Genomic DNA, 42,134 nt, shown 5'->3' with positions numbered 1-42,134 from the left:
TCGCTATCTATTGCATGTTCAGCTAGTTTTTCTGATTCATAACATTGCATATTTATTTTAGTTTTGCAACACCCTCAACATTAACAATAGCGTCGATTTGATCGTTTGTAATAAAGTGTATGCCGAAAGAGGTAAATAATAATTTTAATGATAATAGAAAACCCGCTAGTAAACGCATAGCATCTGATAGATTCTCTTTTTGTAGCATATAGATTACTCCTTTCTATAAAAGTTATATATTATATATATGAAATAGAGTAGGAAAGGTATACAAGCTTAAGCAGAAATGTACATTGCATATGTACATTTTTTATTTTATAGAAAAACATTATTGATATAGAAACATATATTGGTATAAAAGGGGGAGAAGTATGAAACATAAAGGGAAAATTAGTGGATTATTACTTGGAAATACAGTGGCAGTTACAGAATGGATTGCACTTCAGGATATAATTGCAAAACTGGATTCACGATCATTTTATACCGTCTTTATTATTTATATATTGCAAATGATACTAAGTTATTATTTTGGACATTGGTACGATAAAAGAGCGAACAAGCGTATGAATGTGGAAGGAGGAGGAATGGCAAGCAACGATTTTGTTGTTGATTTTTTTGGGAAAGTAGCCGCTTTATCTGAAAGAGATTCCCGTAATATTACGGTTTACATTCTTTCTGTAAAAGAATGGGAAGGATTAAAAGACACGTTGCAAGAAAAAAAATTGGGAGTGTTAGTACAAAAATTAGAGAGTACCATTGTAAAGACAATTCGGAAGGGAGATGTTGTTACAAAGTGGGATGAAAATAAGTATGTTATTGTAGCAATTGATAATGGTCATGAAACATCAACAATAACAAACAGATTAATGAAAAATATTGAAAGTGAAATAGAAGGTGATTTACTCAGTGTCACTCTTTTATTTGGAGCAGCTAGCTATCCAGTAGAAGGAAAAACGTTTGAAGAACTGTTGAGAAAGTCGCAAAATCAATTGTATCAGTATAGAAATTTGCAAGAAAATGAGTGAAGCTTTGATTTGAAGATATATGATAGGAAGAAGTTTTATTTGTAACATTTTTTTGACTTTTATTACAAAAAACGTTGCGTTTGTAATAAAAGTCTTTAAAAATATATTAAATAAGCATATAATTATGATGGTAGTGCCAATACAATTTGCACAATGTGTTTTATTTTAAAAGTGTAGAGGAAAGCAAGCTCTACACTTTTCCTTTTTAGGAAATGAAAAGAATATTTGTAAGTTGTTGCGAGATATCGATTGTACTGTGTAAAATGAACAAAGAGATTATTTGATAGAAAGCTGGAAAGGGAATGATAGACGTGAGAGCGGAACGATCACCTTTTATCAGGTGAACTATTATAGTCTTATTAAGACTGAGGTGAAATTCTGTGGCCATTAAGGTAATACATAGTGTGAACAGGTTAAAAAAACACGAAGAACTATACTTAAAGATGGATATGGAACTGCTAAATACTTCAAAAAGAATAATGTAATATTAAGTAATAATTCGTACAAACAATATTAATGATCTTCGTAAAAAAGATGCGAGTGTATAGAACAATTACATATTTTATAACTTTTTTATATTACACGATGGTCGTTTATAAATAGGAGGAAGAGATGTTGAAATATAGTAAATTAGCAATTATAACTGCATTATCAATGACTTTATTAGCCGGTTGTTTTGGACCGAAACCAGAAGAAGAATTATATGTAGCGTTTGAAAACGCTGCTAAACAAGAAAAAACAATGTTTGAAGATGCAAAAAAACTTGAGGCTTTAGAGAAAGAAGGACAAGAATTATATAACCAGATTGTGCAAGAAGGAAAAGATAATAATCAAACTGTTAAAGAAAAATTGAATCAAGCAGCAAAGAATACAACTGAACGAGAAAAAGTACTTACAAAAGAAAAAGAGGCTTTAAATAAAGCGCAAGAAGAAGTGAAGTCAGCTGATAAGTATGTGAAGAAAATTGAAGATAATAAGTTGAAAGATCAAGCTGATAAAGTGAAAAGCACCTATGAGAAACGACACGATTCATTTAATAAAATGTATGACAGCTATAATAAATCTTTAAAACAAGAAAAAGAGTTATACACAATGTTACAAGATAAAGGTACTAAATTAAAAGATATTAGTGAAAAAGTAAAAGTAGTAAATCAATCTTATAAGGATATTGAGTCAGAAAAAGATAAATTTAATGAATTCACAAAGTCTTATAATACAGAAAAAGTAGCTTTTTATAAACAAGCAAATATTAAAATTAAAGAAGAGAAAAAATAAAACAGTTTGGCCTACACTTGGTCAAACTGTTTTATTTTTTTGTATAAGTACGACTATACCATGGAACAGGTTCACTTAATTTTTTTTCTTGTTTCAATGCTTCAGGACCAATATAATCTTGAAGTGTTTTTTTTGCTACTGTTAAAGATAAGGTTGTTTTCGGATTTCGATAGGAGGATTCAAGATGACCAAGATGCGGTAGAATTCGAAAATCTTCTTTCGTAGGAGGGATGTGGAAAAAATAATCGCCTAAACGTATAAGGACATCAGATTGTTGTTGGCTAAAACGTGGGTTTCTAGAAAAATGTAATCCTTCTTTAATTGCTTTTTTTTCAGCAATCAAACGTTCTAAAGCTGTCTTTTTTAACCAGTATAAATATTTAGGATTAGTAGCTGCTTTAGCATGACGATTCACAACGAAAATAGATTGAGCTAGTCGATTAATAGAATGTTGGTTTTGTAATTGAGATTGTGGTTGTGAAGGTTTCATATTGAATCTCCTTTCAATTTTTCATTATTATACCATAAATAAAAGAGGTTTTTATTATATGCAAAAAGTGATTGTATATATTTTCAATATTAAAGCAATATTGTTACAAAAAACAACTATTTTGTATAATAGTAATAGAATATGTTTTTGAAATTTGATAATGAAAGAGTGAGAAGTTTGAAAGAAATATTAAAACAACAGTATGCCATTATAGATATTGGATCTAATACAATGCGTTTAGTTATTTATGAAAAGAAAAATGGAGGTTTTTATAAAGAGATTGAAAATACAAAAGTGGTTGCTAGGTTAAGGAATTACTTAATTGATGGTGTGTTGAATGAAGAGGGAATAGAAGTATTATTACAGACATTATTTCAATTTCAAGAAAGTACAAGGTTCCATCAGTTGCATCATGTACTTTGTGTTGCAACAGCAACAATTAGACAGTCTGAGAATCAAGAGGAAATTAAAAAGCTTGTTGAAGGACAAACGGATTTTACTCTTAGAGTATTATCAGAATATGAGGAAGCGCGTTACGGATACTTGGCGGTTATGAATTCTACATCGTTTCCAGAAGGAATAACGGTAGATATTGGTGGGGGAAGTACGGAAGTTACATACTTTAGAAATAGAGAGATTTTAGAGTACCATAGTTTTCCTTTTGGGGCACTTTCTTTAAAGCAACAATTTATTAAAGGTGATATTCCTACTAAAGATGAGTTAGAGGGAATGCGAAAGTATTTAGAGTTTCAATTTCGAACGTTACCATGGTTAAGCAATAAGAAATTGCCTCTTATTGCAATTGGTGGTAGTGCTAGGAACTTAGTAAAAATCCATCAAAATTTAATATGTTATCCTATAGCAGGATTACATTTATACAAGATGAAAGAAGAAGATATTGAAACTGTAAAAGATGAATTGGAAAAATTGTCGTTCATAGAACTTCAGAAATTGGAAGGATTAGCAAAAGATCGAGCAGATACGATTATTCCAGCGGTTGAAGTATTTCATACACTTGTTCATGTTATAGAGGCACCGGCATTTGTATTAAGTAGAAAAGGGTTAAGAGAAGGTGTTTTCTATGAAGAGTTGACAAAAGATTTGGGGATTTCATATTATCCGAACGTAGTTGAAGAAAGTTTGCATTTACTATCACATGAATACGAAATGGACATGGAATTTGTTATTCAACTTATTAAACATGGAAGATTAATTTGCAAACAACTTGAGGAAATAGGGCTTATTTCTATGTCAGTAAAAGACTGGGAAGTGTTCCATCAAGCTACGAAAGTATTTAATATAGGTAAATATATAGACGAAGAAGCGAGCCGTTTACATACGTTTTATTTATTAGCGAATAAGACAATTGATGGCATGATGCATAAAGATCGAGTAAGGCTAGCGCTTATTGCATCGTATAAATCAAAAATGTTATTTAAACAACATTTATCTCCATTTGAAGGTTGGTTTGATAAAAGCGAACAAAAAAAAATCCGCCTGTTAGGAGCTGTTTTACAATTTTCAGCTACTTTAAATGTAAGGCAACGATCGCTTATTGATACCATATCTATAACAGAAAACGAAGAAGGATTAACGTTTAAAGCTTTATGTGAACAATCGGCATTAGCGGAAAAAGTGCAAGCTGAAAAACAAAAAAAACAGTTAGAAAGAGTATTAAAAACGAATATTAACTTGTTATTTGAACTAAAACATTAGGTTGTACGGATGTCTTTACAAAAAATTTACACTTTATAATATTGTAATTTGCTAAAATAAAAGTAACTAAATTATAGTAAAAAAGTTTCAAGGGGAAGTGTGAAGAGAATGGAATTATTGAAGGGGAATGCAGTAAATTTAAATGATACAGCTTATTACAATAATCGAGAGTTAAGTTGGTTAGCATTTAATGAACGTGTCTTACAAGAAGCGCAAGATGCAAATAATCCACTTTTGGAAAGATTGAAATTTATTAGTATTTTTAGTTCGAATTTAGATGAATTTTTTATGGTACGTGTAGCGGGATTAAAGGATCAAGTGAGTGCTGGATTTAATCAACCAGAAAATAAAGCTGGCTTAACACCAAAAAAGCAATTAAATAAAATTGCGATAAAAGCCCATGCACTAATGACAGTACAATATGATACATTTAAAAATTATGTATTACCAGCGCTTGAGTTAGAGGGAATTGAACGTTTAACATTCAATGATTTGACGAAAGAGCAGCGAGAATTTATAGAAGAGTATTTTGATGAGCAAATTTTTCCGGTGTTAACTCCTGTAGCTATTGATGCATATCGCCCATTTCCAATGTTATTAAACAAAAGTTTGAATTTAGCTACTCTTTTATATGATGAGAAGCAAGCGGAAGAAGAAAACAGGACGAAGTTAGGAATTGTACAAGTTCCTTCATTACTTGAGCGCTTTATAATTTTACCGAGCGAAGGGCAAAAGCATAAATTTATTTTATTAGAAGACGTAATTAGTAGCTTTACTCATAAATTATTTACGGGATATACAGTATCATCTGTTACTCGTTTCCGTATTACACGCAATGCAGATTTAACGATTCATGAAGAAGGTGCGAGAGATTTATTAAAGGTAATTGAAAAAGAATTAAAAAAGCGTAAGTGGGGGGCTGCTGTACGTTTAGAAGTTGGGAAAGAACACATTGATGAAAGAGTATTAGCGTTATTATATGAGGTTCTGGAAGTAAAAGATGAAGATGTATATATAATGGATGGTCCATTAGATTTAACATGTTTGTTTTCTTTATATAAAAAATTAGCTCCTTTATATGAACATCTTGTATATCCGGCTCTTATTCCGCAACCGCCTCAAGATTTAGGTGATGAAGAAGATGTATTTGAAAAAGCAATTGAGCATGATATTTTATTACATCATCCTTTTGAATCATTTCAGCCGGTAGTTGATTTTGTCCGTGATGCGGCAGACGATCCGAATGTACTTGCGATTAAACAAACGTTATATCGTGTAAGTGGTGATTCACCGATTATTCAGGCGTTAAAGATAGCGGCTGAAAAGGGAAAACAAGTGACGGTATTAGTTGAATTAAAGGCAAGGTTTGATGAAGAAAACAATGTTCATTGGGCTAAAGAATTGGAACAGGCAGGCTGTCATGTTATTTACGGTGTAAGTCACTTGAAAACACATAGTAAAATTACGTTAGTTGTAAGAAGAAAAAACGGAAAAATTGAAAGGTTCGTACATCTCGGAACTGGAAACTATAATGATGCAACAGCGAAGTTATATACTGATTTTGGGTATATTACATCAAGAAAAGACTTTGGTGTTGATGCAACCAATTTCTTTAATTATTTAAGTGGTTATACAACAAAGCCACATTTTCATCATTTATCGGTTGCTCCATTTGATATAAGAGAGCAATTTATGGATTTAATAGATGAAGAAATCCGTTATCATAGGCAATATGGAAATGGATATATTATCGCTAAGATGAATTCATTAACAGATAAACCGTTAATAAAAAAAATGTACGAAGCATCACAAGCTGGAGTAAAGGTAGAGCTCATTGTTCGAGGAACATGTTGCCTACGACCTGGTATTCCAAATGTAAGTGAAAATATTCGTGTAGTTAGTGTTGTTGGAAGATATTTAGAACATAGCCGTATTTATTATTTCCATCATAATGGGGAGGAGAAAATATATTTATCTTCAGCTGATTTGATGACGCGAAATATGGAGAAGCGAGTGGAAATATCTTTCCCGATATTAGATATTGAAATGAAGGCACGAATTAAGGCGATTTTACAGCTTACATTAGCTGATAATGTGAAAACACGTGAACAAAATAAAGATGGTGATTACTATTATGTTATTAATGGTAGTACAGAAGAAATTGATAGCCAAGTGAAGTTGTTTAAGATGGCGTATCAAAATACAGACGCTGAATAATGAAAAAAAGTAAAAACCTCTTATGTCCATAAGAGGTTTTTACTTTTTTCTACTCATATGCTCCAAAAATGGAAGGATGAGTAGAAACAATAGTTTTATTATAAGCGTGTAATGAGATAGCTCGTTGAGAGAATAATATTTGAAAGAATCGTTATTTTAACCTAGTAATAGTATGGTTGCTGACATGGTCCACCGTAACAAGGATAAGGTGCTGGCGGCGGGAAAGGTGGTGGATAAGGTGGATAAAATGGTCGAGGGCCGAAAGCTAATGCTCCGCCGAGCAATCCACCAGCAATTCCAGCTAGAAAGGGAACGCCAAAAAACGGGAAGAAGCGTGAGTCGCCTACTGGACCAATAGGTGCTGAACGGACTGGAATTGGTTGATAATATGGAAACATGAACATACCTCCTTTATTGGACTCACTTTTATCATATGGTAAACGAAACATGGATGAGCGCGTACAAGAAAGGATATGTAAGAAAATAGGCGAATTATTACGAATATTGGAGTGTGAAAATTGTGATTTCAGGTTTTGACATAAAACGAAATGGGACACGTGTTCTTCCGAGGCCTCGATTGACATAGAGAGTTAAATCCTGCATCGTATAGAAGCCTTCAATATAGTCTTTGGCGAGTGTTGGTGTAATAATAGCTCCTAAAAAAGGAATTTGTACTTGTCCGCCGTGACTATGACCAGAAAGTTGCAAGTTGATTGGATATTTGGAAATTTGCGGCGCGATATCTGGCTCGTGAACAAGAACGATGTTATAAGTATTTTGCCGTGCATGTTGTAATGTTTTCTCTATTTTTGGTTTGCCTAGTAGTATATCATCGAGACCGAAAATAGAAATTTCACTATTATCCATTAGACGAATTCTTTTTTCACTATTTAGCAATAGTTCAAATCCTGATTCACGCATGATGTGCTCATAGTATTCAGTTCCATATCCACCGTGATCATGGTTACCATAAATAGCGAATTTACCGAAGGGGGCTTGTATATTTTTTAAAATGGATGCGACGAAAGGAGTGTCAGTATACGTTTGATAATTATCAATGAGATCTCCGGTAAAAAGGACAATATCTGGATTTACAGCATTAATTTTAGAAACAACTTGAGATAAATGTTGAAGCGAGAAATAGTATCCGAGATGTAAATCGCTGAATTGAAGAATTTTCATACCATGAAAACTTTTTGGGATGAGTTGTGATTTTAATGTGTGCTGTGTAAAAGAAATGAAATGGGGTTCTATATATTTAGCATAGTAGTATCCGATGCCACTGGTTATAAATGAATAGAGACAAGTACGCATACCAATTTTTAAAAAATTTCTTCTTGTAATGTGCTTCATAAAAATATGAGTATACCTCAATGTTTTTATTCCATTTACAGGCTACTCAAATCTCCTTTCAGTTTATTTAAAAATATACTTTACATAATAAAAAATTAGTATAGATTACGAAAAAAAATGAATGAAAAGAAAGTTCTTTACGTTAAAATATCAGAAAAGTTTAAAAATATAAAGATTTCTATTAAATAAAGTGATAAAATGAATGTGTATTCATTTTTTGGAGGGGATGTATGTGAAAGAAAAGGTAGTTATTATAACAGGTGGATCGAGTGGAATGGGAAAAGGAATGGCGACTCGTTTTGCAAAAGAAGGGGCACGAGTTGTTATTACAGGACGTACAAAGGAAAAACTAGAGGAAACAAAGTTGGAAATTGAACAATTTCCAGGGCAAGTATTACCTGTACAAATGGATGTAAGAAATACGGATGACATTCAGAAAATGATTGAACAGATTGATGAGAAGTTTGGTAGAATTGATGTTTTAATAAATAATGCAGCTGGAAACTTTATTTGTCCAGCAGAAGATTTATCTGTGAATGGCTGGAATTCAGTCATTAATATTGTGTTAAACGGTACGTTTTACTGTAGTCATGCTGTCGGAAAATATTGGATTGAAAAAGGTATAAAAGGGAATATCATTAACATGGTAGCAACGTATGCATGGGATGCAGGTCCAGGAGTGATTCATTCGGCTGCAGCGAAGGCAGGGGTATTAGCGATGACGAAGACGCTCGCTGTTGAGTGGGGGCGTAAATATGGAATACGAGTTAACGCTATCGCGCCAGGACCAATTGAACGTACGGGCGGTGCTGATAAATTATGGATTTCAGAAGAAATGGCTAAGCGTACGATACAAAGTGTTCCGCTTGGAAGGCTGGGTACGCCAGAAGAAATCGCTGGTCTAGCTTATTATTTATGTTCAGATGAAGCTGCGTACATAAATGGAACTTGCATGACAATGGATGGAGGACAACATTTACATCAATATCCATTTTAAAAGGGATAAAAAAATGAATGATTGATTCATTTTTTATGGTTAAATGTGACGGAATTGTGACATATGAAAGAAAAGTGTTTACAAGAGGTCATATATACGTTATATTTAAGACCTCTTTTTTCTTCATAGTAGAATTGCTAATTCCCCTTAGCATTTTACCCCTCTAATCCCTTCAGGAAAACTGAAGGGATTTTTTATTATTTTTCCGTAAATATCATGTTATAATTTTTGAAAAGTAAAGGGAGGGAAGCACGTTGATAGATGCATTAGATGTAATGAGTAACTTGGATAAAGTCCTTCCTTATTATCAAGCTATTTTTAGTGCTGATGAGCATACTGTAATTGGATACGAAGTAGTAGGACGTATTCAAACAGAAGAGGGCATACAAAGTTTAGCTTCTTTCTTTCACGATGATTCGATTCCAAGTGAATTTCAACTGGAAGCGGATAATATTATAGTAGAAAAAGCTTTAAATCGTTATTTAGAAAGCGATCAAAAATTATTATTATTTATACATCGGAATGCTAATGTATTAATGACTGATGATGATGAAAGCTTGCTTCAACTTTTATTGAGGTATGAAGAACAAGGTTTAAATTTAAAACAAATTGTTTTAGAGATTACAGAGCATGAATGTAAAGAAGATATAGAGCAATTTAATCATTTGCTTATGTATTATCGTACATATGGTATTCAAATTTCGATTAATAAGGTCGGAACGGGCACAAGTAATTTAGAGCGTATTAGCGTGTTAGCACCTGATATTTTAAAAGTAGATTTAACGAACTTAAGGCAAACAGCACTTTTACAATCTTATCAAGATATTTTATATTCTTTATCATTACTTGCTAGAAGAATTGGTGCAACTTTGTTATATGAAGAAATAGATGCTTTTTATCAACTGCAATATGCTTGGAAGAACGGCGGAAGATATTATCAAGGTAATTATTTGAAAGAATGTTTACCTGATTTTATTGAAACGAATGTTTTGAAAGAGCGACTTGGTAATGAATGTCATCAGTTTATTCAACATGAAAAGAAGAAGTTACAAAAAATTTATAATTTAACAGAGATGTTACGCGATCGCATTGGCGATGTTTTATCAAAACAAAAAAAGAATGAAGATATCAATGATTGGTTATTACAATTTAGTCAAAGTGTATCACAGTATAGTTTTCGCATATTTATTTGTAATGAAGATGGTTTCCAACAATCAGGAAATGTTATGAAAAAAGATGGAGAATGGATTGTGATGCCGGATTATTATATGAAGAACTGGAGTTGGCGCCCGTATTTTCTCGAGAATATCATGAAAATGCGTTTTGAGAATAAGGCGAGGCTTTCAGATTTATATGCAGATATCGAAACGGGCGAAATGGTACGAACATTTTCTTTCCCAATAGATGATGACAACTTTTTATTTATAGATTTATCATATGAATATTTATATGAAGAAGATGTTTTATTTTAATGCACGAAGAGATTCGTGCATTTTTTGTTTGTTTTTATCATAAATTGGTAATAGTGAAAATGGTGATGAAAATGCTGTCTATCGTTGTAAAGATTTTACGAACGAAATCTGTCCTTTCTTTGCATAATCATTGTTACAATGAATACTACAAAGACAAGTTCTTTTAAAAGGAAGGTGAAAAAATGAGGAAATATGGAATATGGCTTGTTCTATTTGTATGTGTTGCCTTTCTAGTTGGTTATAGTGTTACGACTGTTTTAGGGAAAGAGGAAGTGGAAGTTGATCGGAAAGAAGTATTTACAACGATACAAAAAGGCTATGAAACCCAGTTTTCAATTCGTGGGAAGCATTTGCCGATGAATAAGATGATAGAGACGTTATCACCGTATTTTACAGATAATTTCCTTCAAGTATTTACAGATGAAAATAGCAGAAGTGATAAACAAAGTGGTGAATATTTACTTCCGGCAAAAGAAGCACCGTTTTCTTTTAATTCAGAAACGAAAATGTCGTATGATCAAGAGCATAAAAATTTATATGTATATGAGCGGACAAAAAGTGGACAATATCAAATTGTAACATTGAAAAGGGATCAAGATAAATGGAAGTTAGCAGGATATCATGAAAGTCAGGAACTTTTAACTGAAATAAAAAGGTTGCAACAATTATAAAGTGAAACTTTTAATTAGTGGGAGTTTTACTACCTACAAACAGCGGGATAAGAATAGGAATAGGTATTTACCTATTCCTATTCTATATTGAGTAGTTGTTGTAACTTTTCAATTTGAAAACCTGCAACTACTTCGCCATCAATTACGACTGTTGGAGTTGAATAGGAATCATAGTCGTTTAAAAGACGGTTGCGAGCAGCAGCGTCTTTTTTTACGTCAAATTCTTCATATGCAACGTTATTATGCTTCAAAAATTCTTTCACAATAACACATGGCGGACAATCAGGTTGTGTATAAACCTCAATTTTTTTCATTGTAATTCCTCCCTTTTTCTGTTTTTTATTATATTCTTCCAGTATAAAAACCGCAATAAAGAAGGGGAAATATGTTCTTTCTGTTTTTTCCTTCGCATTTCGACAAATTTTAGTTGAGTTTCTGGCTAATAACCTTTATCCTAGAGTGTGGAACATTTTTTCTGTTATGACGGATAGAATGAGTATAGCTGTAAAACCTATTGGTAGGAAGATCAGAGAAAGGAGAGATTTCATGTCTCTACTCCAAGGAATTTTAACTCGACTTGTTAGTCTACAAGAACAAGCTGAAAGCGGTGAAGTAGCACAACGCTATTTTGAAGTGAACGGTGAGCGCAAATGTAGCGTGAAATTTTTCGATAAAAGTGAAATGTATGAGTTAGAAGTGTATCAACAAGGTGAAAAACCTCAAGTGTACCAATTCGATAATATCGACATGGTTGCAATTGAGATTTACGATATCATTTCTTGATACATATAAAAAAGGTACTGCCATATGGCAGTACCTTTTTTAGTTCTATTACTTTCCAGCGTAATGTATAGAAGTTTTTTATTTTTCCTACAATGGTATTAAAATGAAAATTTAATCCGTGCAAGTTTGCTTATCCATGTGGATAAGTAGTCCCGTCAACCGGGTGAATATGTGAAGCTAAACTTCTCACAATTGCTGGGTTCTGCAAATAGCGGGAGAAATATAACTAGGAGGTTATCGTATGGAACGTTTACCAGTTGTGATTTGTCCTAATTGTCAAAGTTCTGCTGAGATTATTCATGTATTAACGGCTCAATCTAATCAAAATGTAATTTATACGTGTCAAGTTTGTCACTTTGTAATTCGAAATATTGAAACGAATAAAGGATAGGAAGTTATAATTTTAGTTTTTGTCCCATACAATGAGAATACGAAAAGTCTGTCTAATTGAAAGGACGTGACTCTGTGGACGGTGCACATAAATTTTACAATGTTTCAGAGAGACATTTAAATTTTGATATGGTCTTTAACCGTATTTGTAGTTTCATTGAAAAGGATCCGCGAAATTTGTATCGATTATCCATTGGGACAGACTCGCAAGCGCATCAAAAGGATACGAGGTTTATTACAGCAATCCATATTCATCGTGTTGGAAAAGGTGCCTGGGGTTGTTTACACCATAGATCAGTAAAAGATAAGCCAGCGACCTTACGTGAGAAAATATATTTAGAAACGCAGTTTAGTCAAGAAATCGCATGTCTATTTACGCCTACTCATATACAAACAATATGGGAGTTATTGCATCCTTATGCTCAAGATGGGGCTGGATTCATAATGGAAATTCATTTAGACATTGGGAATGATGGTTTAACAAGAGAATTTATTTTAGATATGACAGAAAAAATTCGAGCGATGGGATTAACTGCAAAAATTAAGCCGGATGCTTATGCGGCGTTTAGTTATGCAAATCGATATACGAAATGATTTTTTGTATGTTTACAATTGCTACATATCTTTTAATAAAAACTGAATATTACATCTATTAAATAGGTTGAATTTTTTATATAATAAGAGTAACGATGCGAGTGTAAGGAGAGGGGTATATGCAAAGGGAAGTTGTTTTAACGAAGGAAGAAGAAAGTTTACTACTAGATATTTTATTTCAGCAAAATTACGCAAGTGAAATTTTAGCTGTGGAACTTACAGATATTGAGAATGGTTTGAAACAGACAGATGTGATGCAATATAAAAAAATCACAAGGTTATTTTACAGATTAAAAAATAAAGGGTATTAAGCGCTACCGGAATGGTAGTCTTTTTTTTGTGCTGTATGCTAAAATAGCTGTGTGATTGTATTTTTATTGAAATAAATTTAGGACAAAATAATAATATGAAAACGCTGTCATAAAATGTGAATAGAGTTGTGAACATAAGCAGGAAAAAGGGAAAATGGGGGATGTAATATGATTAGTATTCCGAAAGACGAATTTCAACAAATTTTTGTGAAGGATTTAATGATTTCATCGGAAAAAGTAGCTCATGTCCAAATTGGAAATAGTTTAGAACATGCTTTACTTGTTCTTGTAAAATCTGGATATTCGGCGATACCTGTCTTAGATCCAATGTATAAATTACATGGTTTGATTAGTACTGCCATGATATTAGATGGTATGTTAGGATTAGAACGTATTGAGTTTGAAAGACTCGATGATATGAAAGTAGAGCAGGTGATGAAAGAAGATATACCTGTTCTTAAATTAGACGATTCATTTGCAAAAGCTTTAGAAATGACAATTGATCATCCTTTTATTTGCGCTGTTAATGAAGAAGGCTATTTTGAGGGGATTTTAACACGTCGGGCTATTTTAAAATTGTTGAATAAGAAAGTAAGGCAACATAATCGATAACGTAAGAAAAGTGACTTCATAGAAACGAAGAAGTCACTTTTTTTTCGTGCATATCACTTGTGTATGTATTATATTTAAAAAGACATAAAACATAAGGAAAGTTTGCGCTGGACAATTGTATTTTCTGAATGAAAGCATTCGGGTAAATTAAGGATGAAAAGCTTATTGAAATAAGGTGTATGGAAGCTAAGGAAAGAGGGAGAAAGTTGCAAATTGATGATTTTCAAATGATGGTTGTGTTAGCTCAGGAATCAAATATGAGAAAAGCGGCGGAACGTTTATTTGTTTCCCAACCTGCGCTGAGTCAACGATTACAATCTATGGAGAAACAATGGGGAATGAAGTTTTTTATTCGCTCACAAAAAGGATTGACAATTACACCTGAAGGGGAAAAAGTTGCAAATTATGCTAAAGAAATGTTGCAAAGGGAAGAAGATATAAAAAGTGAGCTAGCTGTTTTCAGAACGGAAACTCATGGAACGTTAAAAATAGCTGTTGCATCAGTTATTGGTCAATATTGGCTTCCTCCTGTTTTGAAAAAGTTTGTGCATAAATATCCTTCTGTAAAGATATCGCTGTTTACTGGATGGAGTAGTGAAGTGCAAAAGCAGTTTTATGAAGGAGACGTTCATGTTGCTATACTGAGGGGAACACAAGAATATAAAGGTCAAAAGCAACAATTATTTGAAGATGAACTGTATTTAGTTGATAAAGAAATAAAAGATATTTCGATGCTAAAAGAAACAAATAGACCGTTCATTCAATTTAAAAGTGACTCAACTTATTATGGACAAATACAAAATTGGTGGTATGGTTTATTTTCTAATCCGCCTAAGCGAACGATTGTAGTTGACCAAATTGAAACATGCAAACAACTTGTTTTAAATGGTATAGGTTACGCCCTTTTACCTTCTACTGTTTTAAAGGAAGTACAGGAAAATATGTATAAAACACCTGTTCAACTGACGAGAGAAACATGGTTGTTAACAAGTGACTCGGCAAGGCAGTTGAAGCAAGTACAAGCATTTTTAGAAATTATAGAAGAAATTCAAAGGGAAAAATAAGATTATTATCTTGCTACTCGCTCTTTCGTTTGGTAGAGTAACATTATAAATGGATTTAGGAGGCAACAAGAATGAAAATGATGGACGCTAACGAAATTATTTCGTTTATTCAAAAAAGTGAAAAGAAAACTCCTGTAAAGGTATACATAAAAGGGGATTTAAAAGAAGTAACATTCCCTGAAACAGTACAAGCATTTGTGAATAAAAAATCAGGTGTATTATTCGGAGAATGGTCTGAAATTAAGACAATTCTTGATGAAAATAATAAGCACATCGTTGACTACGTTGTAGAAAACGATCGTCGTAATTCTGCAATTCCAATGCTTGATTTAAAAGGTATTAAAGCTCGGATCGAGCCAGGTGCTATTATTCGTGACCATGTTGAAATTGGTGACAACGCTGTAATTATGATGAATGCAACAATTAACATTGGTGCTGTAATTGGTGAAGGTTCTATGATCGACATGAACGCAGTACTTGGTGGACGTGCAACAGTCGGTAAAAACTGTCACGTAGGTGCAGGTGCTGTACTTGCAGGTGTTATTGAGCCACCTTCTGCAAAACCAGTTATCGTTGAAGATGATGTAGTAATCGGTGCAAACGTAGTTGTTTTAGAGGGTGTTACAGTAGGTAAAGGTGCAGTTGTAGCAGCAGGAGCTGTTGTAACAGAAGATGTGCCTCCATACACAGTTGTTGCAGGTACTCCAGCACGTGTAATTAAAGAAATTGATGAGAAGACAAAAGCAAAAACAGAAATTAAACAAGAGCTTCGTCAATTAAACCCAGAGAAATAAAAAGCAAAAAAAGCGTAAGAGCGTAAATGGGCTCTTACGCTTTTTATAGATAGAGGTGCAAAAATGACAGTAAGCAAATTTGTCCAAATTCGTAGAGATCTACATAGAATTCCAGAAATTGGATTTAAGGAATGGAAAACACAACAGTATATTTTAGATTATATAGGAACACTTTCTCATGAATTTGTGGAAATGAAGACATGGAAAACGGGTGTAATCGTTAAAGTAAATGGAAAAAATCCAGAAAAAATAATAGGTTATCGTGCAGATATAGATGGTCTGCCAATTACAGAGGAAACTGGATATGAGTTTGCTTCTATTCATGAAGGAATGATGCATGCATGTGGCCACGATGTACATACAACAATCGGTTTAGGCCTTCTAACGAAAGCTGTGAGCGAAAGAATAGATGATGACCTTGTATTTCTATTCCAGCCAGCAGAAGAAGGACCAGGCGGTGCTCTTCCTATGTTAGAAAGTGAAGAGTTAAAAGAATGGAAACCAAATATAATTCTTGGTCTTCATATTGCACCAGAATACGCTGTAGGGACAATTGCAACGAAAGAAGGACTGTTATTTGCTAATACTTCAGAATTATATATTGATTTAAAAGGGAAAGGTGGCCATGCTGCCTATCCGCATACTGCAAATGATATGATTGTTGCAGCGAGTCATCTTGTTACACAGCTTCAATCCGTTATTAGTCGCAATGTAAATCCTCTTGATAGTGCAGTAATTACAATCGGGAAAATTACAGGTGGTACGGTTCAAAATATTATTGCAGAAAAATCTCGTTTAGAAGGAACGATTCGAACATTATCAGTGGAATCAATGAAGCGTGTGAAAAGCAGAATTGAGGCAATTGTTGCAGGTATCGAAGCTTCTTTCCAGTGTGAGGCGATTATAGATTACGGAGCAATGTATCATCAAGTATATAACCATGAAGAGTTAACAAGAGAGTTTATGCAATTTGTACATAAACAAACAGATATGAATGTTATTACATGTACTGAGGCAATGACAGGTGAAGATTTTGGTTATATGCTTCGAGAAATCCCTGGATTTATGTTTTGGCTTGGAGTAAATTCAGAATATGGTTTACATCATGCGAAATTAAAACCAGACGAAGAAGTGATTGAAAAGGCAATTACATTTTTAAGCCAATATGTAAAGTGGAAAGGGAATAGAAAATAAAACTTCCGCTTTATTGAAGGTTCCAAAAAACTTTTTGTTATGAGGTGTAAGTAACGCTCGTATAGATTGATTTTAGACATTTACATACAAATGAAAGAATAAAGTTAATTGGACTGTTTTAATAATGAGCAGGGGGTTTTTAGCCACTGCTCATTATTAATTATTTGACTAACTTATATATGTTTACTTTTAGTATGAAAAGTGTGTAAAATCAATGTGAAACATAGAAAAAAGGGTGGGGAATTACGTGCAAATTAGCAGTGCGATTTTATGTTTCGTCTTATATGCGTATGTTATTATTGCGGCGGTTTATTTTGGGATAAGTTTTTATGCCTATCGTTTAGTAGATAATAATGAATATGACGAAACATACAAATGGGTGAAGAGATATTTATCACCTGTACTAGAAATTATGAATGGGTTTGTGCTCTTTTTATTTATTGGATTAATTGCTTTCTCAACGAGTTTAGTAGGGAATAAAACTACGTTATTTGTATTGGGTATCATTATTTTTATGTTGTTAGGAATAAGGATTGGTAATACGGTCTTTTGGAATGAAAGAAAAGTAGATGGTTGGACGGGAATGTTAATTCCATGCATGTTAGCTGCAATCGTGACAAATATAGAACATGAATATTATCAATTACATTTTTGGCTTATTATCGTTTTAACAATTCTTTCTGTTTTGTATATAAGCACAGTAGTACTAACTTATATTGCACATGAAAAAGGAGATGTTAAAGGCACTTGTTTCTTTAGAGGACGGGCATTATTTTGGAGTGTGCCGACGATGGCAGTTATCGCGCTTATTGCGATATTAGTAAATGGATATCAATTTTCTAGTTGGCAACTATTTTTAGAAAATTGGTGGATCTTTATCTTTTCGTTTATTGCTTTTTTAGGTGCAACGCATTATTTATTCCATCAACATCATTACATATGGGCGTTGTTATTTGCATTCATACAGCTTCTATTTGCCTTTTTTGGTCAAGAAACATTATTATTCGTTTTTGAAACATTTAGTTCGTTTGGAAATATATTTGTATTTGCTATGTTACTTGTTGGTATCGCTTTTTACTTGCAACAATATTTTTATATACAAAAACAAAAATAAGAGCTAATTACAGTTTTTGTGACGCATATAAAATGTGTTACACTGAAAATAAATAGTACTTGAAGTTATTGGAGGAATTCCTGTGGGTGAGAAAGAAAAAGAATTTGCTGTCATTGGACTTGGTCGCTTTGGTGGAAGTATTTGCCGAGAACTAGCTCAATTAGGTATGGAAGTAATGGCAATCGACTCAGATGAGGATAAAATTAATGAATTTGCAAATATAGCTTCGCATGCTGTAATTGCAGATTCAACAGATGAGATGGTATTAAAAAGCCTTGGTATTCGAAATTTTGATCACGTAGTCGTTGCTATTGGAGATAATTTAAATTCAAGTATTTTAACTACTTTGATTTTGAAAGAGTTGGGTGTAAAAAATATTACTGTAAAAGCTCAAAATGATTATCATGAAAAAGTGTTAAGTAAAATAGGTGCAGATCATATTGTGCATCCAGAACGTGATATGGGGAAAAGGATTGCTAATAATATTGCATCAAGTAATGTTTTAGACTACCTTGAGCTTTCAGATGAGCATAGTATTGTAGAGATTATTGCGAATAAAAAAATTGATGGGCACTCTTTAATTGAATTAGATATTCGTGCGAAGTTTGGATTGAATATTGTAGCAATTAAACGAGGTAAAGAAGTTATCGTATCTCCTCGGGCTACGGAGAATATTCAAGCAGGAGATATATTAATTGTCATTGGTCATGACGATGAAGTGGATCGATTTAAACACTTTTTAAGATAAGAGAAAAGAAAAGGACAATGCCTTCATAGCATTGTCCTTTTTCTTATATTTCCATAATGATTGGTAAAATCATTGGGCGGCGTTTCGTTTTCTCATATAGGAATGGAGCTAATGTGTCTGTAATTTCATTTTTAATTTCAGACCATTGTGTTGTTTTACGCTCCATTACTTTTTCTAAATGAGTTGTAATTAATGTTTGTGCATCATTGATTAAATCGCTGCTTTCACGCATGTAAACGAAACCGCGTGAGATGATATCAGGTCCTGCTGCAACTTTAAATTCTTTCATATCAATGCTTACAACTACAATTACAAGTCCTTCTTCAGAAAGGATACGACGATCTCGTAATACGATATTGCCGATATCCCCAATACCGTTTCCATCAATGTAGACCGAACCAGATGGGATTTTTCCAGCTACGCTAGCTTCATCAGAACGTAAAGCAAGAACATCGCCATTATCCATAATGAAGCAATTTTCTTCAGGGATACCACAATCATTTGCTATGTTCATGTGCATACGCTGCATACGATATTCACCATGAATTGGCATGAAGTACTTCGGTTTAATTAGACGTAACATTAACTTTTGTTCTTCTTGTCCACCGTGTCCACTTGTATGGATATTTGAAAGTTTCCCGTGAATTACATCAGCGCCAGCGCGGTACAACATGTTAATTGTACGACTTACGCTAATTGTATTTCCTGGAATTGGTGAAGAAGAGAAAACAACTGTATCTCCAGGAATAATTTGAATTTGGCGGTGTGTACCGTTTGCAATACGTGAAAGTGCTGCCATCGGTTCACCTTGACTACCTGTACATAAAATAACAACTTTATTAGCTGGTAAGCGGTTTAGTTGAGATGCATCTATGAATGTATCTTTCGGGCAACGAATATAACCAAGGTTTTGTCCGATTTCAATCGCTGCTTCCATACTTCGACCAAACACAGCTACTTTACGGTTGTTTTCAACAGCAGCTTCAATAACTTGTTGTAAGCGGTGAATATTTGATGCAAAGGTTGCGAATATAATCCGTCCGTCTACTTTACGGAAAATGTCTTGAATGCTATCACCAACGCGACGTTCAGACATAGTAAAGTTTGGAACTTCACTGTTCGTACTATCAGATAATAGACATAGCACGCCATCTTTACCGATTTCAGCCATTTTTGTTAAATCAGCTGGTTCACCAACTGGTGTGAAATCAAATTTGAAATCACCTGTATGAACAACTTGACCTTGAGGTGTTTTCACAACAACGCCGTACGAATCTGGAATACTGTGAGTTGTACGGAAGAAGGATACAGACGTTTTTTTGAATTTAATAACGTCATCTTCTTGAATTTCGTAAAGTTTTGCTTTACGAAGTAAGCCGTGTTCTTCTAATTTGTTTTTGATGAGTGCAATTGCTAATTTTCCGCCGTAAATCGGGATGTTCACTTGACGTAATAGGTAAGGGATTCCGCCGATATGATCTTCGTGACCATGTGTAATGAATAACCCTTTAATTTTATCTTCGTTTCGCACAAAATAAGTGTAGTCTGGTATTACATAATCGATTCCGAGAAGTTCGTCCTCTGGAAATTTAATTCCAGCATCAATTATAATAATTTCATCTTGAAATTGAACAGCGTATGTATTTTTACCGATTTCACCAAGCCCACCGAGAGCAAATACAGCAACTTGGTCGTTTTTTAGAAATTTCATATCGCTATACGATTTCCGCTAATGTTAAATCAGCGTTTTCTTTTTCATATTCAAGATGAGCGCCAGTAACAGACTGAACAAACTCGATATTATATGCGAACTTATTTAATTTTGTACGAACATCCTTTTCAGACGTAGCCTCTAAATATAAAACTTTTGTATTTTCACGTACTGGAACCTCAGTTAATTTTTCTTGATAAAATACTTTAAAAATCATTTGGAAAACCTCTCCTTGTCTATGTTTTGCATTATCTGTTACTTATTATAAAGCAAACAGTCACGATTTTCATGTTTTTTCGAATGAGAATGAAGAAAAAGCCCGAAATGGGCACAATTTAAGCGATTGTCTTTTTACGGACTAGACCGTTTAAATAACGCTTGAGCTTTTTCTTCAGCTTCTTCAGCATGATTATTGCTTCCTTTCCTTATTTTAAACATGCATATTACTAGTGAAAATTCTATCTCTGATATAAGAGATAGGACAAAAGTGAATGGTGAGTCTTGTCCTTTCCTATACAGTGAAAGTTATTCTATAGTAACGATTAGTAGCCGTTAGTTATAGGTATAGTATGAGGAAGAATGGAAAAGAAAATTCATCCGAACAAGTATCCACATGTTTTACTAATATATATATGCAAAGTTTACAAATAAGGTCAGAAAGGGAACGCTTTCTTCACAGATGTTTAATATGTTATACTTTTTTTTAGAATTTGAAAAGTGATATTCAAAATAGGAATATAGAGTGCCAGAAAGGATTTTGACAAATGAATGATAAAATTGTCTTTTTTGATATTGATGGAACATTATTAGATCATGATAAAAAAATTCCACAATCTACACGAGATGCAGTAAAACAGTTACAAGAAAAAGGTGTACATGTAGCAATTGCGACAGGGCGCGCGCCATTTATGTTCGAAGATATTCGTAAGGAACTTGATATACATAATTATGTTAGTTTTAATGGACAATACGTTGTCTTTGAAGATGAGATAATATTTAATAATCCGTTACATCCAGATGCTTTACATAAGTTTACTCAGTTTGCAAAACAAGAAGGATATCCACTTGTATATCTTGACCATCAAGATATGAGAGCATCAGTGGAATATCATGATTATGTGAAAGAAGGCTTTGGAAGCTTAAACTTTGAGCATCCACCATATGAGCCTAATTTTTATGAGGAACGTAATATTTATCAAACACTACTTTTTTGTGAAGTAAATGAAGAGGAAAAGTTTATTAATCATTATCCAGATTTTCATTTTATTCGTTGGCATGCATATTCAATGGATATCATTCCGAATGGTGGTTCTAAGGCAAAAGGAATTGAGAAATACATTGAAAAGTTAGGTTTTAATCGTGATCAAGTGTATGCATTTGGAGATGGTTTAAATGATTTAGAAATGATCGAAGCCGTTGGCACAGGTATTGTGATGGGAAATGGCCATGAAGACTTGAAAAAACTTGCAAATCATGTGACAAAGGATGTTAGTGAAGACGGTATATATCATGGACTAAAGTGGGCTGGATTGCTATAAGTGAATATGGAACCCATTTCATAATAAAGAGGCGGAAGATTAACTTCCGCCTCTTTATTATTATCGCTCTAGAGGTTTGGAATCATCAGGAGCGGCAAAAGGATTTTCTTTATTGATATGGTCATAGAACATAACGCCATTTAAATGGTCAATCTCGTGTTGGAATACGATTGCTGGTAAACCTTTTAAACGCAATTTTACTTCTTCGCCGTTAATAGAAGTTGCTTTTACTGTAATTCTTGTATAACGAGGAACATAACCAGGTACTTCGCGGTCTACAGATAGACAGCCTTCACCACCCTGTAAATATGTACGTTCAACAGAATGGCTAATGATTTTTGGATTGAATAATGCATGGCTATATAATGTACCATCCGCATCGGTTACATGAACTGCAATCATTTTTTTTGAAACACCGATTTGCGGAGCCGCTAATCCGATTCCAGGGCGTAAACTATATTTTTCAGCCATTTCAGGATCTTGGCTATTTATTACGAATTCAATCATTTCTTTTAAGGTAGTTGTATCTTCTTCGCTTGCCGGTAATGACACCTCTTCTGCAACGTTGCGCAAAATAGGATCTCCTTCGCGAATAACATCTTTCATTGTAAGCATATGTAATCTCTCCTTTCCTCTTTAGTCTACCAAAGGAGATGGAAAAAGTCATCGGCAAGAAAGGGTAGGCATTTTGGAAATCGTTCTATTATAGAGTAGTTATGTATGTGATAAAAAGAAAAAGACGGCAAAGCCGTCTTTTTCTTTCCATAGTTGTTTCGTTTTACATTAGCGAATGCAAGCAGCACCAACGATAATTAAAAGAATAAACAACACAACGATTAAGGCGAAGCCGCGTCCAGACCCGCCACAAGAACCGCCATAACCGTAGGAAGGATATGAACAAGTTGGATAACAATATGAGTATCCGTACATGAGATGACCTCCTTTATCATTTCCCGCTAATACTGCGGTTACTATAATGTATGGAAGAGAGGGTGGAAATGTATAGGTATTTACCTAAAAAAGGAAGAGTAGTTTGTATATTTTTGTTACGAAGAGAGAAAAACTAAAGAGAATTAAATCGTTTACATATTATTCTAAGAGAAAAAATAAGTGAAAAAGGGAATAATATAACAGTAGGTCAATGCTTACTAATACAGATGTAAAAAATAAAAACACGTTTGTGTAGTAGAAACCTGCATATTATTTATAAAAAAACGTATTCAAAGTAATTGACATCGTAATTAGAATAGTTGTAAACTAAAAAACGTGATCAAGATTGTATTAATATGTTTCTGAAAAAACATTAGTACAGATTGTTAGGTACACAAAATTATTCTCAACCGACAGACAAACATGTTGGTTTACATCGTTGCGCTTTTTAAACTGGAAAATAGCCAGTGAAAGCGTTTCAGAATATGGTTCAAGAGAGGAAGAGGTGAACGGAATGGGTACTAAAACAAAAAAGACCCTATTTAATGTTGATGAGCAAATGAAAGCTATCGCAGCTCAATTTGAAACATTACAAATTTTAAATGAAAACGGTGAAGTTGTGAATGAAGCAGCTATGCCTGAATTATCTGATGATCAATTAAAAGAATTAATGCGTCGTATGGTGTATACACGCGTATTAGATCAACGTTCTATTTCTTTAAACCGTCAAGGACGTTTAGGTTTCTACGCACCTACAGCTGGACAAGAAGCTTCTCAATTAGCGAGTCATTTCGCACTTGAAGCAGAAGACTTCATCTTACCAGGATACCGTGATGTACCACAATTAGTATGGCACGGATTACCATTATACCAAGCATTCTTATTCTCTCGTGGACACTTCATGGGTAACCAAATGCCTGAGAATGTAAATGCATTAGCTCCACAAATCATTATCGGTGCGCAAATCATCCAAACTGCTGGTGTTGCGTTAGGTATGAAACTACGTGGTAAAAAATCTGTTGCAATTACTTACACTGGTGACGGTGGTGCTTCACAAGGTGACTTCTACGAAGGTATGAACTTTGCAGGTGCATTCAAAGCTCCAGCAATCTTCGTTGTTCAAAACAACCGTTATGCAATTTCTACTCCAGTAGAAAAGCAATCTGCAGCTAAAACTGTAGCACAAAAAGCAGTAGCAGCAGGTATTTACGGAATTCAAGTAGACGGTATGGATCCATTAGCTGTATACGCAGCAACTGCTTTCGCTCGTGAGCGCGCAGTAAATGGCGAAGGCCCTACTTTAATCGAGACTTTAACATTCCGTTACGGTCCACATACAATGGCTGGTGATGACCCAACTCGTTACCGTACAAAAGATATCGAAAACGAATGGGAACAAAAAGACCCAATCGTACGCTTCCGTAAGTTCTTAGAAGCTAAAGGCCTATGGTCTCAAGAAGTTGAAGAGACAGTAATCGAAGAAGCAAAAGAAGATATCAAACAAGCAATTGCTAAGGCTGACCAAGCTCCAAAACAAAAAGTAACTGATTTAATGGAAATCATGTACGAAAAAATGCCTTACAACTTAGCTGAACAATATGAAATTTACAAAGAAAAGGAGTCGAAGTAAGCCATGGCTCAAATGACAATGATTCAAGCAATCACTGATGCTTTACGCGTTGAAATGAAAAATGATCCTAACGTACTTGTATTTGGTGAAGACGTTGGTGTAAACGGTGGTGTATTCCGTGCTACTGAAGGTTTACAAGCTGAATTTGGTGAAGATCGTGTAATGGATACTCCACTTGCAGAGTCTGGTATTGGTGGACTTGCAGTTGGTCTTGCACTTGAAGGATTCCGTCCAGTTCCAGAAATCCAATTCTTCGGTTTCGTTTTTGAAGTAATGGATTCAATTTCTGGTCAATTGGCTCGTATGCGTTACCGTTCTGGTGGACGTTGGACTGCTCCAGTAACAGTTCGTTCTCCATTCGGTGGTGGTGTTCATACTCCTGAACTACATGCTGATAGCTTAGAAGGATTAGTGGCTCAACAACCTGGTCTAAAAGTTGTTATTCCATCTACTCCATACGATGCTAAAGGTCTTTTAATCTCTGCGATTCGTGACAACGATCCAGTTATCTACTTAGAGCATATGAAATTGTACCGTTCATTCCGTCAAGATGTACCAGAAGGCGAATACACAATTGATTTAGGTAAAGCTGATATCAAACGTGAAGGTACAGATGTATCTGTTATCGCTTACGGTGCTATGGTTCACGCTGCATTAAAAGCTGCTGAAGAACTTGAAAAAGAAGGTATCTCTTTAGAGGTTGTTGACTTACGTACAGTTCAACCATTAGATATCGAAACAATCATCGCTTCTGTTGAAAAAACAGGTCGCGTAGTTGTAGTTCAAGAAGCTCAAAAACAAGCTGGTATTGCAGCTAACGTTGTAGCGGAAATTAACGACCGTGCAATCTTAAACTTAGAAGCTCCAGTTGTACGTGTTGCAGCTGCTGATACAGTATTCCCATTCTCTCAAGCAGAGAGCGTATGGTTACCAAACCACAAGGATATTGTTGAAGCTGTAAACAAAGTAATGAACTTCTAATTTTTAGTTTTTCATGTGCAAAAGAAATCAGCACATGCTGGTTTCTTTTGTACATATTCCATAATAATGAAATGAATCAGGGGGCTGAATTCCGTGGCATTTGAATTTAAACTACCAGATATCGGTGAAGGTATCCACGAAGGTGAAATCGTAAAATGGTTTATTAAACCAGGCGATGAAGTAAATGAAGACGATGTACTTCTTGAAGTGCAAAATGATAAAGCAGTAGTAGAAATCCCTTCTCCTGTTAAAGGTAAAGTACTTGAAGTACTTGTAGAAGAAGGAACAGTTGCAATCGTAGGAGATACATTAATTAAATTTGATGCTCCTGGATACGAAAACCTTAAATTTAAAGGTGACGATCATGATGAAGCTCCAAAAGCTGAAGAAGCAGCAGTAGAAGCTCCAGCAGCGGAAGCTACTCCAGCAGCAACTGCAGAAGTAGTAAATGAGCGCGTAATCGCTATGCCATCTGTTCGTAAATACGCTCGTGAAAAAGGTGTAGACATTCATAAAGTAGCTGGTACTGGTAAGAACGGCCGTATCGTAAAAGCTGACATCGATGCATTTGCAAATGGTGGACAAACTGTAGCAGCAACTGAGGCTCCAGCAGCAGTAGAAGCTACTCCAGCAGCAGCGAAAGAAGAAGCACCAAAAGCACAACCAATTCCAGCTGGTGAATATCCAGAAACTCGTGAGAAAATGAGTGGTATCCGTAAAGCGATTGCGAAAGCAATGGTTAACTCTAAGCATACAGCTCCTCACGTAACATTAATGGATGAAGTTGATGTAACTGAGCTTGTTGCTCACCGTAAGAAGTTCAAAGCAGTAGCAGCTGACAAAGGTATTAAATTAACTTACCTTCCATACGTTGTTAAAGCTTTAACATCTGCATTACGTGAATACCCAATGTTAAACACTTCTTTAGACGATGCATCTCAAGAAGTAGTTCATAAACATTACTTCAACATCGGTATCGCAGCTGATACAGACAAAGGTCTATTAGTACCAGTTGTTAAAGATACAGATCGCAAGTCTATCTTCACTATTTCTAACGAGATCAATGATCTTGCTGGTAAAGCACGTGAAGGTCGTCTAGCTCCAACTGAAATGAAAGGTGCTTCTTGCACAATTACAAACATTGGTTCTGCAGGTGGACAATGGTTCACTCCAGTTATCAATCACCCAGAAGTAGCAATCCTTGGTATCGGCCGTATCGCTGAAAAACCAGTTGTGAAAAATGGTGAGATCGTTGCAGCTCCAGTATTAGCATTATCTCTAAGCTTTGACCATCGTTTAATTGACGGCGCAACTGCTCAAAAAGCGTTAAACCAAATTAAACGTCTATTGAATGACCCACAATTATTAGTAATGGAGGCGTAATAACAATGGTAGTAGGAGATTTCCCAATTGAATTAGATACAGTCGTTGTTGGTGCAGGTCCTGGTGGATACGTTGCGGCAATTCGTGCAGCACAATTAGGTCAAAAGGTAGCAATCATTGAAAAAGCTAACCTTGGTGGCGTATGCTTAAACGTTGGATGTATTCCTTCAAAAGCGTTAATCAATGCAGGTCATCGTTATGAGAATGCAATGCATTCTGATGACATGGGTATCACTGCAGAGAACGTAAAAGTTGACTTTACAAAAGTTCAAGAATGGAAAAACGGCGTAGTTAAGAAATTAACTGGCGGTGTTGAAGGCCTTCTTAAAGGTAACAAAGTTGAAATCATTCGCGGTGAAGCTTACTTCGTAGATGCTAATACATTACGCGTTATGACTGAAGATGCAGCTCAAACTTATACGTTTAAAAATGCTGTTCTTGCAACTGGTTCTACACCAATCGAAATTCCAGGATTCAAATACTCTAAACGTGTTATCAACTCTACAGGTGCTTTAAGCTTACCTGAAATTCCTAAAAAACTTGTTGTAATCGGCGGCGGTTACATCGGTATGGAATTAGGTACTGCATATGCTAACTTCGGTACAGAAGTTACTGTAGTAGAAGCTGGCGACGAAATCTTAGCTGGTTTCGAAAAAGCTATGAGCTCTGTTGTTAAACGTGCTCTACAGAAAAAAGGTAACGTAAATATCCATACAAAAGCTATGGCTAAAGGCGTTGAAGAAACAGAAACTGGCGTAAAAGTTAGCTTTGAAGTTAAAGGTGAAATCCAAACTGTAGAAGCAGATTACGTATTAGTAACTGTAGGTCGTCGTCCAAACACTCAAGAAATCGGTCTTGAGCAAGTTGGAGTTAAAATGACTGACCGCGGCATCATCGAAATCGATGAGCAATGTCGTACAAATGTACCAAACATCTATGCAATCGGTGATATCGTTCCTGGACCACCATTAGCTCACAAAGCTTCTTACGAAGGTAAAGTAGCTGTAGAAGCAATTAGTGGCCATGCATCAGCTATCGATTACATCGGAATTCCTGCAGTATGCTTCACTGATCCAGAATTAGCATCTGTTGGTTACACTAAAAAACAAGCTGAAGAAGCTGGAATGACTGTAACTGTATCTAAGTTCCCATTCGCTGCTAACGGTCGTGCATTATCATTAAACAGCACTGACGGTTTCCTACAACTTGTAACACGTAAAGAAGATGGTCTTCTTGTAGGTGCTCAAGTTGCAGGTGCAGGTGCTTCTGATATTATCTCTGAGATTGGTTTAGCTATCGAAGCTGGAATGACAGCTGAAGATATCGCTCAAACAATCCATGCTCACCCAACATTAGGTGAAATCACAATGGAAGCAGCTGAAGTTGCTCTTGGAATGCCAATTCACATTGTAAAATAATTTAAGTAATGTAAATAGCCCCTCTCTTATTGTAAGAGAGGGGCTATTTTTATTTTCATCAAATGACTTGCAAGGTCTTTAAACGTACTTGTCGAATGAATATATAATACTTTCACAAATGATTTAGGCGTAACTTACTTCAAAGGTAATATATATCATCCTATAATATGTAATTGATTCAAACTTAACCCCATATATTAATAAAATAGAGCATGTCAAAGGAGAAGGTTCCATGAAAATATTACATGTTATATTTTATCATTTACTACTATGGAGTGGCTTTTCCACTGTATTAACATTATCGAATGGTGATAAGTTTCATTATAAAGTTATTCTTTTTTTCGTATTCCTGTATTTAGCCTATGTAATAGCGTATTTTGTATTACACGTAAGAAAGCAAGCGTTATTTCTTACATGTTCGAATTGTATACTATTTTTAATCGTATTATTTATTTTTTAAATTAACGTTTATAAAAATACATTGTTCTTCCATTAAATAATTGTAACTCTCCTTCTAATTTCTTCGCTAAAAAACGGCAAAATTCATTTGCTTTCCCTTTGTCACCATATGTTGCATTAGGTGGTAAAGAAACTTGGATGAAAAATTGTTCATTTTCTATACCAACACCAATATAAATTGAGTCATACCGGTCGTGATTGGATTGAAGTTTTAATGTTGTTGTAGATGTATCTAAAATTTCATAAGGAAAAGCGGTATTTGTATACGTGTAATTAATTTGGGCACCAGTTTTAGAAGTAACTGTTTTATAATAATGAAAAAGTTGTTTTATATCATCTATTGAAACAGATTGTTGTTTGGATTTTGGTACAAGCGTAATAAAGGCGTGTTGCATATAAGTTCCCCCTAACTTAGTAGAATACTATCATTCTACATCCTACTGAATTTTTTGACAATTAAAAGGAGTATTACATGTTTTGTTTAATATACTATTAATGAAACGTGATGTAGAAAGGTGGAAACCAATGTTTGAAAAATTGTATGATGAGCATGAAAGTGTGAAGGTACGATTTTTAGGGTTTATGACACATGATACACGTTATGATTTTGGTGTTATTTATACAAATATGTTTTTTGGAAAACCGCTCATTGTTTGTATGCAAACAGGAAGGTCTACTTTACTCGGAAGAGATGATGTAGAGAATGTTCAATATATACAGGAGATTTTTAAATTAGGATCAGAAGAGGAAGCGAAGGAGTTAGCTCAGTTTTTCAAATTTCTAGTTCCGTCAACTTCTTTACATGCGGAATATGAAGAATAATTAATGTGAAACAGTCGTACTTATAAATATGGCTGTTTTTTATTTGAATATCGCATACTAATTAAAATTTAAAATATTTAATGTGTTATACTAAAAACCTATTGACGTAAAAAGTATAACATATTAAAATAAAGACAGAAAGTTAAGCGGTTACAAAAAAGTTTTTGGGATTATAAACTTAGGGGGAAATGAAAAATGGGAACAATCGTATGTCAAGATTGTGAAGGTACAATTGCACACTTCGAAGATGAGAAAGTAACGGTACTTTACGGGAAATGTGGATCTTGCGGATGTGATCACACAGAGCATACAAAAGCCCAATAATTGATAGGAAATGGACAGCTAAAAGTTTTTAGGACCATAAACTTAGGGGGAAATGAAAAATGGGAACAATCGTATGCCAAGTATGTGAAGGAACAATCGGACATTTTGAAGATGAGAAAACGACAGTACTTTACGGAAAATGTGGAACAAATTGTGACTGTGCTAGAAAAGATAATGCGAAAGCTTAATGATAGATAAATAGATTACTATTAAAACTCAGGGGGAAATGAAAATGGGAACAATCGTATGCCAAGTATGTGAAGGAACAATTGGACATTTTGAAGATGAAAAATCAACAGTACTATACGGGAAATGTGGATCTCATTGCGAATGTGACCATAAAGAACATACAAAAGCTTAATAATAAGAAAAAGCGCCTACATGTGTAGGCGCTTTTTTAATAAATTGTAGTTGTATGGCCAACTGTTGCAACGATTGCATCATCTCTAATTGGAATAAAGCTTATGGATGTCTGTGGTGTACTAGAAGAAGCGTATTGGCTCATTATACGGCTATCTATACGGGTAATAGTATCGGTCAAGAAAGCTGAAATAAAAGCGTAAGGGACTCGTCGTTCATTTAATGAATAAATAATTTCTTCTTTTGTTTTTACACCTACGCCATGTCCGTAAAAAAAGAAATTTCCTAAATAGATTGTGTTTTCTCCTTGCCACTCAATCGTAGCTGGATTCACTTGTGGATTTTTAAAGTAAACGAGGTCACCTGGAACAAGATCGCCACCGTTTTTTGTTATGAGTCTTAGATCTTGATCGTAGTCCCATGTATAAAGTAAAAGGTTTGCAAATAGACGATTGAAAGTTTCTTCCTCATACAATGATAATAAAGCTTTATAAAAAATAATGATCATAGCGGTTGCGCATTCAGTTCCATATAGTTTTCCGTTTTTGAAAATATCTTGTATGGCAATAGAAGGTGGTATGTTTGGAAGAAGCTCGAATCCTCCAAGGGATGTTCTTTTCCAATACTGGGGGTTGCAAAAGGATTGTTGAAATGTGCGAAACTGAAATCCACTTTGAAAAAGTTCTAGTGCAGAGATAATAATATTAACTCGTAAATTGAGATCAAAGCTGAGTTCATCAGCTGTTCGGAAGGAATAAACTTCTTGATTTCCTGCCATTATTGATAAAATTTGTTGTTTCTCTGCTGCAAATGGCTCATATTCATTTGTAATATAAGGATGTACAATAGAACGGCCTATTACAATCATAATAGTATCCCCACCTATACGTTACATTCTTTAGTATCGTATGAAGAAAAGGAAAAAAGGTGAAAAAAAAACCTATCAACTGATAGGCTTGTACTCTTTAATAACACGTAATGTTTGTAATGTCATATCTTCAGGACCTTGTACAGGTAAACCTGCTTCTAAGTTTTTACGAATATACTCTAAGTTTTCTTGTGTAATAATTTCCCCCGGAGTAAAGATTGGAATCCCTGGCGGATAAACCATAACAAAATCAGCTATAATACGACCCGCTGCATTTTCAAATGGAATGACTTCTGTTTCCGAATAAAAAGCATCTCGAGGAGAAAGTGCTAGCACTGGAATTTCTGGAATCTCTACTTGTACTTGAACACCTTTATCTGCCCTATTTCTAAATGTTGCTGCTAAATCTTGTAATGCTGCAATAAGTGTATTTGTATCACTTTCTGTGTCGCCTAAAGTGATAAGACATAGTATGTTGTATAGATCTGAGAGTTCTACTTCAATGTTATATTGCTCTCTAAGCCATACTTCAGCTTGGTGGCCGGTAATACCTAAATCTTTTACAGATACAATTATCTTTGTAGGATCATAGTTAAAGGTAGCATCTGTACCTAACATTTCTTTTCCAGGACAGTAAAGATGCTCAATAGAATTTATAGCATCACGAACATGTTCAGCTAATTGTATTGTTTGTTCTATGAGTGCTGTTCCTTCTGTAGCAAGACGTTTTCTCGCAACATCAAGTGATGCTAACAAGATGTAAGAAGTTGATGTAGTTGTAAGCATGCTAATAATAGATTGGACATGTTTTACATTCACCAAGCCTTCTTTCACATTAAGAATAGAACTTTGAGTTAAAGAGCCTCCTAATTTGTGAACACTTGTTGCTGCCATGTCTGCACCAGCTTGCATCGCTGACATCGGCAATTCATCGTGAAAATGAATATGAACACCATGAGCCTCGTCGACTAGTACAGGGATGTCATAAGAATGTGCTAATTGTACAATCTGTTCTAAGTCTGCAGCAAATCCAAAGTACGTTGGATTAATAACAAGTAAGCCCTTTGCATCTGAGTGCTCTTCAAGTGCTTTTTTGACAGATTGAATTGTGATTCCATGAGAAATACCGAGTTTCGGATCGATTTCAGGATGCATGAAAATCGGTTTTGCACCTGAGAAAATAATAGCTGACATTACTGATTTATGCACGTTTCGTGGTACTAGGATTTTGTCACCAGGACCGCAAACGCTCATCACCATTGTCATAATAGCGCCACTTGTACCTTGAATAGAAAAGAAAGTATGATCTGCACCGAATGCAGCGGCTGCTAAATCCTGTGCTTCTTTAATCATACCTTTTGGATGATGTAAATCATCGAGTGGCGCAATATTAATTAAATCAATTGCTAATGCATTATGCCCAATAAATTCGCGAAATGTAGGATCCATGCCTTGTCCTTTTTTATGACCAGGAATATGGAATTGAATTGGATTTCGCTTACTGTGCTCAACTAAAGCGGTAAACAATGGTGTTTCGTATTGGGACAATCTATACACCCCTTCTTCTTCATAATATTTAATTTGTTTTATATAATCCTGCTCTAAAAAAGGTAAGTCCTTTTTTTTAGAATGAGGCTTGTTTTTCTGCCATTCAAAAAATCGGTTTTGAGATGGTAGCTTCACTTTATTTTCTATAAAACAAAAGCATTATATCACCAATAATTATAGATGTATAGAAAAAAATATTTTTAAGGTGAGTATGTTTAATAGTTAGCCTCAACTAATGAATGGAGGAAGACAATTCCATTAAAATGAATAAATAGTGTATAATGCAGAGTGGCTATAATGAAGAATAAAACATTCTCTTTAAGATAGCATAATGAAACAAGAAGAAATGATAAATGAGGTGCGAAATGGAATATCAATATCCGTTAGATTATGATTGGTCAAATGAGGAAATGGTTATAATTGTGAAGTTTTATGAAGCAATTGAGAAAGCTTATGAAAAAGGAATTATAAGAGAAGAATTAATGGGTTTATATCGTCGTTTTAAAGAGATTGTTCCATCGAAAGCAGAAGAAAAGAAAATTGATAAAGAGTTTCAAGAAGTAAGTGGATACTCTATATATCGTGCTATTCAAAGAGCAAAGGAAGTCGAAGAACAAAAGCTTGTAAAAATATAAAAAATATTTTGAAAAATAAAAACTGAAGTGATATAATGTGATAACAACTAAAAACGGACAATATAAATTGTCCGTTTTCTACTATCGATTACAAAGTGCATATAAAGGAAGGAGTGATTGCATCGTAGATTCAATCTTAGCAAGGAATTGTTCGTTGGTCATTGCTGAAAACTCCTCTGGTGATATATGAATACCAACTAATAATTCTGCTTTTTTTACAGTAGCTAGTCGTTCAATCATCTTTTGTAAGTCTTCCGTTTCAAGTGTTTTATGTAATTTCACACTTGGTTTAGTATGGTCAATGGACCAAACGAAGTCATTTGGAATATTTGTTTTTAAATCATTTAAATGTTCTAAGAAGGCATGAGCCGTCTCAACTTTTTGTGGACACTCATAGATTAAACCAAAGTATATGAAGGCATGAGTACCCCATAAGCCGATTTGGAAATGCGGTAGCATTTTATATCCTCGTTTATTTGTTGAAAAAGTAACCCAAGTATCGTTTGGTGGATTGACTTTGCGACGTGCGTGTTTTGCAACATGATAAAAAAAGTTCTCATCAGTGTGTTGGGATAAGTATTCTGCAAATTGTTCCCCTAAAGCTTCTAGCTTAGGATGAATGTTCGTTTTAATTGCACTCATTCGTTCTTCGAGACCATCAACTGTAAAGACATCAAAATCAGTTGACTTGAATGTTTGTATTGTCATGATTGTTCCTCCAACTCCTATTTTGCTTTTATTTTAGCATAGCTTGTACTATTCATAAAAAAAACAGCACAAAAAAATTTAAATAAAAAAATATAATTTTGTTGCATAGATGATTTATCCAACATAGTATAGTATAAAACAAAAAATCAGAAAATTGAATTAATTCTAGTCCGAGGGCAGACGAATATTGGGAGGAGGCAAATAATATGAGACAGGTGATTAATGCGTTAAAGAGAACAGATGCCGAAAAGAGAATACCGGTGCTACGTTTGGAGCTAGATTATGAATTAGCAACTTTATATGATGCGATGATGGAAGATGATAAACAGAAAAAAGAAGAGTGTGTACAAAAGTTAGAAGTGTTAAGACTTGAAATGATTCGTTTAGAAGCGTAATAATAGTATATGTATAAAAAATTAGTTGGTGCGAACCTTATAAAGGGTTCGTTTTTTCTGTGAACAGTAAAGATCGGAGTGTTTAAACATGCAAGAAGTATGGAAAGACATCGATGCACACGCCAAACGGTGGATTCGGGATGCAGGAGAGCATTTAATGGCATCCATGAAAAAAGCACTTATTATAGAAACAAAATCCAATGCAGCTGACTTAGTTACAAATATGGACCGAGAGATAGAACAGTTTTTAATTGGGAAAATTAAAGAAACATTCCCGAATCATAATATTTTAGGAGAAGAAGGTTATGGAGACGAGATAACGTCTTCTGACGGGGTTGTTTGGTTAATTGATCCAATTGACGGCACGATGAACTTTGTTCATCAAAAAAGAAATTTTGCAATTTCAATTGGGATTTATAAGAACGGTATCGGAAAGATTGGACTTATTTATGATCCAGTACATGATGAACTATATCATGCAGTCAAGGGATCTGGAGCTTTTTGTAATGATATATCAATTCCTCCATTGGAAAAAGGAACTGTAGAGCAAGGTATTGTAGCTTTAAATGCGGTATGGCTTACAGATAATCCATTGCTTAATATGGAAAGTATGATGGCACTTGTTAAGAAAGCAAGGGGCACGAGATCGTATGGCTGTGCAGCGTTAGAGATGGTGTACGTTGCAACTGGAAGAATAGATGCATATGTAACGCCGAGATTATCACCATGGGACTTTGGCGGAGGACAGATAATTGTAGAAGAAGTTGGAGGGAAGGTAACGACATTCTCTGGAGCGCCACTTTCTATCATAGAGAAGAGCAGTGTGCTAGTTGCAAAACCAGGAGTGTATGAAGAAGTGTTATCTTTTATATCAGAGCCACAAAAAAAGTAAGAGGCTATGTATAAGCTTCTTACTTTTTAGCGTTATTGTGATTTGCGCATTTTTCTTTTTGTTACAAAACCGTATCCAACTGCAACAAATGTACCGATAATGCAAATAATAATACCGATTGGACTATTTTCAGCAATCATAATGCCGATACCGATTAAGAAAATAACACCGATAATTGCGGTTAATAAAAAGCGATATTGAATGTGTTCCATTTCTTCACCCTCCAATCTCATTTTACTTTCACAAAAGTAAGAATACAACTATATTTTCATTCTTGCTTTTATTTTAATTGCTATTGTATCCCCTTCGCTCTTATAATAGAGAAGGATTAAAAAGACATTAGGAGTTGGACATGTTGAAAAAACGACAAGATTTACGTAATATAGCAATTATTGCCCACGTTGACCATGGTAAAACAACACTTGTTGACCAGTTATTACGTCAAGCGGGGACATTCCGTGCGAATGAACATATTGAAGAACGCGCAATGGATTCAAATGATCTAGAAAGAGAACGCGGTATTACAATTTTAGCGAAGAATACAGCGATTCACTATGAAGATAAAAGAATTAACATTTTAGATACACCAGGTCACGCTGACTTCGGTGGAGAAGTAGAACGTATCATGAAAATGGTTGATGGTGTTCTACTTGTTGTTGATGCATATGAAGGTTGTATGCCACAAACACGATTTGTTTTAAAGAAAGCTCTTGAGCAAAACTTAACTCCAATCGTTGTTGTAAACAAAATTGACCGTGACTTCGCTCGCCCTGATGAAGTAGTTGATGAAGTAGTTGACTTATTCATCGAACTTGGTGCAAACGAAGATCAATTAGAGTTCCCAGTTGTATTTGCATCAGCAATGAACGGAACAGCAAGCTTGGATTCAAATCCGGCAAATCAAGAAGAGAATATGAAATCATTATTCGATACAATTATCGAACATATTCCAGCACCAGTTGATAACAGCGAAGAGCCACTTCAATTCCAAGTAGCACTTCTTGATTACAACGACTACGTTGGACGTATTGGAGTTGGACGCGTATTCCGCGGTACAATGAAGGTTGGACAACAAGTTGCTTTAATGAAAGTTGACGGAAGTGTAAAACAATTCCGCGTAACGAAATTATTCGGTTACATTGGATTAAAACGTCAAGAAATTGAAGAAGCAAAAGCTGGAGATTTAGTAGCTGTTTCAGGTATGGAAGACATCAACGTAGGTGAAACGGTATGTCCGGTTGAGCATGAAGAGGCTTTACCATTATTACGTATTGATGAGCCAACGCTACAAATGACATTCCTTGTAAATAACAGCCCATTTGCAGGTCGTGAAGGTAAATTTATTACATCTCGTAAAATTGAAGAGCGTCTTCGTTCACAATTAGAAACAGATGTAAGTTTACGTGTAGATAATACAGATTCTCCTGATGCATGGATCGTATCTGGACGCGGGGAATTGCATTTATCTATCTTAATTGAAAACATGCGTCGTGAAGGTTATGAACTACAAGTATCTAAGCCTGAAGTAATTATTAAAGATATCGATGGCGTAAGATGTGAACCTGTAGAGCGCGTACAAATCGATGTTCCTGAAGAATACACTGGTTCTATTATGGAATCAATGGGTGCACGTAAAGGTGAAATGTTAGATATGGTGAATAACGGAAACGGTCAAGTTCGCCTTACTTTCATGGTTCCGGCACGTGGTTTAATTGGTTACACAACAGAATTCCTAACATTAACTCGTGGTTACGGTATTTTAAACCATACATTCGATTGCTACCAACCAGTACATGCTGGACAAGTGGGTGGACGTCGCCAAGGTGTTCTAGTTTCACTTGAAACAGGAAAAGCATCACAATACGGTATTATGCAAGTTGAAGACCGTGGTGTAATCTTCGTTGAACCAGGTACAGAAGTATATGCTGGTATGATCGTAGGAGAACATACTCGTGAGAACGACTTAACAGTTAACGTTGTGAAAATGAAACAACAAACTAACATTCGTTCTGCAACGAAAGATCAAACTTCAACAATGAAAAAACCACGCTTAATGACTCTAGAAGAGTCATTAGAGTACTTAAACGATGACGAGTTCTGTGAAGTAACTCCAGAATCAATTCGTTTACGTAAAAAGATTCTTGATAAGAGCGAACGTGAAAGAGCTGCTAAGAAAAAGAAATCTGTAGAAGCATAAAAAATAAAACAGCTACCTTTAAGGTAGCTGTTTTTTTATGTTTATTTTTTAGAATATTTACTCTTTTTAGTGGACAGTATTTTTTTCGCAGGTTACTCTTGTATTAAGTACATAAAGAAATTTTGTTTTTTATGAGAAGGGGGGATAAATAGTGTTAGAAAGAATGTCTTTTTTTGCGAAATTATGTAAAGTTGATGAAAATCCAGAGTTAGGAATGTGGTTACTTTATGGGACGATTATTATATTAAGTGCTCTCGTCTATAATTTAGGATTTGCTAGAAAGTTGTCTGTACTAAAAAATATAGTAATATACATATCATTAGCAATTGGATGTACAGTATTAACCTTTTTTGCTGTATTTTTACCTGTTGGAGAAGGACTTGTTGTAGCGGCAATTGTACTTGGAATTTATAGATTGCGTTTGCGTCAAGCGAAACAACAAAAAGCAGGGTGAGGGGGCGAAGTTTTATGCGTTCAGTACAAGATGCACTATATAATTGGTTAACAATTAAAACAGTTGCGGAATCACGTCCGGATGATAGTGCTGCAAAAGAAACGTATTTGTTATTTCAAAATATGATATATGAAGAACATAAATTAAAAAATGTGGAAGTTAAAAAGAACGAGGAAATGTATTTAATTACATATGAAATGAAAGGGGAAAGGAAATCTGCAAGGTTTCCATTAGAAGCTATTGATTGTTTCTTGGATCAAATGAATCGTGAGCCTGAAAAATATAAATAAGTCCTTATCTATATGAGTAAGGACTTATTTACATTTTACCAATCGTCTTCGACTTTTTTATCACGATATAATCGGAAATTACCACTTGCATGACGTTCCATTGTACGCTCTGCAATTCGTTCCGAACATTCCATGCACATATATGTATGAATAGGGCGATTACGCAGTTTTTTTGCCATAGGATTTTCATCATCTAACATATCTTTTTTATCACAAATCATACATTTGACTCTCATTTCGTCACCTCAATACGAATTCTATCAGTATAAGTATATCATGGAAGTATAATGTTTTTGAATAATAGTGGGAAAAAATAATATTTTCGCAATTCAAAAAATAAGTTATGATAAGGATATACCAAGTATGTTTGGAGGTGAAAATATGGCGAATGTAGTAGAGCCTACTTTAACAGAGGGTTTAGTACAAACGTTGCGTAAAGAGTGTATTGTGATGATAGCAACGACAGATTTCGAAAAACAAGTTCCTAACGTAAGTGCTATTTCTTGGGTGTATGCAGTGAGCAAAACTAGTATTCGATTTGCAGTAGATCAACGTTCACGTATTGTGGAAAATATAAGGCATAATACAGGTGTAGTATTGACTATAATGGCGAATGAATCCGTATTTTCTATAAGGGGTGCAGGTGAAATTTTGACAGATAGAATGGAAGGTATTTCTTTGAAATTAACTGTAATAGAAGTTAATGTGCAAGAAGTACGTGATGTTATGTTTTATGGAGCGAAACTTGCAATTGAACCAACATATGAAAAAACATACGATCTTCGGGCGGCCAAAAAGCTGGATAACGAAGTACTAGTAGGAATAAGAGAATTATAAATGTGCTAAATAAGAAATTCGTTTATTCACTTTTGTAATCGGTTATTGTGATTTAACGTTAATAATTATAATAAAAAGTAATATATTGAATAGAAATGAATAAAGAATAAATAAAAGGTTTAATGACTATGATTTTCGATTCTACCTCGTTTACACGGTACATATAATTATAACAATGGTTCGTCCATATTTTATGGATGAAACCCTTGTTCTACAAATTTAAAAGTGGAGTCAGGGGGTAACAGGTTGGATAAAATTTATGTGTTAGATACGAATGTACTTTTGCAGGATCCTTTATCTATTTTTTCATTTGAAACCAATGAAGTAGTGATTCCAGCAGTTGTATTAGAAGAGGTTGATTCGAAAAAACGTTATATGGATGAAGTAGGACGAAATGCTCGTTATGTATCTAAGTTAATAGATAAATTTCGTGAAATAGGAAAGCTGCATGAAAGTATCCCGCTAGAAAATGGCGGAACATTTCGTATTGAATTAAACCATCGTTCATTTGTGCAACTACAAGATATTTTTGTAGAAAAAACAAATGATAATCGAATTTTAGCTGTAGCAAAAAATCTATCTTTAGAAGAACAGGAAAAAGAGGACGGGAAGTCTGTTATTTTAGTAAGTAAAGATGTACTCGTAAGGGTAAAAGCTGATGCAATTGGTTTGAAGGCTGAAGATTATTTAAGTGATCGCGTAATTGAAGTAGAAAATATATATTCTGGCTTTTTAGAAGGATATATATCAAAAGAACAATTGGATTATTTTTATGAGAAAGGTGAATTGCCTCTATCTGAAATTGCGAATCACCCTTTTTACCCAAATCAATTTGTAGTAATGAAAGATGCATTAGGGGGCTCTAGTTCTGCGCTTGGCATTGTGGATCACTTAGGTAAGAAGGTAAAGAAACTTATTTTTCACAATGAACAAGTGTGGGGGATACGACCACGAAACGTGCAGCAAATTATGGGATTAGAATTGTTGCTTCGTGAAGATATTTCGCTCGTAACATTAACGGGGAAAGCCGGCACAGGAAAAACGTTACTTGCGTTAGCTTCGGGACTTATGCAAACAGAAGACTTAGGGTTATATAAAAAATTACTCGTTGCAAGACCAATTGTCCCAGTCGGAAAAGATATCGGTTATTTACCAGGAGAAAAAGAAGAAAAGTTAAGACCATGGATGCAACCAATTTTTGATAACCTAGAGTATTTATTTAATACGAAAAAGCCAGGAGAGTTAGATGCTATTTTAGCTGGAATGGGTTCGATTGAAGTAGAAGCCCTTACTTATATACGCGGGAGAAGTATTCCAGATCAGTTCATTATCATTGACGAAGCACAAAATTTAACAAAGCATGAAGTGAAAACGATACTAACTAGGGTAGGGGAAAAGAGTAAGATTGTATTGATGGGAGATCCTCAGCAAATTGATCACCCATATTTAGATGAATATAATAATGGCTTAACGTATGTTGTAGAGAAGTTTAAAGAACAGCGCATTAGTGGTCATGTGAAGTTTGTTAAAGGGGAGCGATCTAATCTAGCTCAACTAGCAGCAGATTTATTGTAAAAAGGAGTGAGCTTAAGCTCACTCCTTTTCTTTAAATAATTGTAAATTTACGGATGTTCCGGATTGGATTTTGTCGATTAGATCCATCATTGAAATAGAGATGAACAGGTCCGTCTTCTTTTAATGGCTTTCCTTCTTTTGAAAAACCTAGTATAGCATTTTTGACAGTTTCTAATGGAATTGTCATTGTATGATCTACAGTTTCAATTTCAACTTGCGTAGCGTCCTCTAAAATTTCAGCGTTAGCAAGGAATGGATGAAATGGTATACCAAATGTTCCAGTAATTAGTTGTTCTTTTTTATATTTCTTTACACTTTGTTGTATCGGCGGGAAGGCAGCACCATCACGAATTTCACGATCCCAATGTTCTGAAGTGTTTTTTAAATAAGTTTCTAGTTCAGACGTGTTTTCTCTAGTTTCATCAAAGTAAGTTGTCAAATCTACTTTTCGATCATCAAAGATCCAAACAGTTGGATCAATAGTGATTGGAAAACGTACTTTTCCGTTAATAAATAAAATTTCGCTCATTGTTGTTCCCCCATTTGTGTTATACTCCCACTTTTCAGTATAATAGCATTAGACACTGTTGTCACAAAAAATGTTTCTATTGCAATTTATTAAAACTATCGCTAATATTAATAGATAGGATAGAGGAGAGTAGGACGGAAACGGAGGGAATCAATTTGGCGTCTGAGACAGTAGCAAATCATCAGGAAAAGGCACTAGCCCTTCTACAAGCGGATGCAGAGAAGATTTTAAGACTTATTAAGGTGCAAATGGACCATCTTACAATGCCGCAATGTCCATTATATGAAGAAGTGTTAGACACACAAATGTTTGGACTATCCCGCGAGGTCGATTTTGCAGTTCGCCTTGGTCTTATTGCAGAAGAACAAGGGAAAGCAATGTTAGGTGAGCTCGAACGTGAGTTATCTGCACTTCATGAAGCGTTTACAAACAAACAACAATAACGGGTTCAAATAAGGGGGCTCAAACTAAATTAGTTTGGGCTTTTTATTTGTATAATAAAGCAGGAAGAATCAATGTACATATGGAATACAACAATAATTAAATTGAAACAGAAAGAGGAAATGAAATGAAAAAAGTATGGAAATCAATGGATTATTCATTGTTACTTCCTCTTGTTATCTTATGTGTGCTGGGAGTAATAATGGTATATAGTTCTAGTTCCATTGTTGCGATTTCGAGATTTGATAAACCAGCAAATTTCTTTTTTAAAAGACAATTAATTACTTTAGTTGTTGGGACAATAGTATTAATAATTATTGCTACTATCCCATATAAAGTTTGGAGAAAACGAATTTTTTTGTTGGGGAGTTACGGTGCTAGTGTTGCCT

General features: G+C 34.6%; 53 protein-coding genes (1 of these 53 only partly in view). 37 read left to right on the top strand and 16 right to left on the bottom strand.

Annotated features, from left to right (window positions below):
• Positions 1-52 precede the first annotated feature (52 nt).
• Complete coding sequence (locus ACQRBL_RS19875; RefSeq protein WP_411996201.1) at positions 53-208, bottom strand: hypothetical protein; 156 nt, start codon at positions 206-208, stop codon at positions 53-55.
• Positions 209-371: 163 nt separating this feature from the next.
• Here ACQRBL_RS19875 and ACQRBL_RS19870 point away from each other — a divergent pair, with 163 nt between their 5' ends.
• Both ACQRBL_RS19870 and ACQRBL_RS19865 read left to right on the top strand, forming a co-directional pair.
• Positions 372-1,025, top strand: coding sequence for a diguanylate cyclase domain-containing protein (locus tag ACQRBL_RS19870; protein ID WP_023522935.1), 654 nt, complete (start codon positions 372-374; stop codon positions 1,023-1,025).
• 612 nt (positions 1,026-1,637) lie between these two features.
• Positions 1,638-2,300 (top strand): YkyA family protein, encoded by a 663-nt coding sequence (locus ACQRBL_RS19865; protein WP_000922465.1) that lies wholly within the window; start codon positions 1,638-1,640, stop codon positions 2,298-2,300.
• A 31-nt stretch (positions 2,301-2,331) separates the two neighbouring features.
• Here ACQRBL_RS19865 and ACQRBL_RS19860 read toward each other — a convergent pair whose 3' ends face one another.
• Positions 2,332-2,790 carry a YkyB family protein gene (locus ACQRBL_RS19860; RefSeq protein WP_000804864.1) on the bottom strand — a complete coding sequence of 153 codons (459 nt, stop codon included), beginning with the start codon at positions 2,788-2,790 and terminating at the stop codon, positions 2,332-2,334.
• Positions 2,791-2,931: 141 nt separating this feature from the next.
• On the opposite strand from ACQRBL_RS19860, the gene ACQRBL_RS19855 reads away from it, so the two are divergent.
• A complete protein-coding gene (locus tag ACQRBL_RS19855) occupies positions 2,932-4,506 on the top strand; it encodes a Ppx/GppA family phosphatase (protein ID WP_043924702.1) in 1,575 nt (524 codons plus the stop codon).
• A 108-nt stretch (positions 4,507-4,614) separates the two neighbouring features.
• Positions 4,615-6,723 (top strand): polyphosphate kinase, encoded by a 2,109-nt coding sequence (locus ACQRBL_RS19850; protein WP_000421680.1) that lies wholly within the window; start codon positions 4,615-4,617, stop codon positions 6,721-6,723.
• A gap of 161 nt (positions 6,724-6,884) precedes the next feature.
• Here the strand turns inward: ACQRBL_RS19850 and ACQRBL_RS19845 are convergent, their stop codons facing one another.
• Entirely contained in the window at positions 6,885-7,121 is a 237-nt protein-coding gene (locus ACQRBL_RS19845; RefSeq protein WP_411996199.1) for a hypothetical protein, read from the bottom strand.
• A gap of 97 nt (positions 7,122-7,218) precedes the next feature.
• The gene (locus ACQRBL_RS19840; protein WP_023522931.1) at positions 7,219-8,076 is read right to left on the bottom strand and encodes a metallophosphoesterase; all 858 of its coding nucleotides are present in this window, start codon (positions 8,074-8,076) and stop codon (positions 7,219-7,221) included.
• A 232-nt stretch (positions 8,077-8,308) separates the two neighbouring features.
• Here ACQRBL_RS19840 and fadH point away from each other — a divergent pair, with 232 nt between their 5' ends.
• The 3 genes from fadH to ACQRBL_RS19825 all read left to right on the top strand — a co-directional run bounded on the left by fadH (position 8,309) and on the right by ACQRBL_RS19825 (position 11,216).
• On the top strand, positions 8,309-9,073 hold the full coding sequence (gene fadH / locus ACQRBL_RS19835; RefSeq protein WP_000660913.1) for a 2,4-dienoyl-CoA reductase: 765 nt from the start codon (positions 8,309-8,311) through the stop codon (positions 9,071-9,073).
• Between the two features lie 254 nt (positions 9,074-9,327).
• Positions 9,328-10,545, top strand: a complete 1,218-nt coding sequence (locus ACQRBL_RS19830) for an EAL domain-containing protein (protein WP_023522930.1) — start codon at positions 9,328-9,330, stop codon at positions 10,543-10,545.
• 182 nt (positions 10,546-10,727) lie between these two features.
• Entirely contained in the window at positions 10,728-11,216 is a 489-nt protein-coding gene (locus tag ACQRBL_RS19825; protein WP_001233805.1) for a DUF3993 domain-containing protein, read from the top strand.
• A gap of 77 nt (positions 11,217-11,293) precedes the next feature.
• Here the strand turns inward: ACQRBL_RS19825 and ACQRBL_RS19820 are convergent, their stop codons facing one another.
• Entirely contained in the window at positions 11,294-11,530 is a 237-nt protein-coding gene (locus ACQRBL_RS19820) for a glutaredoxin family protein (protein ID WP_000717873.1), read from the bottom strand.
• A gap of 232 nt (positions 11,531-11,762) precedes the next feature.
• Between ACQRBL_RS19820 and ACQRBL_RS19815 the strand changes: the two genes are divergently transcribed.
• The 10 genes from ACQRBL_RS19815 (at position 11,763) to ACQRBL_RS19770 (ending at position 18,820) form a co-directional block, all read left to right on the top strand.
• The gene (locus ACQRBL_RS19815) at positions 11,763-11,999 is read left to right on the top strand and encodes a YkuJ family protein (protein ID WP_000055151.1); all 237 of its coding nucleotides are present in this window, start codon (positions 11,763-11,765) and stop codon (positions 11,997-11,999) included.
• Positions 12,000-12,240: 241 nt separating this feature from the next.
• Positions 12,241-12,390: a hypothetical protein gene (locus tag ACQRBL_RS19810; RefSeq protein WP_000440540.1), complete on the top strand. Its 150-nt coding sequence runs from the start codon at positions 12,241-12,243 to the stop codon at positions 12,388-12,390.
• Positions 12,391-12,464: 74 nt separating this feature from the next.
• The gene (locus tag ACQRBL_RS19805; RefSeq protein ID WP_000348490.1) at positions 12,465-12,983 is read left to right on the top strand and encodes a ribonuclease H-like YkuK family protein; all 519 of its coding nucleotides are present in this window, start codon (positions 12,465-12,467) and stop codon (positions 12,981-12,983) included.
• A 119-nt stretch (positions 12,984-13,102) separates the two neighbouring features.
• The gene (gene abbA / locus ACQRBL_RS19800) at positions 13,103-13,294 is read left to right on the top strand and encodes an antirepressor AbbA (RefSeq protein ID WP_001188692.1); all 192 of its coding nucleotides are present in this window, start codon (positions 13,103-13,105) and stop codon (positions 13,292-13,294) included.
• 168 nt (positions 13,295-13,462) lie between these two features.
• The gene (gene cbpB, locus ACQRBL_RS19795) at positions 13,463-13,906 is read left to right on the top strand and encodes a cyclic-di-AMP-binding protein CbpB (protein ID WP_023522929.1); all 444 of its coding nucleotides are present in this window, start codon (positions 13,463-13,465) and stop codon (positions 13,904-13,906) included.
• 179 nt (positions 13,907-14,085) lie between these two features.
• Positions 14,086-14,970: a LysR family transcriptional regulator gene (locus ACQRBL_RS19790; protein WP_001987174.1), complete on the top strand. Its 885-nt coding sequence runs from the start codon at positions 14,086-14,088 to the stop codon at positions 14,968-14,970.
• Positions 14,971-15,041: 71 nt separating this feature from the next.
• A complete protein-coding gene (gene dapD, locus ACQRBL_RS19785) occupies positions 15,042-15,764 on the top strand; it encodes a 2,3,4,5-tetrahydropyridine-2,6-dicarboxylate N-acetyltransferase (protein ID WP_000783241.1) in 723 nt (240 codons plus the stop codon).
• 63 nt (positions 15,765-15,827) lie between these two features.
• Positions 15,828-16,958: an N-acetyldiaminopimelate deacetylase gene (locus ACQRBL_RS19780; protein ID WP_023522928.1), complete on the top strand. Its 1,131-nt coding sequence runs from the start codon at positions 15,828-15,830 to the stop codon at positions 16,956-16,958.
• Between the two features lie 247 nt (positions 16,959-17,205).
• Entirely contained in the window at positions 17,206-18,072 is an 867-nt protein-coding gene (locus ACQRBL_RS19775) for a cytochrome d ubiquinol oxidase subunit II-related protein (RefSeq protein ID WP_023522927.1), read from the top strand.
• An 82-nt stretch (positions 18,073-18,154) separates the two neighbouring features.
• Positions 18,155-18,820, top strand: a complete 666-nt coding sequence (locus ACQRBL_RS19770; protein WP_000504032.1) for a potassium channel family protein — start codon at positions 18,155-18,157, stop codon at positions 18,818-18,820.
• A gap of 43 nt (positions 18,821-18,863) precedes the next feature.
• Here the strand turns inward: ACQRBL_RS19770 and rnjA are convergent, their stop codons facing one another.
• On the bottom strand, positions 18,864-20,531 hold the full coding sequence (rnjA, locus tag ACQRBL_RS19765; protein ID WP_000670375.1) for a ribonuclease J1: 1,668 nt from the start codon (positions 20,529-20,531) through the stop codon (positions 18,864-18,866).
• A 4-nt stretch (positions 20,532-20,535) separates the two neighbouring features.
• Positions 20,536-20,748 (bottom strand): DNA-dependent RNA polymerase subunit epsilon, encoded by a 213-nt coding sequence (locus tag ACQRBL_RS19760; protein ID WP_000576435.1) that lies wholly within the window; start codon positions 20,746-20,748, stop codon positions 20,536-20,538.
• Between the two features lie 547 nt (positions 20,749-21,295).
• On the opposite strand from ACQRBL_RS19760, the gene ACQRBL_RS19755 reads away from it, so the two are divergent.
• Positions 21,296-22,069, top strand: a complete 774-nt coding sequence (locus ACQRBL_RS19755; RefSeq protein ID WP_000998265.1) for a Cof-type HAD-IIB family hydrolase — start codon at positions 21,296-21,298, stop codon at positions 22,067-22,069.
• Between the two features lie 60 nt (positions 22,070-22,129).
• Here ACQRBL_RS19755 and def read toward each other — a convergent pair whose 3' ends face one another.
• The gene (gene def / locus ACQRBL_RS19750; protein WP_000957048.1) at positions 22,130-22,684 is read right to left on the bottom strand and encodes a peptide deformylase; all 555 of its coding nucleotides are present in this window, start codon (positions 22,682-22,684) and stop codon (positions 22,130-22,132) included.
• Positions 22,685-22,852: 168 nt separating this feature from the next.
• Positions 22,853-22,999: a YjcZ family sporulation protein gene (locus ACQRBL_RS19745; protein WP_000274562.1), complete on the bottom strand. Its 147-nt coding sequence runs from the start codon at positions 22,997-22,999 to the stop codon at positions 22,853-22,855.
• Positions 23,000-23,513: 514 nt separating this feature from the next.
• Between ACQRBL_RS19745 and pdhA the strand changes: the two genes are divergently transcribed.
• The 5 genes from pdhA (at position 23,514) to ACQRBL_RS19720 (ending at position 28,871) form a co-directional block, all read left to right on the top strand.
• Positions 23,514-24,629, top strand: coding sequence for a pyruvate dehydrogenase E1 component subunit alpha (gene pdhA, locus ACQRBL_RS19740; RefSeq protein ID WP_000536895.1), 1,116 nt, complete (start codon positions 23,514-23,516; stop codon positions 24,627-24,629).
• 3 nt (positions 24,630-24,632) lie between these two features.
• Positions 24,633-25,610, top strand: a complete 978-nt coding sequence (pdhB, locus tag ACQRBL_RS19735) for a pyruvate dehydrogenase complex E1 component subunit beta (protein ID WP_000068163.1) — start codon at positions 24,633-24,635, stop codon at positions 25,608-25,610.
• Positions 25,611-25,703: 93 nt separating this feature from the next.
• Complete coding sequence (pdhC, locus tag ACQRBL_RS19730) at positions 25,704-26,993, top strand: pyruvate dehydrogenase complex dihydrolipoyllysine-residue acetyltransferase (protein ID WP_000863420.1); 1,290 nt, start codon at positions 25,704-25,706, stop codon at positions 26,991-26,993.
• A gap of 5 nt (positions 26,994-26,998) precedes the next feature.
• A complete protein-coding gene (lpdA, locus tag ACQRBL_RS19725) occupies positions 26,999-28,411 on the top strand; it encodes a dihydrolipoyl dehydrogenase (protein ID WP_000260104.1) in 1,413 nt (470 codons plus the stop codon).
• Positions 28,412-28,643: 232 nt separating this feature from the next.
• Complete coding sequence (locus ACQRBL_RS19720; protein WP_000697470.1) at positions 28,644-28,871, top strand: hypothetical protein; 228 nt, start codon at positions 28,644-28,646, stop codon at positions 28,869-28,871.
• A 1-nt stretch (position 28,872) separates the two neighbouring features.
• Here the strand turns inward: ACQRBL_RS19720 and ACQRBL_RS19715 are convergent, their stop codons facing one another.
• Positions 28,873-29,265 carry a DUF1885 family protein gene (locus ACQRBL_RS19715; protein ID WP_023522926.1) on the bottom strand — a complete coding sequence of 131 codons (393 nt, stop codon included), beginning with the start codon at positions 29,263-29,265 and terminating at the stop codon, positions 28,873-28,875.
• A 130-nt stretch (positions 29,266-29,395) separates the two neighbouring features.
• Here ACQRBL_RS19715 and ACQRBL_RS19710 point away from each other — a divergent pair, with 130 nt between their 5' ends.
• The 4 genes from ACQRBL_RS19710 (at position 29,396) to ACQRBL_RS19695 (ending at position 30,377) form a co-directional block, all read left to right on the top strand.
• A complete protein-coding gene (locus ACQRBL_RS19710; protein ID WP_000462038.1) occupies positions 29,396-29,692 on the top strand; it encodes a DUF3055 domain-containing protein in 297 nt (98 codons plus the stop codon).
• 195 nt (positions 29,693-29,887) lie between these two features.
• Positions 29,888-30,016, top strand: a complete 129-nt coding sequence (locus ACQRBL_RS19705) for a GapA-binding peptide SR1P (RefSeq protein ID WP_000536778.1) — start codon at positions 29,888-29,890, stop codon at positions 30,014-30,016.
• 59 nt (positions 30,017-30,075) lie between these two features.
• Positions 30,076-30,204: a GapA-binding peptide SR1P gene (locus tag ACQRBL_RS19700; protein WP_000536803.1), complete on the top strand. Its 129-nt coding sequence runs from the start codon at positions 30,076-30,078 to the stop codon at positions 30,202-30,204.
• Between the two features lie 44 nt (positions 30,205-30,248).
• Positions 30,249-30,377, top strand: a complete 129-nt coding sequence (locus ACQRBL_RS19695) for a GapA-binding peptide SR1P (protein ID WP_000536796.1) — start codon at positions 30,249-30,251, stop codon at positions 30,375-30,377.
• A gap of 36 nt (positions 30,378-30,413) precedes the next feature.
• On the opposite strand, the gene ACQRBL_RS19690 is transcribed toward ACQRBL_RS19695, so the two are convergent.
• Together ACQRBL_RS19690 and speA are read right to left on the bottom strand one after the other, a co-directional pair.
• Positions 30,414-31,244, bottom strand: a complete 831-nt coding sequence (locus ACQRBL_RS19690; RefSeq protein WP_000635337.1) for a protein-glutamine gamma-glutamyltransferase — start codon at positions 31,242-31,244, stop codon at positions 30,414-30,416.
• Positions 31,245-31,319: 75 nt separating this feature from the next.
• Entirely contained in the window at positions 31,320-32,792 is a 1,473-nt protein-coding gene (gene speA, locus ACQRBL_RS19685; protein ID WP_000084899.1) for an arginine decarboxylase, read from the bottom strand.
• 365 nt (positions 32,793-33,157) lie between these two features.
• Here speA and ACQRBL_RS19680 point away from each other — a divergent pair, with 365 nt between their 5' ends.
• The gene (locus ACQRBL_RS19680; RefSeq protein WP_097960788.1) at positions 33,158-33,427 is read left to right on the top strand and encodes a UPF0223 family protein; all 270 of its coding nucleotides are present in this window, start codon (positions 33,158-33,160) and stop codon (positions 33,425-33,427) included.
• An 81-nt stretch (positions 33,428-33,508) separates the two neighbouring features.
• On the opposite strand, the gene ACQRBL_RS19675 is transcribed toward ACQRBL_RS19680, so the two are convergent.
• Positions 33,509-34,135: a YktB family protein gene (locus ACQRBL_RS19675; RefSeq protein ID WP_098866462.1), complete on the bottom strand. Its 627-nt coding sequence runs from the start codon at positions 34,133-34,135 to the stop codon at positions 33,509-33,511.
• A gap of 206 nt (positions 34,136-34,341) precedes the next feature.
• On the opposite strand from ACQRBL_RS19675, the gene ACQRBL_RS19670 reads away from it, so the two are divergent.
• Both ACQRBL_RS19670 and ACQRBL_RS19665 read left to right on the top strand, forming a co-directional pair.
• Complete coding sequence (locus ACQRBL_RS19670) at positions 34,342-34,530, top strand: hypothetical protein (protein ID WP_001250164.1); 189 nt, start codon at positions 34,342-34,344, stop codon at positions 34,528-34,530.
• An 88-nt stretch (positions 34,531-34,618) separates the two neighbouring features.
• Complete coding sequence (locus tag ACQRBL_RS19665) at positions 34,619-35,422, top strand: inositol monophosphatase family protein (RefSeq protein ID WP_001158706.1); 804 nt, start codon at positions 34,619-34,621, stop codon at positions 35,420-35,422.
• Between the two features lie 32 nt (positions 35,423-35,454).
• On the opposite strand, the gene ACQRBL_RS19660 is transcribed toward ACQRBL_RS19665, so the two are convergent.
• The gene (locus ACQRBL_RS19660) at positions 35,455-35,634 is read right to left on the bottom strand and encodes a DUF5325 family protein (protein ID WP_000400123.1); all 180 of its coding nucleotides are present in this window, start codon (positions 35,632-35,634) and stop codon (positions 35,455-35,457) included.
• A gap of 140 nt (positions 35,635-35,774) precedes the next feature.
• Here ACQRBL_RS19660 and typA point away from each other — a divergent pair, with 140 nt between their 5' ends.
• From typA to ACQRBL_RS19645, 3 genes are all read left to right on the top strand, one after another.
• A complete protein-coding gene (gene typA / locus ACQRBL_RS19655) occupies positions 35,775-37,619 on the top strand; it encodes a translational GTPase TypA (protein ID WP_000914752.1) in 1,845 nt (614 codons plus the stop codon).
• A gap of 151 nt (positions 37,620-37,770) precedes the next feature.
• Positions 37,771-38,073: a YlaH-like family protein gene (locus tag ACQRBL_RS19650; RefSeq protein ID WP_000893662.1), complete on the top strand. Its 303-nt coding sequence runs from the start codon at positions 37,771-37,773 to the stop codon at positions 38,071-38,073.
• A 14-nt stretch (positions 38,074-38,087) separates the two neighbouring features.
• Complete coding sequence (locus ACQRBL_RS19645) at positions 38,088-38,363, top strand: hypothetical protein (protein WP_411996198.1); 276 nt, start codon at positions 38,088-38,090, stop codon at positions 38,361-38,363.
• 35 nt (positions 38,364-38,398) lie between these two features.
• On the opposite strand, the gene ACQRBL_RS19640 is transcribed toward ACQRBL_RS19645, so the two are convergent.
• Entirely contained in the window at positions 38,399-38,599 is a 201-nt protein-coding gene (locus tag ACQRBL_RS19640) for a YlaI family protein (RefSeq protein WP_001995040.1), read from the bottom strand.
• A 145-nt stretch (positions 38,600-38,744) separates the two neighbouring features.
• On the opposite strand from ACQRBL_RS19640, the gene ACQRBL_RS19635 reads away from it, so the two are divergent.
• Together ACQRBL_RS19635 and ACQRBL_RS19630 are read left to right on the top strand one after the other, a co-directional pair.
• Positions 38,745-39,200: a pyridoxamine 5'-phosphate oxidase family protein gene (locus tag ACQRBL_RS19635; protein ID WP_411996197.1), complete on the top strand. Its 456-nt coding sequence runs from the start codon at positions 38,745-38,747 to the stop codon at positions 39,198-39,200.
• A 246-nt stretch (positions 39,201-39,446) separates the two neighbouring features.
• On the top strand, positions 39,447-40,775 hold the full coding sequence (locus ACQRBL_RS19630; protein WP_411996196.1) for a PhoH family protein: 1,329 nt from the start codon (positions 39,447-39,449) through the stop codon (positions 40,773-40,775).
• 31 nt (positions 40,776-40,806) lie between these two features.
• On the opposite strand, the gene ACQRBL_RS19625 is transcribed toward ACQRBL_RS19630, so the two are convergent.
• The gene (locus ACQRBL_RS19625; RefSeq protein ID WP_097960789.1) at positions 40,807-41,304 is read right to left on the bottom strand and encodes a hypothetical protein; all 498 of its coding nucleotides are present in this window, start codon (positions 41,302-41,304) and stop codon (positions 40,807-40,809) included.
• Positions 41,305-41,459: 155 nt separating this feature from the next.
• Here ACQRBL_RS19625 and ACQRBL_RS19620 point away from each other — a divergent pair, with 155 nt between their 5' ends.
• Both ACQRBL_RS19620 and ACQRBL_RS19615 read left to right on the top strand, forming a co-directional pair.
• Positions 41,460-41,747 (top strand): YlaN family protein, encoded by a 288-nt coding sequence (locus tag ACQRBL_RS19620; protein ID WP_000135694.1) that lies wholly within the window; start codon positions 41,460-41,462, stop codon positions 41,745-41,747.
• A 125-nt stretch (positions 41,748-41,872) separates the two neighbouring features.
• Positions 41,873-42,134 carry the beginning of an FtsW/RodA/SpoVE family cell cycle protein gene (locus ACQRBL_RS19615; RefSeq protein WP_071729772.1) on the top strand. 917 nt of this gene lie beyond the right edge of the window, so only the first 262 of its 1,179 coding nucleotides appear in the window; the start codon lies at positions 41,873-41,875; its stop codon lies off the right edge, out of view.

The sequence above is a fragment of the Bacillus sp. AF62 genome (assembly GCF_050312695.1).
GTDB lineage: Bacteria > Bacillota > Bacilli > Bacillales > Bacillaceae_G > Bacillus_A > Bacillus_A cereus.
Note: the sequence above shows the minus strand (reverse complement) of the source record. Positions and strands in the feature narration are given on the sequence as shown.

Excerpts from the sequence above, each read along its gene's own strand:
- lpdA (WP_000260104.1), top strand. The coding sequence starts at position 26,999 with ATGGTAGTAGGAGATTTCCCAATTGAATTAGATACAGTCGTTGTTGGT.
- ACQRBL_RS19745 (WP_000274562.1), bottom strand. The coding sequence starts at position 22,999 with ATGTACGGATACTCATATTGTTATCCAACTTGTTCATATCCTTCCTAC.
- ACQRBL_RS19635 (WP_411996197.1), top strand. The coding sequence starts at position 38,745 with ATGGCGAATGTAGTAGAGCCTACTTTAACAGAGGGTTTAGTACAAACG.
- pdhB (WP_000068163.1), top strand. The coding sequence starts at position 24,633 with ATGGCTCAAATGACAATGATTCAAGCAATCACTGATGCTTTACGCGTT.
- pdhA (WP_000536895.1), top strand. The coding sequence starts at position 23,514 with ATGGGTACTAAAACAAAAAAGACCCTATTTAATGTTGATGAGCAAATG.
- ACQRBL_RS19780 (WP_023522928.1), top strand. The coding sequence starts at position 15,828 with ATGACAGTAAGCAAATTTGTCCAAATTCGTAGAGATCTACATAGAATT.
- typA (WP_000914752.1), top strand. The coding sequence starts at position 35,775 with ATGTTGAAAAAACGACAAGATTTACGTAATATAGCAATTATTGCCCAC.
- cbpB (WP_023522929.1), top strand. The coding sequence starts at position 13,463 with ATGATTAGTATTCCGAAAGACGAATTTCAACAAATTTTTGTGAAGGAT.
- abbA (WP_001188692.1), top strand. The coding sequence starts at position 13,103 with ATGCAAAGGGAAGTTGTTTTAACGAAGGAAGAAGAAAGTTTACTACTA.
- ACQRBL_RS19680 (WP_097960788.1), top strand. The coding sequence starts at position 33,158 with ATGGAATATCAATATCCGTTAGATTATGATTGGTCAAATGAGGAAATG.
- ACQRBL_RS19825 (WP_001233805.1), top strand. The coding sequence starts at position 10,728 with ATGAGGAAATATGGAATATGGCTTGTTCTATTTGTATGTGTTGCCTTT.
- ACQRBL_RS19845 (WP_411996199.1), bottom strand. The coding sequence starts at position 7,121 with ATGTTTCCATATTATCAACCAATTCCAGTCCGTTCAGCACCTATTGGT.
- ACQRBL_RS19625 (WP_097960789.1), bottom strand. The coding sequence starts at position 41,304 with ATGAGCGAAATTTTATTTATTAACGGAAAAGTACGTTTTCCAATCACT.
- ACQRBL_RS19865 (WP_000922465.1), top strand. The coding sequence starts at position 1,638 with ATGTTGAAATATAGTAAATTAGCAATTATAACTGCATTATCAATGACT.
- ACQRBL_RS19670 (WP_001250164.1), top strand. The coding sequence starts at position 34,342 with ATGAGACAGGTGATTAATGCGTTAAAGAGAACAGATGCCGAAAAGAGA.
- ACQRBL_RS19695 (WP_000536796.1), top strand. The coding sequence starts at position 30,249 with ATGGGAACAATCGTATGCCAAGTATGTGAAGGAACAATTGGACATTTT.
- ACQRBL_RS19760 (WP_000576435.1), bottom strand. The coding sequence starts at position 20,748 with ATGATTTTTAAAGTATTTTATCAAGAAAAATTAACTGAGGTTCCAGTA.
- ACQRBL_RS19870 (WP_023522935.1), top strand. The coding sequence starts at position 372 with ATGAAACATAAAGGGAAAATTAGTGGATTATTACTTGGAAATACAGTG.
- ACQRBL_RS19705 (WP_000536778.1), top strand. The coding sequence starts at position 29,888 with ATGGGAACAATCGTATGTCAAGATTGTGAAGGTACAATTGCACACTTC.
- ACQRBL_RS19820 (WP_000717873.1), bottom strand. The coding sequence starts at position 11,530 with ATGAAAAAAATTGAGGTTTATACACAACCTGATTGTCCGCCATGTGTT.
- ACQRBL_RS19710 (WP_000462038.1), top strand. The coding sequence starts at position 29,396 with ATGTTTGAAAAATTGTATGATGAGCATGAAAGTGTGAAGGTACGATTT.
- ACQRBL_RS19755 (WP_000998265.1), top strand. The coding sequence starts at position 21,296 with ATGAATGATAAAATTGTCTTTTTTGATATTGATGGAACATTATTAGAT.
- ACQRBL_RS19840 (WP_023522931.1), bottom strand. The coding sequence starts at position 8,076 with ATGAAGCACATTACAAGAAGAAATTTTTTAAAAATTGGTATGCGTACT.
- ACQRBL_RS19675 (WP_098866462.1), bottom strand. The coding sequence starts at position 34,135 with ATGACAATACAAACATTCAAGTCAACTGATTTTGATGTCTTTACAGTT.
- ACQRBL_RS19660 (WP_000400123.1), bottom strand. The coding sequence starts at position 35,634 with ATGGAACACATTCAATATCGCTTTTTATTAACCGCAATTATCGGTGTT.
- ACQRBL_RS19855 (WP_043924702.1), top strand. The coding sequence starts at position 2,932 with ATGTTTTTGAAATTTGATAATGAAAGAGTGAGAAGTTTGAAAGAAATA.
- ACQRBL_RS19645 (WP_411996198.1), top strand. The coding sequence starts at position 38,088 with ATGCGTTCAGTACAAGATGCACTATATAATTGGTTAACAATTAAAACA.
- ACQRBL_RS19810 (WP_000440540.1), top strand. The coding sequence starts at position 12,241 with ATGGAACGTTTACCAGTTGTGATTTGTCCTAATTGTCAAAGTTCTGCT.
- ACQRBL_RS19720 (WP_000697470.1), top strand. The coding sequence starts at position 28,644 with ATGAAAATATTACATGTTATATTTTATCATTTACTACTATGGAGTGGC.
- rnjA (WP_000670375.1), bottom strand. The coding sequence starts at position 20,531 with ATGAAATTTCTAAAAAACGACCAAGTTGCTGTATTTGCTCTCGGTGGG.
- ACQRBL_RS19690 (WP_000635337.1), bottom strand. The coding sequence starts at position 31,244 with ATGATTGTAATAGGCCGTTCTATTGTACATCCTTATATTACAAATGAA.
- ACQRBL_RS19860 (WP_000804864.1), bottom strand. The coding sequence starts at position 2,790 with ATGAAACCTTCACAACCACAATCTCAATTACAAAACCAACATTCTATT.
- ACQRBL_RS19640 (WP_001995040.1), bottom strand. The coding sequence starts at position 38,599 with ATGAGAGTCAAATGTATGATTTGTGATAAAAAAGATATGTTAGATGAT.
- ACQRBL_RS19700 (WP_000536803.1), top strand. The coding sequence starts at position 30,076 with ATGGGAACAATCGTATGCCAAGTATGTGAAGGAACAATCGGACATTTT.
- ACQRBL_RS19665 (WP_001158706.1), top strand. The coding sequence starts at position 34,619 with ATGCAAGAAGTATGGAAAGACATCGATGCACACGCCAAACGGTGGATT.
- ACQRBL_RS19715 (WP_023522926.1), bottom strand. The coding sequence starts at position 29,265 with ATGCAACACGCCTTTATTACGCTTGTACCAAAATCCAAACAACAATCT.
- def (WP_000957048.1), bottom strand. The coding sequence starts at position 22,684 with ATGCTTACAATGAAAGATGTTATTCGCGAAGGAGATCCTATTTTGCGC.
- ACQRBL_RS19790 (WP_001987174.1), top strand. The coding sequence starts at position 14,086 with ATGGAAGCTAAGGAAAGAGGGAGAAAGTTGCAAATTGATGATTTTCAA.
- ACQRBL_RS19815 (WP_000055151.1), top strand. The coding sequence starts at position 11,763 with ATGTCTCTACTCCAAGGAATTTTAACTCGACTTGTTAGTCTACAAGAA.
- dapD (WP_000783241.1), top strand. The coding sequence starts at position 15,042 with ATGAAAATGATGGACGCTAACGAAATTATTTCGTTTATTCAAAAAAGT.
- ACQRBL_RS19850 (WP_000421680.1), top strand. The coding sequence starts at position 4,615 with ATGGAATTATTGAAGGGGAATGCAGTAAATTTAAATGATACAGCTTAT.
- ACQRBL_RS19875 (WP_411996201.1), bottom strand. The coding sequence starts at position 208 with ATGCTACAAAAAGAGAATCTATCAGATGCTATGCGTTTACTAGCGGGT.